The sequence below is a fragment of the Pseudomonas sp. MH10 genome (assembly GCF_034353045.1).
In the GTDB taxonomy this organism is placed as follows: Bacteria; Pseudomonadota; Gammaproteobacteria; order Pseudomonadales; family Pseudomonadaceae; genus Aquipseudomonas.
In genome coordinates this window covers 3,780,927-3,838,597 of record NZ_CP133783.1, presented here as the reverse complement: position 1 = coordinate 3,838,597, position 57,671 = coordinate 3,780,927, and the positions used below count along the sequence as shown (strand labels likewise).

Annotated in this window: 51 protein-coding genes (2 of these 51 cut by a window edge); 14 read left to right on the top strand and 37 right to left on the bottom strand. The window is 55.6% G+C overall.

Annotated elements, in window-relative coordinates; all coding sequences use genetic code 11:
• The 10 genes from tagH to tssA all read right to left on the bottom strand — a co-directional run.
• Window positions 1–627 carry the 5' portion of a type VI secretion system-associated FHA domain protein TagH gene (gene tagH / locus RHM59_RS17070; protein WP_322224813.1) on the bottom strand. The gene continues 513 nt to the left of window position 1, outside the view, so the window shows 627 of its 1,140 coding nt (coding positions 1–627); the start codon lies at window positions 625–627; its stop codon lies beyond the left edge, outside the window.
• 16 nt (window positions 628–643) lie between these two features.
• Window positions 644–784: a type VI secretion protein gene (locus RHM59_RS17065; RefSeq protein WP_322166789.1), complete on the bottom strand. Its 141-nt coding sequence runs from the start codon at window positions 782–784 to the stop codon at window positions 644–646.
• Between the two features lie 67 nt (window positions 785–851).
• Complete coding sequence (locus RHM59_RS17060) at window positions 852–2,369, bottom strand: sigma-54 interaction domain-containing protein (protein ID WP_322166790.1); 1,518 nt, start codon at window positions 2,367–2,369, stop codon at window positions 852–854.
• A gap of 10 nt (window positions 2,370–2,379) precedes the next feature.
• Window positions 2,380–4,983, bottom strand: a complete 2,604-nt coding sequence (tssH, locus tag RHM59_RS17055) for a type VI secretion system ATPase TssH (protein ID WP_322286718.1) — start codon at window positions 4,981–4,983, stop codon at window positions 2,380–2,382.
• 6 nt (window positions 4,984–4,989) lie between these two features.
• Window positions 4,990–5,997, bottom strand: a complete 1,008-nt coding sequence (tssG, locus tag RHM59_RS17050; RefSeq protein ID WP_322184502.1) for a type VI secretion system baseplate subunit TssG — start codon at window positions 5,995–5,997, stop codon at window positions 4,990–4,992.
• Window positions 5,961–7,742: a type VI secretion system baseplate subunit TssF gene (tssF, locus tag RHM59_RS17045; RefSeq protein ID WP_322166792.1), complete on the bottom strand. Its 1,782-nt coding sequence runs from the start codon at window positions 7,740–7,742 to the stop codon at window positions 5,961–5,963. The genes tssG and tssF overlap by 37 nt, the downstream gene beginning before the upstream one ends.
• Window positions 7,743–7,848: 106 nt before the next feature.
• Complete coding sequence (gene tssE, locus RHM59_RS17040) at window positions 7,849–8,253, bottom strand: type VI secretion system baseplate subunit TssE (protein ID WP_322166793.1); 405 nt, start codon at window positions 8,251–8,253, stop codon at window positions 7,849–7,851.
• A 14-nt stretch (window positions 8,254–8,267) separates the two neighbouring features.
• Complete coding sequence (tssC, locus tag RHM59_RS17035; RefSeq protein WP_322166794.1) at window positions 8,268–9,743, bottom strand: type VI secretion system contractile sheath large subunit; 1,476 nt, start codon at window positions 9,741–9,743, stop codon at window positions 8,268–8,270.
• A 27-nt stretch (window positions 9,744–9,770) separates the two neighbouring features.
• Window positions 9,771–10,277: a type VI secretion system contractile sheath small subunit gene (gene tssB, locus RHM59_RS17030; protein WP_322166795.1), complete on the bottom strand. Its 507-nt coding sequence runs from the start codon at window positions 10,275–10,277 to the stop codon at window positions 9,771–9,773.
• 33 nt (window positions 10,278–10,310) lie between these two features.
• Window positions 10,311–11,861, bottom strand: a complete 1,551-nt coding sequence (gene tssA / locus RHM59_RS17025; protein WP_322166796.1) for a type VI secretion system protein TssA — start codon at window positions 11,859–11,861, stop codon at window positions 10,311–10,313.
• A 577-nt stretch (window positions 11,862–12,438) separates the two neighbouring features.
• Here tssA and RHM59_RS17020 point away from each other — a divergent pair.
• The 4 genes from RHM59_RS17020 (at window position 12,439) to RHM59_RS17005 (ending at window position 16,264) form a co-directional block, all read left to right on the top strand.
• The gene (locus RHM59_RS17020; RefSeq protein WP_322224811.1) at window positions 12,439–13,995 is read left to right on the top strand and encodes a T6SS phospholipase effector Tle1-like catalytic domain-containing protein; all 1,557 of its coding nucleotides are present in this window, start codon (window positions 12,439–12,441) and stop codon (window positions 13,993–13,995) included.
• A 2-nt stretch (window positions 13,996–13,997) separates the two neighbouring features.
• Entirely contained in the window at window positions 13,998–14,654 is a 657-nt protein-coding gene (locus RHM59_RS17015) for a DUF2931 family protein (RefSeq protein ID WP_322171288.1), read from the top strand.
• A gap of 12 nt (window positions 14,655–14,666) precedes the next feature.
• Window positions 14,667–15,323 (top strand): DUF2931 family protein, encoded by a 657-nt coding sequence (locus tag RHM59_RS17010; protein ID WP_322286717.1) that lies wholly within the window; start codon window positions 14,667–14,669, stop codon window positions 15,321–15,323.
• A gap of 398 nt (window positions 15,324–15,721) precedes the next feature.
• On the top strand, window positions 15,722–16,264 hold the full coding sequence (locus tag RHM59_RS17005; protein ID WP_322224809.1) for a sterol desaturase family protein: 543 nt from the start codon (window positions 15,722–15,724) through the stop codon (window positions 16,262–16,264).
• Window positions 16,265–16,797: 533 nt separating this feature from the next.
• Here RHM59_RS17005 and RHM59_RS17000 read toward each other — a convergent pair.
• The 6 genes from RHM59_RS17000 to RHM59_RS16975 all read right to left on the bottom strand — a co-directional run bounded on the left by RHM59_RS17000 (window position 16,798) and on the right by RHM59_RS16975 (window position 25,224).
• Window positions 16,798–19,950, bottom strand: a complete 3,153-nt coding sequence (locus tag RHM59_RS17000; RefSeq protein WP_322224807.1) for an efflux RND transporter permease subunit — start codon at window positions 19,948–19,950, stop codon at window positions 16,798–16,800.
• Complete coding sequence (locus RHM59_RS16995) at window positions 19,947–21,431, bottom strand: efflux RND transporter periplasmic adaptor subunit (RefSeq protein ID WP_322224805.1); 1,485 nt, start codon at window positions 21,429–21,431, stop codon at window positions 19,947–19,949. The genes RHM59_RS17000 and RHM59_RS16995 overlap by 4 nt, the downstream gene beginning before the upstream one ends.
• The gene (locus RHM59_RS16990) at window positions 21,428–22,684 is read right to left on the bottom strand and encodes a TolC family protein (protein WP_322166801.1); all 1,257 of its coding nucleotides are present in this window, start codon (window positions 22,682–22,684) and stop codon (window positions 21,428–21,430) included. Before RHM59_RS16990 ends, RHM59_RS16995 begins: the two co-directional genes overlap by 4 nt.
• Before the next feature lie 99 nt (window positions 22,685–22,783).
• Entirely contained in the window at window positions 22,784–23,125 is a 342-nt protein-coding gene (locus tag RHM59_RS16985; protein WP_322166802.1) for a hypothetical protein, read from the bottom strand.
• 99 nt (window positions 23,126–23,224) lie between these two features.
• On the bottom strand, window positions 23,225–24,568 hold the full coding sequence (locus RHM59_RS16980; RefSeq protein WP_322224803.1) for a HAMP domain-containing sensor histidine kinase: 1,344 nt from the start codon (window positions 24,566–24,568) through the stop codon (window positions 23,225–23,227).
• Window positions 24,565–25,224, bottom strand: a complete 660-nt coding sequence (locus RHM59_RS16975) for a response regulator transcription factor (RefSeq protein WP_322166804.1) — start codon at window positions 25,222–25,224, stop codon at window positions 24,565–24,567. Before RHM59_RS16975 ends, RHM59_RS16980 begins: the two co-directional genes overlap by 4 nt.
• 131 nt (window positions 25,225–25,355) lie before the next feature.
• Here RHM59_RS16975 and RHM59_RS16970 point away from each other — a divergent pair, with 131 nt between their 5' ends.
• The 6 genes from RHM59_RS16970 to RHM59_RS16945 all read left to right on the top strand — a co-directional run bounded on the left by RHM59_RS16970 (window position 25,356) and on the right by RHM59_RS16945 (window position 30,677).
• Complete coding sequence (locus RHM59_RS16970; RefSeq protein WP_322166805.1) at window positions 25,356–25,679, top strand: PepSY domain-containing protein; 324 nt, start codon at window positions 25,356–25,358, stop codon at window positions 25,677–25,679.
• Window positions 25,680–25,764: 85 nt separating this feature from the next.
• On the top strand, window positions 25,765–26,235 hold the full coding sequence (locus tag RHM59_RS16965) for a DUF2271 domain-containing protein (protein ID WP_322166806.1): 471 nt from the start codon (window positions 25,765–25,767) through the stop codon (window positions 26,233–26,235).
• A gap of 25 nt (window positions 26,236–26,260) precedes the next feature.
• On the top strand, window positions 26,261–28,441 hold the full coding sequence (locus RHM59_RS16960) for a PepSY domain-containing protein (protein ID WP_322224801.1): 2,181 nt from the start codon (window positions 26,261–26,263) through the stop codon (window positions 28,439–28,441).
• Window positions 28,431–29,402: an FAD:protein FMN transferase gene (locus RHM59_RS16955; protein ID WP_322286716.1), complete on the top strand. Its 972-nt coding sequence runs from the start codon at window positions 28,431–28,433 to the stop codon at window positions 29,400–29,402. Before RHM59_RS16960 ends, RHM59_RS16955 begins: the two co-directional genes overlap by 11 nt.
• A gap of 31 nt (window positions 29,403–29,433) precedes the next feature.
• Complete coding sequence (locus RHM59_RS16950) at window positions 29,434–30,135, top strand: VIT family protein (RefSeq protein ID WP_322166808.1); 702 nt, start codon at window positions 29,434–29,436, stop codon at window positions 30,133–30,135.
• Between the two features lie 188 nt (window positions 30,136–30,323).
• Window positions 30,324–30,677, top strand: a complete 354-nt coding sequence (locus RHM59_RS16945) for a hypothetical protein (protein ID WP_322224799.1) — start codon at window positions 30,324–30,326, stop codon at window positions 30,675–30,677.
• Between the two features lie 59 nt (window positions 30,678–30,736).
• Here RHM59_RS16945 and glmS read toward each other — a convergent pair whose 3' ends face one another.
• From glmS to rpmH, 21 genes are all read right to left on the bottom strand, one after another.
• Window positions 30,737–32,572, bottom strand: a complete 1,836-nt coding sequence (glmS, locus tag RHM59_RS16940; RefSeq protein ID WP_322184491.1) for a glutamine--fructose-6-phosphate transaminase (isomerizing) — start codon at window positions 32,570–32,572, stop codon at window positions 30,737–30,739.
• Between the two features lie 9 nt (window positions 32,573–32,581).
• Entirely contained in the window at window positions 32,582–33,349 is a 768-nt protein-coding gene (locus tag RHM59_RS16935) for a DeoR family transcriptional regulator (protein WP_322184490.1), read from the bottom strand.
• Window positions 33,350–33,479: 130 nt separating this feature from the next.
• The gene (gene glmU / locus RHM59_RS16930) at window positions 33,480–34,847 is read right to left on the bottom strand and encodes a bifunctional UDP-N-acetylglucosamine diphosphorylase/glucosamine-1-phosphate N-acetyltransferase GlmU (protein ID WP_322224797.1); all 1,368 of its coding nucleotides are present in this window, start codon (window positions 34,845–34,847) and stop codon (window positions 33,480–33,482) included.
• Window positions 34,848–34,962: 115 nt separating this feature from the next.
• Window positions 34,963–35,388, bottom strand: a complete 426-nt coding sequence (locus tag RHM59_RS16925) for a F0F1 ATP synthase subunit epsilon (protein WP_322166813.1) — start codon at window positions 35,386–35,388, stop codon at window positions 34,963–34,965.
• Window positions 35,389–35,434: 46 nt separating this feature from the next.
• Window positions 35,435–36,814, bottom strand: coding sequence for a F0F1 ATP synthase subunit beta (gene atpD, locus RHM59_RS16920; RefSeq protein WP_322166814.1), 1,380 nt, complete (start codon window positions 36,812–36,814; stop codon window positions 35,435–35,437).
• A 28-nt stretch (window positions 36,815–36,842) separates the two neighbouring features.
• A complete protein-coding gene (atpG, locus tag RHM59_RS16915; RefSeq protein ID WP_322166815.1) occupies window positions 36,843–37,703 on the bottom strand; it encodes a F0F1 ATP synthase subunit gamma in 861 nt (286 codons plus the stop codon).
• Window positions 37,704–37,753: 50 nt separating this feature from the next.
• Window positions 37,754–39,298 carry a F0F1 ATP synthase subunit alpha gene (gene atpA, locus RHM59_RS16910; protein WP_322166816.1) on the bottom strand — a complete coding sequence of 515 codons (1,545 nt, stop codon included), beginning with the start codon at window positions 39,296–39,298 and terminating at the stop codon, window positions 37,754–37,756.
• A gap of 21 nt (window positions 39,299–39,319) precedes the next feature.
• Window positions 39,320–39,856: a F0F1 ATP synthase subunit delta gene (locus RHM59_RS16905; RefSeq protein WP_322166817.1), complete on the bottom strand. Its 537-nt coding sequence runs from the start codon at window positions 39,854–39,856 to the stop codon at window positions 39,320–39,322.
• A gap of 12 nt (window positions 39,857–39,868) precedes the next feature.
• Window positions 39,869–40,339: a F0F1 ATP synthase subunit B gene (locus tag RHM59_RS16900; RefSeq protein ID WP_299830955.1), complete on the bottom strand. Its 471-nt coding sequence runs from the start codon at window positions 40,337–40,339 to the stop codon at window positions 39,869–39,871.
• Between the two features lie 57 nt (window positions 40,340–40,396).
• Complete coding sequence (atpE, locus tag RHM59_RS16895) at window positions 40,397–40,654, bottom strand: F0F1 ATP synthase subunit C (protein ID WP_002555987.1); 258 nt, start codon at window positions 40,652–40,654, stop codon at window positions 40,397–40,399.
• 134 nt (window positions 40,655–40,788) lie between these two features.
• A complete protein-coding gene (gene atpB, locus RHM59_RS16890) occupies window positions 40,789–41,661 on the bottom strand; it encodes a F0F1 ATP synthase subunit A (RefSeq protein ID WP_322166818.1) in 873 nt (290 codons plus the stop codon).
• A 16-nt stretch (window positions 41,662–41,677) separates the two neighbouring features.
• Window positions 41,678–42,085, bottom strand: a complete 408-nt coding sequence (locus tag RHM59_RS16885; protein WP_322166819.1) for a F0F1 ATP synthase subunit I — start codon at window positions 42,083–42,085, stop codon at window positions 41,678–41,680.
• Between the two features lie 145 nt (window positions 42,086–42,230).
• On the bottom strand, window positions 42,231–43,103 hold the full coding sequence (locus RHM59_RS16880) for a ParB/RepB/Spo0J family partition protein (RefSeq protein ID WP_322166820.1): 873 nt from the start codon (window positions 43,101–43,103) through the stop codon (window positions 42,231–42,233).
• 9 nt (window positions 43,104–43,112) lie between these two features.
• Window positions 43,113–43,904 carry a ParA family protein gene (locus tag RHM59_RS16875; protein ID WP_322166821.1) on the bottom strand — a complete coding sequence of 264 codons (792 nt, stop codon included), beginning with the start codon at window positions 43,902–43,904 and terminating at the stop codon, window positions 43,113–43,115.
• A gap of 18 nt (window positions 43,905–43,922) precedes the next feature.
• The gene (gene rsmG / locus RHM59_RS16870; protein ID WP_322171297.1) at window positions 43,923–44,558 is read right to left on the bottom strand and encodes a 16S rRNA (guanine(527)-N(7))-methyltransferase RsmG; all 636 of its coding nucleotides are present in this window, start codon (window positions 44,556–44,558) and stop codon (window positions 43,923–43,925) included.
• A gap of 5 nt (window positions 44,559–44,563) precedes the next feature.
• Window positions 44,564–46,456, bottom strand: coding sequence for a tRNA uridine-5-carboxymethylaminomethyl(34) synthesis enzyme MnmG (gene mnmG, locus RHM59_RS16865; RefSeq protein ID WP_322166822.1), 1,893 nt, complete (start codon window positions 46,454–46,456; stop codon window positions 44,564–44,566).
• Window positions 46,457–46,947: 491 nt separating this feature from the next.
• On the bottom strand, window positions 46,948–48,318 hold the full coding sequence (gene mnmE / locus RHM59_RS16860) for a tRNA uridine-5-carboxymethylaminomethyl(34) synthesis GTPase MnmE (RefSeq protein WP_322166823.1): 1,371 nt from the start codon (window positions 48,316–48,318) through the stop codon (window positions 46,948–46,950).
• Window positions 48,319–48,399: 81 nt separating this feature from the next.
• Window positions 48,400–50,082, bottom strand: a complete 1,683-nt coding sequence (gene yidC, locus RHM59_RS16855; RefSeq protein WP_322166824.1) for a membrane protein insertase YidC — start codon at window positions 50,080–50,082, stop codon at window positions 48,400–48,402.
• A gap of 2 nt (window positions 50,083–50,084) precedes the next feature.
• A complete protein-coding gene (gene yidD / locus RHM59_RS16850; protein WP_322166825.1) occupies window positions 50,085–50,330 on the bottom strand; it encodes a membrane protein insertion efficiency factor YidD in 246 nt (81 codons plus the stop codon).
• The gene (gene rnpA, locus RHM59_RS16845) at window positions 50,323–50,724 is read right to left on the bottom strand and encodes a ribonuclease P protein component (RefSeq protein ID WP_322224795.1); all 402 of its coding nucleotides are present in this window, start codon (window positions 50,722–50,724) and stop codon (window positions 50,323–50,325) included. The genes yidD and rnpA overlap by 8 nt, the downstream gene beginning before the upstream one ends.
• A gap of 16 nt (window positions 50,725–50,740) precedes the next feature.
• Window positions 50,741–50,875: a 50S ribosomal protein L34 gene (gene rpmH / locus RHM59_RS16840; protein WP_002551315.1), complete on the bottom strand. Its 135-nt coding sequence runs from the start codon at window positions 50,873–50,875 to the stop codon at window positions 50,741–50,743.
• A 603-nt stretch (window positions 50,876–51,478) separates the two neighbouring features.
• On the opposite strand from rpmH, the gene dnaA reads away from it, so the two are divergent.
• The 4 genes in view from dnaA to gyrB are tightly spaced (at most 38 nt apart) and all read left to right on the top strand, a layout consistent with a single transcriptional unit that may run on beyond the window.
• On the top strand, window positions 51,479–52,987 hold the full coding sequence (gene dnaA / locus RHM59_RS16835) for a chromosomal replication initiator protein DnaA (protein WP_322166828.1): 1,509 nt from the start codon (window positions 51,479–51,481) through the stop codon (window positions 52,985–52,987).
• A 38-nt stretch (window positions 52,988–53,025) separates the two neighbouring features.
• The gene (gene dnaN / locus RHM59_RS16830; RefSeq protein WP_322166829.1) at window positions 53,026–54,129 is read left to right on the top strand and encodes a DNA polymerase III subunit beta; all 1,104 of its coding nucleotides are present in this window, start codon (window positions 53,026–53,028) and stop codon (window positions 54,127–54,129) included.
• Window positions 54,130–54,154: 25 nt separating this feature from the next.
• A complete protein-coding gene (recF, locus tag RHM59_RS16825) occupies window positions 54,155–55,258 on the top strand; it encodes a DNA replication/repair protein RecF (protein ID WP_322166830.1) in 1,104 nt (367 codons plus the stop codon).
• Window positions 55,259–55,262: 4 nt separating this feature from the next.
• On the top strand, window positions 55,263–57,671 hold the 5' portion of the coding sequence (gene gyrB, locus RHM59_RS16820; protein WP_322184485.1) for a DNA topoisomerase (ATP-hydrolyzing) subunit B. It continues 9 nt past the right edge of the window; 2,409 of the gene's 2,418 nt are visible here — the first part of the coding sequence; its start codon is at window positions 55,263–55,265; its stop codon lies off the right edge, out of view.

Here is a 57,671-nt window from a genome sequence, read left to right as displayed (position 1 = left end):
CAACGCTTCGCGACTAGCTTGGTCGAGGTTATCCACGTTCAGGCCGAGCGCTTGGGCGAAACGCTGCCAGAAGGCCTCGTTTGGATCGGGTAACGGAGTGGGTTCAGGGATCGCTTCGGGCTCTGGCGTCGGCGGCACCAGCGTCGGCACGATCAAGTGCTCACGCTGGATTGGCGCGTAATCCGCGCACTGTTGCGGTTCGAGAGCCGGCGTGTGCAAGGCGGACGGTTGTTCTATAGCAGCCATGGGCAACTGGCCGAAATTGACATCCTCCGGAATGATCAGCGAATTGGACTCAGCACTTTTGCGTATCACCTGTGCCCGAATGTCGAAGGGTCCAATCACGTACATGGCACCGTGGTCGATGCGCACAGTGGTGTCTTTAACCACGCGCTCACCGGTGGCTTTCAGGCGTACACCATTGGTGCTGATATCGCGCAGGAAAAAGTGGCTGCCGTTAAAGCTGATATGCGCGTGTTCGCGAGATACTTGGCTGCTGGGGTCGACGATCACCCAATCGGAGAACGCCTGACGGCCAATCGCGCCGCCCCTGGGCTCAAACACACAGCGCAATTGCTGCGAAGGCGCAGCGTGTTCGGTGTTCACTATTTCCAAAATCAATTGCATGTTGTGCTCCTTGCAGTCATTTGCCGCGGTTAACCACCTGAGGGTCACCGAGGGGACGATAAGTGTCGTCGCTGAATTTGTAGTTGCCGCCACAGCCGCCGAGGCAGCATGAAACGAGCAGCGTCAGCAGGATTGCTGGCCATTGACGAACGAACATCGGTAGGTCTCCACGGTGTGCAGGCGGTGCTGCAAGGAAAGGGTTAAGTGAGGTCGACATAGAGCGCTCAGAGCGAAACATCGCTAGAGCGAATATTCAGGCGTTCCATGCGGTACAGCAGCGTGCGGCGCGCCAACCCGAGCTGGCGGGCAGCCACGGTTTGATTGCCACCCGTTTTGCGCAGGCAATCGAGCAACAGGCCCCGCTCGATCTGCTCCAGACGAGGGCGCAGGTTCAAGCTGCTATCGCTGGGTTCCAGGTCGCGACGCAACACGAAATGTTCGGGGAGTAGTACGTCGCCGTCGCAGAGCAAAATCGCTCGTTCGACCAACGCCTTGAGTTCGCGAACATTGCCGGGAAAGGCGTATTGGCAGAGTTGGTCAAACGCTCCATCGGACCACTTCACTGGGTCACGCTTGAGAAAGGTGCAGGCGTGATCGGCGAAATGGCGCGCCAGGTCCAGCGCGTCGCCTCCTCGATCACGCAGGGCGGGCAGCTCGATAGGGAATTGCGCGAGACGGTAATACAAGTCCTCGCGAAAACGCCCGGCGGCTACCTGTGCCACAAGGTCGCGGTGAGTGGCGGCGATGATCCGGACGTCGATTTTGTGAGTGTCATTGGAGCCCAACGGACGGACTTCGCCCTCCTGCAACACACGCAACAGCTTGGCTTGCAGTGACAGAGGCATGTCGCCGATCTCATCGAGCAATAGCGTTCCACCATCAGCGGCATCGAACAGGCCGACACGGTCACGGTCGGCGCCGGTGAAGGCGCCTTTGCGGTAGCCAAACAGTTCACTTTCCAACAGGCTCTCTGGAAACGCGGCGCAGTTTTGAACGATAAATGCCTTGGATCGACGCGGGCCATTTTCGTGAATAGCCCGAGCAACCACTTCCTTACCGGTCCCGGTTTCGCCCAAGAGAAGGACGGTATAAGGGTTGTTCAGCACTTTGCCCATCAAGCGACAGGTTTCGCGCATGGCTGGGCTTCTGCCAATCAGTCCATAGCCACTGGCCATCGGCACGGCATCGGTCAGGGATGAGGACGTCTCGATGAGGCGCCTCGAACGCTGCAACAGACGCAGTTGCCCGAGCACGAAGGAACCGAATTGCCCCAACGAGTCAGCGAACCCCTGAAGTTCGAGATGCTTGCGGCTAGCGCACACCAACAAACCGCTGACGGCGTTGTGTTGATCAAGCAACGGCACACACAACAACGATTGCCAGGGGCGCGGACCGGCCGGAAGAAATGTCGTCTCTTGCAAGCTGGCGCTCAGGTTGCACAGGCTGACCACCTTGTTCTGACATAACGCGTACTGCAGCAATTGCTCGCCGTCATAGTCCGTCGGCAAGCTGGACGCGGCACGCGGCTGCAACAGCCCCTGCCAGTATTCCGCATTCAAAACGAGACGGGTGTGGGTAGCGTCCAGCAGATACAACTGGCTGATTTCACACGCACTGAGTTCGACCGAAGCTCGTACGAAATCACCTAACAACGTCGCGCCGTCAGCCGCTCTTGAAAGCCGAGCGAATTGCGCCAACAGGTCATGGGCATAACGCAGCGGCTCAGGCACTTGTGAAAACATCACGACCACCTCATGCGAATTCACACGTGACAGCGTCATGCTCGTCCAGGGTAGCGTGGACGCTTTTGAGTGTTTCGCCGCTGGCCATGGCATCGAGCAAGCGGTCCGCCACCAATGGCAACACATGTGAGTCCAGCAAGTAATCGATAAGACGCGCGCCGCTGTCACTTTGGGTGCAGCGCTGCGCCAAGTGATCGACCAATATCTGAGAATGGCTGAAGCCCAGTTGACGCCGCGCCAGCCGTTCACCCAGACGCTGCAATTTGATCTCGATCAATTCGCGCAGCACCGGGCCGCTGACCGGGTAGTAAGGCACCACCCGCATTCGCGCCAGCAGCGCCGGCTTGAAATGCTGGCTGAGCACTGGTCGAATGCTCTCCTCCAGGACCTCGGCGGTTGGGCGATTGCCGTTGCGACACAACGCCTCGATGCGGTCGCTGGCGAGGTTGGATGTCATCAGGATCAACGTGTTGCGGAAGTCGATTTCACGGCCTTCGCCGTCGTTGACGATGCCTTTGTCGAAGATCTGGTAGAACAGGTTCAACACATCGGGGTCGGCTTTTTCCACTTCGTCGAGCAGCACCACTGAATAGGGTTTCTGCCGCACGGCTTCGGTCAGCATGCCGCCTTCGCCATAACCGACATAACCCGGTGGCGCACCGATCAAGCGAGAAACGGTGTGTTTTTCCTGAAACTCGGACATGTTGATGGTGGTGATGAAGCGATCTCCGCCGTACAACAAGTCCGCCAGCACCAGCGCCGTTTCGGTTTTTCCGACGCCACTTGGCCCTACCAGCAAAAACACTCCGACCGGTGCATCAGGCTTGTTCAGCCCGGCTGCGGTGGCGCGCATCGAGCGGTCCAACGCGCTTACAGCTTGGTCTTGACCCCGAATACGTAGCCTTAGGTCACTGGCAAAGGTGCTGACTCGGGTGTTGTGCTCTCGCGCCAATTGCGCGAGCGGCACACCGGTCCAAGCACTGATGACTTCGGCGACTTGACGCGGACACACTTCGAAACTGACCAGCCGCTCGACCGCATGGGCAGCGCTCAAGGCGCCATGAACACTGTGCAGTTCGGTCTCGAGCGCCTTGAGTTCAAGCGCGTTGGCTTCACTTGAATCGCTTTCGCCATCGCGAGCGAGGGCCAATTGCTGGCGCAGCTCAAGCAAGCGCTCAGCCAGTTTTCGTTGCTCATCCCACGATTGTTCTACGATGCGCTGCTCGCCCTCGGCCTCTTCAAGACGGCCTTCCAGCGCGTTTAATGCGTCTAGATCGATGCGTAATCCGACCTCGGCATCCCGACGTAATGCATGGCACTGACGCCCGCCTTCGGCTAATTCACTGCGTAGTTTTTCCAGGCGTTCGGGCGGTGTCGCCAGACTGATGCGCACACGAGCGCAGGCGGTATCGAGTACGTCCACCGCCTTGTCTGGCAGGAGACGGCCCGACAGATAACGCGCGGATAACTCAGCGGCAGCCACAACCGCATCGTCACGTAGATAAATGCCGTGACTCTTCTCATAGATAGGCGCTAACCCGCGCAGTATCGTGATGGCCTCGGTGACTGTCGGCTCATTTAGCCGAACAGGCTGGAAGCGTCGCGCCAGCGCTGGGTCTTTTTCAAAATATTTTTTATATTCAGCCCATGTCGTTGCCGCAATCGTGCGCAACTCACCACGGGCCAGTGCTGGTTTCAATAAGTTGGCGGCATCGGAACCGCCTGCTTGCCCGCCGGCACCGATCAAGGTGTGGGCCTCATCAATGAACAGCGTGATCGGCTTGGGCGACGCTTTGACTTCGTCAATCACGCCCTTAAGGCGCCGTTCGAACTCGCCTTTGACGCTGGCGCCCGCCTGCAACAAACCCATGTCCAGCGACAGCAGTTCGACACCTTTCAAGGCTTGAGGCACTTCGCCTCGGGCGATGCGCAACGCCAGTCCTTCAACGATGGCAGTTTTGCCGACACCGGCTTCGCCGACCACGATGGGGTTGTTTTTCCGACGGCGAGCCAGAATATCGATCATCTGCCGGATCGCGTCGTCGCGGCACAGCACCGGATCAAGCTTGCCTTCCCGTGCCTGCTGGGTGAGGTTGTGGGTGAATCGGGCCAACAGCGACTCGCCGGGGGCAGCGGGTTTTCCAGCCGCTGGCTCTGCTTGTTCAGACAGCGCGAAATCACGCAATCGGTCAGCATTCAATTTAGCCATGAGCGGCTGGTAACGGCTGCCTGCGTAACGCATCGGGTTGCGCAGCAATGCCAGAATCAACGCCGCCTGTCCCACATGACTTTGTCCAAGCTCCAGCGTGGCAACCAGCAACGCGTCTTGCAGCCATTGCACCAGTTCGGGCGCGAACACCGGATTGCGAGAAGCACTCTGTTCATCTCGCGGCTGCAGCGCAGCAGCTAATTCTCCGGCATCGACTTCAGCGTCCAGCAAGGCCCGGCTTAATAAGCCTTGGGGCCGTTCCAGGAGTGCCAGCAACAGGTCTTCAATCAGAATTTTGCTGCCGTTGCGGGCCACGCACCGTTCGGCGGACCCTTCCAGCTCTCGACGGCTTTCAGCGTCCAAGGCCTGGATGAGTTGTTGCAGGTCTACGTTAATCATAATCAGGCGTCCTTAATGAGTTTTGCTGCCGAGGGTGACGATGCCATCGGCATATTCGCGTCCAAGCCAACTGGTCCAGCCGAGGCGGCAGGGGTTCTGTTCGTCGAGGCGCAGCTCGTGAATTTCTTCATGGCGCAGTACCAAACGAATGTCGTAATCGAGGGGGTCGCGCAGGGTGAACCGCACCAGCGCGCACAGCGGCTGATAGCCGGATCCGTTGGGCAGGAAATCGTGGAAGTGTTGCCAATCCAGCTCGCGGATGTGCACGCGGAATTTGCTGCTGCGATCACGCACGTACTCACCCAACACCAGGTCTTCGCCCAAGCGACTGTTCGCCATGCCCAGCCGATTGCGTTGCTCATCGCGAATCCGTACCGAACGCTCGATGCACTGTTCAATGGTCAATTCGGCGTGCTTGAAGTAGTAACGCAAAACGGATTCGATAAGTGCGGCGGAGTGGGCACGCAGGCTGAGCAGACCCAAATAGGGCAATAGGCGCTTCCAGTTCAGCTCGGTAGTCTCGCGTATCGCCTCGCTCCCAAGCCCAATCAGTGCGAAGAGGTTCGCGGAAAATGGGTCCACGGCCCCGAGTTCGAAACGGGCGTGATAGCGATATTTGCGCCAAGTGGGCAGCAGCAGACGTTGCAACCGATGATGAAACAAGTCGAGGAAATCACGGGTCGAACGCCCCCTTGTACTGTCCTCCTCCGCTTGCTCGCCATAAAAGGCGGGCAGCGGAGAACCGGCGCCTACCAGGCTGATCATGTTTAGACGCACCCGTGCGCGAAGCCTGCCCCGCTCGTTGAAGAACTCCACGCTATCGATGTCGCTGCTGGCAAAACCAAAGCTTGGATTCGCCTGAAACTCCACCAAATCGTAAAGCTGCTCTTCGGTCATTTGGGGGTTGGAGTCGCGCAGCCGTGCCATGACCTGAGGCACGGCCTGAAAAACCGAATATTCGCGTATAGCCAGGCTCAACCCGCTTAAAGCAGGGGTTGCAGGCCCATTCTCGGTGCCCATTGGTACACCTCCCCTTGTGTGCTTTGCACATGTAGTTCGTGGTACGAATTGAGGCTGGCGTAGAGCGCAAAGAACTCGTTGAGAATCGAGGCAAAGAGAAACAAATCGCCTTCGCCGACATAGCTAGTTGGGTCAATCAACAGTTCGGTGCGTAAGCCACGGACGGGCAGCCCGCGATGCAACCGATCAACGTGCTGATGGCTGATGGACTTCAGGCCGTCGAGTAGGGTTTTGCTGACGTTGCGGGCTTTTTGGTCGTAATAACGCGGCAGATCGTAGGTTTCGAGAATGACCTTCAGCGCGTTGACGTTGGCCAACGACACGTAGTTCAGGGACATGTTGCTGATCAGCTTCCACAGGAAGTCGCGGTTCAGCGGCGGGGCATAACTGGACGTCGGCACGAGGATGTTGCGGAAGATCAGCGTTTCCGAGGTTTCTTTGCTGTTAGCAATATCGCCAACTTTGAGCCGGCGCGGAAGGTTTTGATTGGTACAGGTCAGGTCCACGGAGACCGTCGAAAAACGATCAATGTCTTGAGTGCCAAAACTCAGGTAAGTATCTACGCCTTCATGGGCCATGGACGGTCGCTGTCGAACGCTGTAATGCGGAGACGCATTACCGCCGTCGAAGCTGGAGTCATGCTCGAAGGACTCAAATGGCACAAAATTATTAACCTTCCCGCCGCCCTCGCTTGCCGCCACGGCGTCAACGGAGAAAACGCCACAGTGACCTCGACTCGATTCATGTGGAAGCAGAAGGTATTCGTCCTCCTTCGCGTCGAAACGGATAGGTACTGCATCGTGCTTGAACAGGTTAACGATGGGCGTGCAATACAACTTTACGTTGTCGACCGTCGGGCGCTGGCGCTCCATACCGTTTTTGGTGATGGAGAACTGCAGCTCGATGCCTGTGGTGCCTTTGAGAATGTCTTCCGACAAGCTTTGAAGAGCATTCAGACCAGAAATATCAACGAATAGAAACTTCTCTTGAAACGCGAAATATTCCTGGAGGTAGCGATAACCACGGAAGGTATTCAGCGGGTAAGGAATCAGTGATTCTTCTTCTGCAAAACCGACAGGCTGGATGCAGTTAGCAGGTAGCGTTAGCACAACATCCTCGCGGCGCTGAGTCAGCAGGCTATCGACGTCATTGCCCAGAAGATGCACCTCAACACCACCCAGATAACGCAGCAAGCTCAGATAAAGCGTCTGGCTAATGTAGGGCATGCCCGCAAAATGCAGCCTGAGACGGCTCAGCTTCAAATCTCCCAGATGGCCATTACCGGAAACTTCCAACCGCAGTGTCAAAAGCGCGCCTTCGCCGTTCTCTGAGTAACTCAAGTCAGCCAGTTTCAGCGCCTGAACTTCAGTGGCATAACACGTACGAAAATTACAGCTCACCCCTTCGACCGGCTTGCCTTTAACTAGGGTATCGCGGGCAGCTATGATCGCCGGGCCTGCTTGAGCCAGCGGCTCAAACTGCAACATGCTGAACGAGGGCAGCGGGCGCATGTAGTTCGGCCACAGCAGGTACATCAGCGAATGCGTCAGCTCGGGCAAATCATCTTCGAGCTTTTCTCTCAAACGCCCCGTCAGAAACGCAAAGCCTTCAAGCAGACGTTCCACGTCGGGATCGCTTCCGCCCTGTCCCAAAAAATGCGCCAACGCCGGATTACGCTCAGCGAAAACACCGCCCAACTGACGTAACGCGTTCAGTTCGCTTTGGTAGTACTGGTTAAAAGACACGGGCGATGAGCTTCCTGCACGAGTGCTGTGTGATTGGGGTAAAGCGTTAGGCGTGCTCCGCTGGAAGGTTCCACGTGGAACACGCTGGTATATGGGTAGAACTTCGTTACTTGACCGTGATGTGTCCGCCACCAGTCAACTTGGCGGACAACAACACCGACGACTTGATGCCATCCACCTCCAACTGGGCTTCAATGGAGAACCCAAGTTTCAGAGGGTTGACGCCATTGGGCGTGGAGACGAGCTGGACTTCGCTGAGGCGCGGTTCGTAGACTTCAATGAAGCGCTTTATGACCTGCGCACCCTGAGTCAAGGCATCGTGGAGGCTCACGCTCATATTGTTCAGATCCGGCATCCCGTAGTCGGGCAGCGCTAGTACGCTGCCCGCACGGGTACTGAGCATTTTAGACAGGTGGGCAGTTACCGAATCCCTGGTGGCTTCCTCGCGGTTTTTGCTTTGCTCGGCAGGAGCTCCACCAAGACGTTCGAAAAGACTGCCGTATGTCGTCATGAACTATGCCCTGCTCACTCTTTTTCCAGCTTGCCGACCAGCGACAAGGTGAAATCTGCGCCCATGTATTTGAAGTGCGGCCGCACGTTCAAACTAACGCGGTACCAGCCAGGTTCGCCTTCAACATCAGTCACGATGACCTGTGCAGCTCGTAGTGGGCGGCGCCCCCTAACATCAGCGCTTGGATTTTCCTGGTCAGCCACGTACTGACGAATCCACTTGTTCAACTCTTGCTCAAGGTCGGTGCGTTCTTTCCAAGAGCCCAGTTGCTCGCGCTGCAACACTTTGATGTAGTGCGCCAGGCGATTGATGATGAACATATACGGCAGCTGCGTGCCGAGCTTGTAATTCAATTCGGCTGTTTTGCCTTCTTCGCTAATGCCGAAAAGTTTGGGTTTTTGCACCGAGCTGGCGGAGAAGAACGCCGCGTTATCGCTGCCTTTACGCATGGTCAGAGAGATAAAACCTTCCTCTGCCAATTCGTACTCGCGGCGATCAGATACCAGCACTTCGGTCGGAATTTTGGTCTCGATTTCACCCATGCTCTGGAAGTGATGCAACGGCAGATCTTCCACGGCGCCGCCGCTTTGGGGACCAATAATGTTCGGACACCAGCGGAATTTAGCGAAGCTGTCGGTGAGTTTGGTGGCGAAGGTATAAGCCGTATTGCCCCACAGATAATGTTCGTGGCTGTTGGCTACATTTTCTTTGTAGACAAAGCTTTTGACCGGATTTTCTTCGGGATCGTAGGGGTTACGCAGCAAGAATCGCGGCACGGTCAGGGCGACATAGCGTGCGTCTTCCTGCACCCGGAAGCTCTGCCATTTGGAAAAGTGCGGGCCTGAAAAGTGGTCCTTGAGGTCTTTTACGTTAGGTAAGCCTGTGAAGCTTTCCAGTCCGAAAAATTGAGGGCCGGCAGCGGCAATAAACGGAGCGTGTGCCATGCACGCAATGCTGGCGACGTACTGCATGGTCTTAACATCTGGCGAGCTGGGCGAGAAGAAGTAGTTGGCAATAATTGCCCCCACTGGCTCACCGCCAAACTGTCCGTATTCAGCCGTGTAGACGTGCTTATAAAGCCCGGATTGATTGATCTCCGGCGAATCTTCGAAGTCGTCCAGCAAGTCTTGCTTGGAAACGTTGAGGATCTCGATTTTGTTGTTTTCGCGGAAGTCGGTGCGATCCACCAGCAATTTCAGCCCACGCCACGACGCTTCCAATGCCTGGAAATCGACATGGTGAAGAATCTCATCCATTTGAAGACTGAGCTTGGCATCGATCTCGGCGATCATGCGATCAACCATCGCCTTCTTGACTGGCTCGCCATCGTTTTGCGGTTTTAGCAACTCTACGATGAACGCCGCCACACCACGCTTGGCAATGCCGTAAGCATCATCACTGGGCGTCAGTTTAGTCTCCGCAATAATCCGGTCGAGAATGCCGCTCTCTGCTGTTTCGGTGGTATTTTGGGATGAAGCTTTGGTGCTCATAATATTGGCTTCCTGTGCGTTAACGGCTTAAGCGTCCGGTTTTGCAGCTGCGTTCATTTCAAGCTCGCCCAGCACTCGGCTGCGCGATTCGTCGTCTTTTAGAACGCTTTCGATTGCTTTGCGAAAAGCCGGCGCATTACCCAATGGCCCTTTCAGAGCGACCAATGCATCACGCAATTCCATCAACTTTTTCAGCTCTGGAATCTGCTCGATCAGGCTGGCCGGGTTGAAATCCTTCATGGAGTCAAAGGCAAGGTTGATCGCCAGTTCATCGGAGCCACCCTCGTCTTGAAGACGGTTCAGTACGCTCAGCGTCATGTTGAGTTTTTGCTTGCTCAGCACCTCGTCGAAGCTGTTTTTGTCGATACTGATGGGCTTGCGGTCTTCAACCTTGCGTTCATCTGCTCGATGGGTGAAATCCCCCAGCACCATCAACTTCAGCGGCAACTCAATCTCCTCCTGAGCGTTACCGGTCGCCGGTTTGAACGTGACGTTGATGCGTTCCTTGGGGGCTATGGAGCCTTCTTTGGCCATGAGTTTTCTCCTCTACAGTGATGACCCGAAGGCCTAGGGCAGTGCGACTTCGATATCGAGGTGGCAAAGCCGTTGAAAGATGTCGTCCTTGCGCTCGCGCAACAGGGCGTTCTGTGGCAACAACTCGCAGCAGCGGTACAACAGATGCAAAACTTGCAGTGCGAGGTCCGGCTCCCAGGCCGCAAGTCCGGAGCTCAATAATTGTTGATCGAGGATTTCAAGCTGAGCTTTGGCCAAGTCGTATTTCTTGGCCTGATGGCACAAGCGAGCGAGGCTCAGTTGCCAGAAGAACCGCACCCGCCCTCCCTGAGCAGCCTGTAGCCCCTGCTTGAGAAGTTGCACGGCAGGTTTGAGCCCATCCCTTCGCAAAATGGGCAACGCCTCTTCGTAAGCCTCTTCCCAAGCCGCGTGCTGACTGTCGCTTTGTACTGTCATCGGCGAGCTGGCAGCTTGGAGATGCACTAAAACGTGGGCGCTGATCCAACTACGGGTTTCGGCATCGGCGAAGGGCACGCCGTCATGAAACTTCAGATCAACCACTGCGGGCAGGCGCTGTAAGAACAGTGAGAACTGCAACTCCACTTCGCGCATGGCGAGGTCCGCGTTAAGCCCCTGCTGACACTCCCAGGCCATACGCTGACCGTCGAACCAGAACGGCGATGCAGAAATACTTGCCTCAAGGTCCACCAGCAGATCGGCGTACGCCCCTTGAGAAAAGCGGTCCTGATAGGTTTTTAGTTTGTCTGCCGGCGGCCCTCGCAGCGCGGTGACCTGCTCAGCGTTGCGTTCGGGAAGCGTATCGATAGGCAGCCACAGCAATGTCCGGTTGAGGCGCAAAGCGCGAATGTCGGTGGCTTTCTGGCGCAACCACCATGCACACAAAGTGCGGGCATTTTCCTGCTGGCCACGCAGCGCTTTTTGCGCTTCTTTCTCGTTGTTGACGGGTGAACCCGGTGCAAAGAGTTGGCTAGCCACCTGTTTGATCTGCGCAACAGTGGATTCCACGGGGCCGGGCAAATTATTAACGGCGCGATCAATCATCAGCTTCAGGCGCCGACACAGCGGCAACATCAAAGGCGCGTCATCCGCCAGATGCAACGTCAGCAATGTTTCCAGCCCATGAAGGTATTCCAGCAGCAGTTGGAACAAGGGCAATTGCTCCTTGATCGGAACGCTCTCCACCAACACCTGATCCATACGTGGCAACAGCCAACTGAACGCTGCTGCACGGGTGCGCACCTTTAGCGGATGAACCGCCTGCCAATGGTGCTGGCACAGGTGATAGAGCATGCCGACGCCCGCCATCAAACCGGCAAATGATTCCTTCTGGTACAACGCCCACACCAGCCACGCCCCTACACGCAGGTCTTTGGACTGGGTTTGCAAAATCGCTTCGCTCAGGTCAAGCACCTTCTGCCAGTCGACCTTCATGCCCTCTTCCATGGACTGAGCTTTGTTGAGTTCAAGCTCCAGCGCTTCGTATTCGTTTGAAAACCGGATGTCCTCGCCGCAGAAGTTGTCTTGGGCGATGGGCGTTTTAGCCACAACAAGGTAATAGGCGGAGCGTGCGCTTGAATAGGTCATCCGAGGCAACGGTCTTTAATGCAAGCGTAGTCATGCCGAAGTGCATCAGCACTTGGCGGAGTTGTATCAAGATGATTGGTTGGAGTTGCGTTAAGCACGTTACATTTATCGTACGTCATACTGGGCACCTCGGGCGATAGGTCGGATGATAAGAGCGATGAAAAACTAAGTCTGTAGGATTTTTTACTTTCTAATGTCGGACGAGTCCGGTGAAATCGCCGAAACTTCTTACAGCGGCTGCCGATACTTGCAACTCGCTGTTGTCTGTAGGAAATGTCCTGCATAAACATCGGAAACTAGAGCTTTATAAATAGCGTAAATCCACTTGTCTAAAGCACTTAATCGTCGTATTTTTCCGCAACCAAATTATTAGTACATATGTATCTATACACTGACTGCCTGAACTTCAGTATTGGGGCGGTTACACCTATAGCAGCCTCATTTGTCTTAAGTGCGCCATTTTGAGCAACAAGTGCGCAAATAGTTGCGCAGTCTAAAACGGCTAGTGTTCGAACAGTTATTCAGGAGTACCGCTTGTGGAAAAACACGACCCCAATTCCTGCCGGGTATGTTTGAAATGACGCCTCAGCAACTCGCCGCCCGCGAAGAAATGCAAAAGCCCTTCCTGGCGGCAATTGCCCAAGGAGAGGCTCACCGGCAAGAGGTCTATCGCAGGGTGGAGGAACAGAAAAAACGCGAGCGCGCAAACAAGGTGCCGGTCTTCTTGACCATTGGTGTGTTCTTCGATGGCACCTGCAATAACGCCAGCAACACCGCGCAAGGCATTATGTGTGGCGCGCATCACCCGATTCAGCCGCAAGACCTCGACGCCAGTTGCAAGCCGTACATGGCGGATCCAGACAGCAGTTATGGGAATGACTCAAGCAATGTCGCGAAGTTGCATGATCTTTATCACGCCCCCGAGGCGCTAGAGCAAGGAGAACTGTGGGAGCAAAGTTCGTACGCCTACCGAAAAATCTACGTCGACGGCATTGGAACCTTGGTGGGCGAAAAAGACAGTAAGCTCGGTTCAAGCCTCGGGCGTGGTGAGACTGGCGTGGCAGAACGTGTGCAGTCGGTTTTCGGTGCGATAGGTCGGGTAGTTAATGATATTTATGAATTGGATACCCACAACGAAATCACCCATATCATCTTTGACGTCTTCGGTTTCAGTCGAGGCGCCGCAGCGGCCAGACACTTTGCCACAGAAGTCGCCAAAGTTCGCAACGGTCCCTTAGGCGTTGTGCTCAACAGCTATAAGATTGCATTCAGCCCGAAATTCATGGGCCAATACAAAAAACACATCCGCATTGGCTTTATTGGCCTGTTCGATACCGTGGCGGCTACGGGTGGGTTGAGTAACTTGCTGAATGTCAGCAGTTCAATTACCCCTGGGTTAAACATCGCGTTGCCACCGTCAGACTTCAGACACGTGGTGCAATTAGTAGCCCGCGACGAGTGTCGAGACAATTTCGCCCTTAATAAAATAGGCCCCGATCATCCTGAAATTATCGTGCCCGGAGTCCACTCGGACGTTGGAGGCGGCTATCGCGCCGAGGCGGACGAATGCGTGCTGATCACCCCCATGCAGGCGCTGACGGTCGCGGAAAACTGTGACGTAAAAACCACGTCCATTTACCACGATGCGCTGCAGGCCAAAATGCACATGATCGCTAAAGGCTGGCCCGCTGAGATGCTGGAGATTATTACCCCGCCCTCTACGGAGTTAGCGATCGACCCACAGGATCGACACGCTCCCCGACAAAAAAGAGTGTTTGCTGGTTTACAACTCAAGCGGACAGTTCGCGGAGAGTTATCGCGTGTTTATTTGCGGGTGATGCATGAGCTGGCGAAGCAGAAAAAAGTACGCTTTACCAATATTGAGGAGTTAGATCCAGATTACATCCTTCCCCCAGAGCTCCAGTCGCTGTGTGACCAGTTTGTCGCAGGTGAGTACGGTACCACTGCGGCCGAAGAGGCGCTTTTAAAACGGCGCTATATCCATACCTCTGCTCATTGGAACAACCCCGTGACTAAGCGAGATGGGACAGGCCTAAAGCTTTTTTACTTTAATGCACCAACTGCAAATGGCATACGCGTCCAACACCCACACGCAATCAAAGGTGAACGATGAAGATCAAGAAGTTGTGGGCATTATTGGGGTTAGTTCTGATCGCAGGATGTCAAGCAGCAGACCCATTGTCTGGCGTAAATGACCCCCATCACCCTTGGTGGGATTTACGGTTTTCTGCACCGTACTATATGACGGGTTGGGTCGAGATGAGCGCGGTGGTGGATATCAATAACCGATTCTTCCCACGCCGAGGTGGCGGCGGAATTGGTATTGAAGTTTTCCAGAACGACGATATCGAAGATGCTAGAGGATGGTCGGATACCGGCGGAAACGGAAGTTTTGTCACCGGCGCCGATCTCCCGAAACGGGTCTTCGTGCGCTGGCAATCCTCGGTTGAGCCCCAAACCTACCAAGGCTGGATAGAAATCCCGGAAGAAGCCCGACAACTGATGCGCCACTCCATCGCTCGACGCTGCGCCAAATACCCTGATCGCCCCGCTTCCTGGCACCCCAGCATGACCTTGGGACTTGCCCCCGGCGGTATTGTTCAAGTGTGGGTGTGGGACGAGTGTTTACACCGAGTCGCCTTTAACCGCGCTCAAGTCGAAGTCGAGCCTTTAGGCCCGTATCTGGGTAAATCAAACGGGCATTACTTTCAACAAACCAAAGATTCGAAGCAATACGTCGAACGCTTCGGCATTCCTTACGGCAGTTGGTGATCCCGGATGATTATCAGAAAACTCGTCGCATTACTGGGTCTAGCTCTGATCGCAGGATGCCAAGCCGCAGACCCATTGTCTGGCGTAAATGACCCCCATCACCCATGGTGGGATTTACGGTTTTCTGCACCAAGGTATATGACGGGTTGGGTCGAGATGAGCGCGGTGGTGGATATCAATAACCGATTCTTTCCACGCAGAGGCGGCGGCGCTATCGGCACCGGAGCTTTTCGGAACGACGGCATCGAATATGCCCATGGATGGGCGGATACCGGCGGAAACGGAAGTTTTGTCACCGGCGCCGATCTCCCGAAACGGGTCTTCGTGCGCTGGCAATCCTCGGTTGAGCCCCAAACCTACCAAGGCTGGATAGAAATCCCGGAAGAAGCCCGACAACTGATGCGCCACTCCATCGCTCGACGCTGCGCCAAATACCCTGATCGCCCCGCTTCCTGGCACCCCAGCATGACCTTGGGACTTGCCCCCGGCGGTATTGTTCAAGTGTGGGTGTGGGACGAGTGTTTACACCGAGTCGCCTTTAACCGCGCTCAAGTCGAAGTCGAGCCTTTAGGCCCGTATCTGGGTAAATCAAACGGGCATTACTTTCAACAAACCAAAGATTCGAAACAATACATCGAACGCTTCGGCATTCCTTACGGCAGTTGGTGATCCTACCGCATCTAAAAAAGTATCATTACTCCAAATTTAAGGAGCATCACATGAAAAGAATGACCTTTCTTATTTCAAGTTTATTCTAATGGCCTGTTTTCATCGGGAACAGACCTTAGCTAACGATCTCATCGGTAATTAATACTTGCAACGCGTGATGGAAATGGCTTCACAACTGTCGCTACAGAAAGGTAATAACTTTGAAGCCGTCGTTGAATAGAGGGTTCACAGGGGTGTTATGTCAAGATGCCTAAACGCCAGGTACTGGAGTAACGAACTTCATTGCCGCTGTTGCATATGTGTAAGAGCAACAAAGTGCTCAGGAATCACATACATCTCGGTTCCTGAATCATTTCTGAAATAACTCTGTTAATTTTGTATATAAGGAAAAGACACTCATGGCTACATCCAACAAATGGCTGATGTCCTCGTTTGCCTATTATCTCGACTTCTTTACCGTTCCGCTGTTCGTCTTCCTTATTTTCTGCATTGCACCTTTTCATCCCGGACAGGCGCTGGCCGGGCTATTAGCATGGTCGCTGGTCGAGTATTCGGCGCACCGTTTCTTGTTTCACTCGTTGTATCGCCGGGAGCATTGGACCCACCATATTGACGTGCTCGCTTACATCGGTATTTCCGGCTGGAAGACCAACTCGGTGAATGCCGTTTTGTTATTGCTCGCTTGGCTCACCGGCTTAACCTCCGTTTTTGCCGGGTTGCTGATCGGCTACTTCTGCTATATCTCGTTGCACTATGTGCTGCACCGTCCTCAACACTGGGCCTACCGTTTCATTCCTGGGCTGGTTGCCAATCACAACTTGCATCATCGCAAGGGAATAGAGAAGAATTTCGGCGTGACCTCTCCCCTTTGGGACCACGTCATGCGTACCTACGTACGAACTGAAGTTATTGACACTGTCGAGGAAGATTACATGACGTAGCACCGGACGAACCTGGCTGATCTATATCGCTGAATGTCTCAGAGTGAGCCATGGCTACGTAAAGGCCGATATTGGTGAGTTGGCCGTTGAGCTGTACCGCTGTACTTTTGGTATCAAGCGACTGGTGGTATTGCTGTTGAAGCCTACCTAAGAGTTAGTCGAAGAATCGCTTAATTTTTCTTTGACTCTGTCTTGTAGGTTTTACGCATCTCAGATCGGATCTCTTTATGGCTCAGATCAGCGGAGCGAAATAAGTCGTGGAGCGATTTGGCGATTTGGCGAAGCTCTGCGGCTAATGTGGATTTCATGTTCGGAGTCTCAAAGGGTAGCGTTTTTATATCTAGTCCCTTTTAGGTGGATTTTCAAGAGGGCGCGGCAGGGACGGTGCCGGCAGCTAGGCAGCTAGGCAGCTGGCGCTCAAACCCTAGCGCCAGGTAGGGAGACAGATATGGCTGAGTTTCCAGATCTCCAAAAGCAGTTGATGCTTTAAAAAACTAGGCAGCAAATGCGACCTCGTTTTGTACATTTTCTATTTACGCATTAACTTCCTTGTCAGGTTCAGCTAAGAGGCGCCGACGACGCATAAGGCGATAGGCTGCCGGGATGACAAACAGAGAAAGTAAAGGCGCCGTGACCATGCCGCCTACCATGGGCGCTGCAATGCGGCTCATTACTTCGCTACCAGTACCGCTGCCCAACAAGATAGGTAAAAGGCCTGCAATGATAACGACCACGGTCATGGCTTTGGGCCGAACGCGCTGCACAGCGCCTTCACGAATCGCAGCCACCAGCCCGCGCTCAGTGCTGTCGCCAAGGTCTTCACGTTCAGCCCAGGCGTTCTTCAGGTAGAGCAGCATGATCACGCCAAATTCGGCAGAAACACCGGCCAAGGCGATAAAGCCGACACCCGTGGCGACCGACAGGTTGAATCCCAATAGATAGAGGAACCAGGCCCCTCCAGTCAGTGCGAATGGCAGAGTGGCCATGATCAGCAACGCTTCATCAAAACGAGCGAACGTCAGGTAGAGCAGCACGAAGATGATCAACAGCGTGGCAGGTACCACCCGTTTGAGTCGTGCGTTAGCCCTTTCGAGAAACTCGAACTGTCCTGAGTAACTCAGGCTCATCCCAGGTTGCAACTTCACTTGCTCACTGACTACCCGGCGTAGATCGGCGACTACCGAGGCAATATCCCGTCCACGCACGTCGATATACACCCAGCCTGAAGGTCGAGCGTTCTCACTCTTGAGCATGGGCGGACCATCGCTGACCTTGATCTTCGCCACGGTACCTAGGGTGATCTGGCTACCCAGAGGGGTGTAAATCGGCAACTGCTCCAGAGCCCCGAGCGAGTCACGCCACTCACGAGGGTAACGTACGTTGATTGGGAAACGAGCCAGTCCTTCAATCGTCTCCCCGACGTTTTCACCGCCGATCGCGCCGGCCACGATCGACTGCACATCGGCGATATTCAGTCCATAGCGGGCCGCAGCTTTACGATCGATATCTACGTCAATATAACGGCCACCGGTCAGTCGTTCGGCCAACGCTGAACTGACACCTGGCACGTCCTTGGCCACACGTTCGACGGCTTGGGTGACGGCATCGATCTCCGTCAGGTTGGTACCGGCAACCTTCACACCAATCGGGCTTTTGATACCGGTAGCCAGCATGTCGATGCGGTTACGAATCGGTGGTATCCAGATGTTGGTCAACCCTGGGACACGCACCACTCGGTCAAGCTCCTCCACGAGCTTTTCCTGGGTCATCCCTGGGCGCCACTGCTCACGCGGCTTGAACTGGATGGTGGTCTCGAACATCTCCAGCGGTGCCGGATCGGTGGCGGTTTCGGCGCGACCCGCCTTACCGAAAACGTGTTCGACTTCGGGCACCGTTTTGATCAGGCGGTCGGTCTGTTGCAGCAGTTGCGCCGCCTTCTGCGCCGATAATCCCGGCAGAGCTGATGGCATATAGAGCAGATCACCCTCGTCCAGCGCAGGGAGAAACTCGCCACCCAAGTGAGAGATCGGCCAAAGCGTACTGAGAAAGACCAGTAGCGCAACCAACAAGGTGATTTTGGGCCGACGCAGCACCGCGTCCAAGGCCGGCTGATAGATCCTGATCAACCAACGGTTCAGTGGGTTCTGTTGCTCAGTGGGAATTCGTCCACGAATCCAGTAGCCCATCAACACCGGTACCAGAGTCACCGACAGTCCGGCGGCCGCCGCCATGGCGTAGGTCTTGGTGAACGCCAGGGGCCCAAACAGGCGGCCCTCCTGCGCCTCAAGGGTAAACACCGGAATGAACGACAGGGTGATGATCAACAGACAGAAGAACAGCGCCGGCCCTACCTCAACCGCAGCTTCGGTAATCACATGCCAGCGATGTTCGCCCTTAAGTTCTTCGTCGGGATGGGCCGCATACCAAGCCTCGATCTTCTTGTGGGCGTTTTCGATCATCACCACGGCGGCGTCGACCATGGCACCAATGGCAATGGCAATCCCTCCCAGGGACATGATGTTGGCGTTAATCCCTTGGTGACGCATGACGATGAAGGCAATCAGCACCCCAACTGGCAGCGAGATAATGGCTACCAGCGATGAGCGCAGATGCCACAGAAATATCCCGCAGACCAACGCGACGACAATGAACTCCTCGATCAGTTTGTGGCTGAGGTTTTCCACGGCACGGTCGATCAGCTTGCTGCGGTCGTAGGTGGTGACGATTTCTACCCCGGCCGGCAGACTGCCTTTGAGCTCGTCGAGTTTGGTCTTGACCGCCGCAATGGTTTCTCGAGCATTCTTGCCGCTGCGCAGAATCACCACGCCACCAACCGTTTCACCTTCGCCGTCGAGTTCGCTAATACCACGACGCATCTCTGGCCCCAGTTGAATTGTGGCCACATCGCCAAGAGTCACTGGCACGCCACCAGCCCCGAGTTTTAGCGGGATCGCCCGAAAGTCATTCAGTGTCTTCAGGTAACCGGAAGCGCGCACGATGAACTCGGTCTCCGCCAGTTCCAGCACAGCACCGCCGGTTTCCTGATTGGCCTTGCCAATCGCCTCGGTCACCTCAGACTGCGTGATGCCCAGGCTGGCCAGCTTGAGCGGATCGAGCTGCACCTGGTATTGCTTGACCATGCCGCCGACGGTGGCTACTTCTGCCACGTTCGGTAGGGTCTTGAGCTCGAATTTGAGAAACCAGTCCTGAAGTGCGCGCAGCTGCGCCAGATCATGGCCACCGGTGCGATCCACTAGCGCGTATTGATAGATCCAGCCCACCCCGGTGGCATCTGGTCCCAAGGCCGGTTTGGCCGTAGCCGGCAAGCGGCTTTGTACCTGGCTCAGATACTCCAGTACGCGTGAGCGAGCCCAATACAAATCGGTACCGTCTTCGAACAGCACGTAAACGAAGCTGTCGCCGAAGAAGGAGTAACCGCGTACGGTTTTCGCTCCCGGTACCGAGAGCATGGTGGTCGCCAGCGGATAGGTCACCTGGTTCTCGACAATTTGCGGCGCTTGCCCCGCGTAGGGGGTGCGGATGATTACCTGAACATCGGAGAGGTCCGGCAGTGCATCGATGGGGGTGCTCTGAACCGACCAGACGCCCCAGGCAGTGACGAACAGCGTGGCCAGCAGGACCAGGAAGCGGTTGGCCACAGACCAGCGGATAAGGGCAGCGATCATGGCTGGCCCCCTAGTTTTTCCAGACGCTCAACGCGCAAACCATCATCGGTTTGGCTCACTGCGATCCGAACCTTGTCTCCCAATTTGAGCCCTTGCATGAGCGCAGGGTCCGCCAGTGGGAAGGTCATGGTCATGCCCGGCATACCCAGCGTCTTGAAGGGACCATGGGCGAGCGTAACGTCTTTGCTATTGATCTGTAGGACTTGCCCCTGCGACTCATGAAGGGCAGCGGCTGCGGCTGTAGGTGCTGGCATTTCCAGCGTGCTTGCGACGATGCCCTTGAGGCTAGCCTCGGAGTCGAGCAGGAACTGACCTGATGAGACCACCTGCTGGCCTTCCTCCAGGCCTTTCAACACCACCGTCTTGCCTTCGTTTTCCTGCCCGAGTTGCACCTCTAGGGGTCGATACCGACCCGCGTCTTCGGCGAGCATCACCAGCGTGCGTCGACCGGTGCGGATGAGCGCCTCGCTCGGCACCCACAACACGCTTTGCTCAGTCGAGCGATTCAGGCGTACCTGCGCCGTCATACCCGGTCTGAGTCGTCCATTAGGGTTGGCCAGTTCGACCCGCACGCGAACGGTGCGGCTGTCCGGATTGGTTTCGGGAAGAATCGTGCTGACCACGCCTCTGAGCACAGTCCCTGGGAAGGCTGGCAGGCGTGCTTCGACCGTTTGACCGAGGACGATCGATTCCGTCTCCGACTCTGGAACGGCCACGGCTAGCCAGACGCTACTCAAGCCATTAACTCGAGCCAGAGTCTCGCCGGCCATCACGGTCATACCCATACGTACATCCAACTCTTGCAGCACACCGCTAATGGGACTGGTGAGCGTCAGGTTCGGCTGGACCTTACCGCTGCGCTCTACCTGGGTAATCAGCGCCGTCGGCATCCCGGTGAGGTGCAACCTTTGGCGTGCAGCCGCCAGCAAGTCAGCATCGCCATTGCGCTTCAATGCGAGGAATTCTTCCTGGGCTGCAGCCCATTCCGGTACCAGGATATCCGCCAATGGCGCATTAGCTTTGAGCACATCGCCGGGAGCACGGGCATAGACCCGCTCAACAAAACCCGAAGTACGCGCCTGAACCACGGCGACATTCCGTTCGTTGAACGCCAGCACGCCGACCACGTCCAGGCTGGAAGTGAGGACTCCACGGGTGACTGTCGCCAGGCGCATGCCGAGATTCTGGGTCAGGCTTGGATCGATGCTGATGGCTGCGCCGTTCGTTGCAGCATCAACGTATTGCGGCACCAGTTGCATGTCCATGAAGGGCGATTTGCCCGGCTTATCGAATTTCTGCTGCGGCTTCATCGGGTCGTACCAATACAGCACCTTGCGTTGGTCTTGTGTCTTGGGACTCTGCTCGGCGAGCGCGTCAGGCATTGCGCTCATACGCTGCTGAGCGAACCAGTAGCCGGCTGCAACGCCTAGGGCAACCGACAAGCCAGTCAACACAGCCGTTTTCCATATTCGAGTGTTCATAGGCTGGTTTCACCGTAATTGAAATACAAGCGCGCATTGGTCAGGGCTCGCTGTTCTTCGATGTCGACCTGTTTGAATCGGGCCTCGATGAGCTCACGTCGAGCTGCGACGACAGCCTTTAGGTCGCCTTTCCCTGCCCGGTAACTGGCCATGGTCAGTCCGACCTTTTCTTTGGCTAGGGGTACCAGGCTTTCCTGACTGCGGCGCACGGCACGATTCAGGCGTTCGTATTCGGCCAAATCCTCCTCCAGTTGCTGGGTTTTCTCTCGCACCATGACTTCACGCTCAGCCTCCAATTGGTTCAGTTCAGCGTGCTTGGCAGCGATCTTGGGATTTTGACGGGTGTCGGGAAACAGTGGCAGATCGAAACTGAACTGCACGCTGACCATGTCACCGAACCGACGGTCACGGTGTTGGTAATCGAGTTCCCAACTCCAGTCGGACTGCTTTTCCGCTTCGGCTTCACGCACCTTGGCTTGCGCCTCGCGAGTCATCGGCACAAAAGCGGTCAGCGCGGGGTGATGTTGCAGTTTGCGGGTGTAACCTGAAGTCTCGACGGGCCATTGCGGCAAACCACCAGTGGGTTCGTCGTTGGCCGCCTGCCCAATCCAGCGCTTGAGCGCAGCCCGGGCTTGAGCACGCAGGCGGACTAGGTCGTCCTGTTGATCCGCTAATTGAGCCGCCTCCTGCTTGGGTGTCACTGCATCGGCAGGTTGGGCACGACCACCGGCGATCTGTGCCCGAATGGTTTCGGTCAACAAACGATTTTCTTGGTAAAAGTCCTGGAACAGGACCTCTTTACGTTCGATGGAATAGCTGCTGATCCAAGCCAGTGCCGTGGCCTGACGGACGTTCAGGCGCTCGACACGACCTTCGGCCGCCGCTCGGTCAACAGCCGCGTCGGCAACGTCAATGCGCGCTCGGCGTTTGTCGCGGTTGGGTACTTCCTGCATGACCCCAACCATCTGCATGGTCATGAAGTCCTGGTCAATACTCCAGCGATTGGGGCCGCCAATAGGATAGTTCTGCAAGCCGAGTTTTAACTTCGGATCGGGTAGTTCGCCGGCTGGAATAGCAGCACTGCTGGCGGCGTGGAATTTGGCGGCTTGGGCGGTCAGTGACGGAGCGTTGTTTTCGGCCAACCGCAAAGCTTCATCGAGTGTCAATGTGCCCGCGAGGCTCGGCAATGCCAGTATGCTTGCCGCCAGGCCGGCCACGAGGGACCAACCTGTGCAATAGCACTTGGAGTTCATGTTCACGATTCCTGTGATGATCCACCGCGCGCTTCATAAAACATGCGCGCAGATATGCCATCCCGCTTACGCGGAATGAGGCTCAATGAGGTACAGGAATCAAGTACGGGGCGGTCGCCATACCCCTGAAGGGGTTTGTACTAGCAGGACGTGGCTGGGGAAGGACACAACGAGAGGGCTGGACAAGGTGAGAGGAGGCTTGATGATTGACACTTGCAGCATGCCGCCGGTTTTGCATTCCTGGCCTGGCTTGCAGGGTTTGCCAGAATCGGTGGGACTTTTCATGTCTTGGCAGCAATCCTGCCCCATACCATCGATCATCGCCATGCCCATGGATTTCATCGGGCATGGTTCAGTCGATGCCTGAACACCCGCCATCCCGCTGAGGGGAAGCGCCAAACTAATCAGGAAAATCAGGCAAAACCGTAGATAGCGTTTCATGGGCTGGAGTGTAGACGGTGCAAATGGCCGTTACAATTCACCGTTTAGACTTATTTATTGGCTATCGGAAAAACCGAAAAAGCGTGCGCTAGGATGTGCTCATTCTTTAACTGTCGGGATGAGTACAAACTGGACGCGCACCTCAAACCCTTGATCCCGGCCCGTCGCTGGTGAGGCCAGGGTCATGCTGGCGCCGACGCCTTGGACAATTGTTTGGGCAATTGCCAAGCCCAGGCCTGAACCGCTCGCGTCACTATTGCCCCGCACAAAGCGCTCGGTCAGGCGCCGCAACACCGGCTCTGGCACCGCCTGGCCGCCGTTGACCACTCGCAGCAATGCCTGATCGCCGAGGCTGACCTCGACCGGTTGATCGGCTGCGCCGTACTTCAACGCATTCTCGATCAGGTTACGCAACAGGATGCCAAAAGCGTCCGGATCAATCGCCGAGTAAACACTGGCCTGACTGGGCAACTGCAACGCGATGCGCTGCCCACCGCTGTGGTTCCACTCATCAACCCCATGGGCCAGCAACGGAATAAGGTCTTGGGGCGCTTCGGACAACAGCCCGCCGCCCTCGGCCTTGGCCAGTTGCATGAGTTTTTCCGAGAGCCGCGCCAGCTCCCGTAACGAGTTTTCGATCTTCGCCGCCCGCACGCGTAACGGCCCTTCGGGCGCTTCGTGGCGCAGGCGCTGGATCTGCGCCAACGTCGCCGCCAGCGGCGTGCGCAGTTCGTGGGCGCTGTTGGCAGTAAAGCTGCGCTCGGCCTCCAACGCCTTGCGCAAACGCTCAAGCAAATGGTTCACCGCGTCGGCCAACGGGTCGATTTCAGCCGGCAGCCGTGCCACTTTGATTGGTGACAGATCGCCCACACCACGCGCCTCCACGGCACGACGATAGGCCAACACGCTGCGCAGGCTGATGCGCACAAACAACCAGACGCCCAATAGGCTGATGGGTATCAGCGCTAACAACGGCAACAACAAGGCAAACAAGGCTTCACGAGCGGCTTCACGGCGATGGTCCAAAGGTTCGGCGATGTCGATAAACAGCGTCTCACGCAACGCACTTGCACCATACAGGCGGTATTTTTCAGTGGTGGAAAACCCTTCACTCGGCTGCTTGTTGAAGATCTTCGGGTCGGCATCGTGGGACTGCATCAAAATCTCGCCCTTGGCATCACGCACCAGGTACGTCAGGTATTCCTTGTGTATTTTCAGGGTGGCGACATGCTGCGCCTCACGGGGTGCTTCGCGGTTGCTGATTTCCAGCACGGCTAGGGGCAGGATGCGTTGTGCGGTCTCTTCCAAGGCGCTGTCGAACGCCTCGTTCAACTCATGTTGTACCACCAGCCAGGCGCCGACGGTCGCCCCCAGCCAAAGCAAGGTCATACCCAGCGTCAACCCGAGGCCGAGGCGTTTTTGCAGGCTTGACGACGACTTCATACCGACATCAGCCGGTAACCCATGCCACGCACGGTTTCAATCAGGTCGCGACCGAGTTTTTTACGCAGGCGACTGATATAGACCTCGATGGTGTTGCTCTCGATTTCGGCGCCAAAGGCATACAAGCGCTCTTCGAGCTGCGACCTAGACAGCAACGCGCTGGGGCGCTGAACAAAGGCTTCGAACACCGCCCATTCCCGGGCCGTCAGATCCACGGTCGCGCCGGCACGCTGCACCGTACGTGCGTTCATGTCGATCTGTAGTTCGCCGAGCTTGATCTGCGGATTGGGGTTGCCGCTGTAACGTCGGGCCACAGCCGCCACGCGAGCCGAAAGCTCAAACAGGTCGAACGGTTTGATCAGGTAGTCGTCGGCCCCGGCATTGAGGCCGGCGATACGATCGGATATCTGGTCCTGGGCGGTCAGGATAATCACCGGGGTCACGTTCCCGGCTGAGCGCTGCTGTCGCAAAAAGTCCAGGCCGCGACCGTCCGGCAGCATCAGGTCCAGCAGGATCAGGTCGTAAGGCGTGGTACGAACGCTGTTGCGAGCATGCTCCAGGCGTTGCACCCAATCAACGGCGTGGCCGTCATCGGCGATCTGCTCACGCACCGCCTCCCCCAGCCCGGGCGCGTCCTCGACCAATAAAACCCGCATCGGGTAACTCCTGTGATGGTTGTCGTGCAGCACCTTAACCGCCTTACCTGACGTGAGTCTGAAGTTTCAGCTCGTTGTCAGGAATGCACCTTAGGCTATGCCACAGACGCCGATCCGGCAGGAGACAGATCATGAAATCAGCTTTTATTGCCAATACCGCATTGTTGAGCGTGTTGCTCAGCGGCCACGCCTTGGCCGATGGCTACTGCAGCGAGCCGGTCAGTGACTGGCAACCACGGGAAACCTTGCGTCATCAGGTGGAGCAGCAATACGGCTGGAGCGTACAGCGCATCAAGGTCGACGACGGTTGCTACAAGCTCAAGGGCGCCGACCGCAAGGGCAACGCCATCGAAGCCCGCTATGCACCAGCCTCCCTGCGCCTGCGCACATTACAAGTCAATTTCGGTGACGACGGCGACGCCCGGGATTACCTCGCCGGATCCGTCTCCAAATGATCATTTCGGTTTTTCCCAGGGCTTTCAGGTTGCTGTCAGCCAACAGGTCCAGGCTCTGGCCACAACGCTCAAACAGGAAATCCTCATGAAAAAAATCATCGCTGCAACCTGCCTCGCCGGTGCCGTTGCCCTGCCGGGGCTGGCACAGGCCCGTGAAGTGACCCTGACCACCCAGCTCAAGGATTACGGCGGTAACGATGCGTACCTGGCGATCTATGTCACCGACGCCAACGGCCAATACCAGAAGACCCTTTGGGTCGCCGGCAAGAAGGCCAAGTACTACCGGCACTTGACCGACTGGGCCCGTGGCAGCGGCATGAATCCGAGCGAGTTTGACGGCGTCAGCGGCGCTAGTGTCGGCAGCGGACGCACCCTCAAAGTCAGCGTTGAACTGGCAGACACCTTGATCGACGCTGGGTATCAGATCCATATCGACAGCGCGGTGGAAAGCCAGCGCGAAGGCCGAGCCGACATCAGCGTGCCCCTGACCTCCAAGGGTTCGGGCAAGCCAGCGACCGGCAGCACTTACATCGACTCGTTCACTTACGACCTGTAGCACCCGCGATTTCTGGAGGCTGAACATGCTTCGCCAGTTCCATTCACTACCCGGTCTGATTGCCGCCCTGTTGGTCATGCTATTGGCCATCAGCGGCGCGGTATTGTCCGTTGACCCAGCGCTGGAGCGCCTGCACAGCAGGTCCATCGCTGTCGGGCAGCTCAATGTCGGCCAATTGGCCGGACGTGTCGCCAGTCACTTTCCGGGCGTTGAACAAATCCAGCGCACAGCGTCCGGGACGGTCATCGTCTACTACAACCAAGGCGGTCAGTCCGCTGCCGAAAAGGTCAACCCACTAACCGGTCTGGGCCTCGCACCTTACGAGCCGTCAGCCTTCTCACGCTGGATGAAAGACCTGCATCGCTCGCTGTTTATGGGCACACCGGGGCACGGGGTGTCGGGCGTTGGCGCACTGTTCATGTTGATGCTGTCTGTGTCCGGCGCATTGCTGCTGGCCCGACGCCTGGGCGGCTGGCGCAATCTGCTGCGGCCACTGCGCGGCACTTTCAGCCAGCGCTGGCACGCGGAAGTCGGGCGCTTGGCCATACTCGGGCTGCTGCTGTCGGCATTGAGCGGGCTCTACATGTCCGGCACCACCTTCGGTTTGATCGCTGACGGCAGTCAGAGCGAACCGGCCTTTCCCACCCACATCAGCGTCGGCCCGGCGTCGCCGGTGGCGAACCTGCAAGCCTTGCAGGCCACCGACCTGAATGACCTGCGCGAACTGGTCTACCCGAGCCCCGGCAACCCGCAAAATGTGTTTTCCCTGCGCACGGCCCAGGGCGAGGGCTACGTGGACCCGGCCAGCGGCACCTTGTTGTCCTGGCAAGCTCACGACTCGATGTACAACGTTTATCAACTGATTTACCAGTTGCACACCGGTGAAGGCCTCTGGTGGCTGGGCCTGCCGCTTGGCCTTTGTGCCCTCTGCGTGCCGTTGATGAGCGTGACAGGCATTCTGCTCTGGTGGCGCCGCCGCAAGGCCGGCCCGAACATCCGCCACAACAGCCCCGCCCATCGCGCCGACAGCGTGATTCTGGTGGGCAGTGAAAACAACAGCACCTGGGGTTTTGCCCAAACCCTGCATGATGCCTTGCACCAGGCTGGGCATAGGGTGCATAGCGCGGCGATGAATGAATGGAAAGGCGATTACCGCCATGCCCAGCGGCTGTTGATACTCACCGCGACCCACGGTGATGGTGACGCCCCGGCTTCAGCCTCGCAGTTCCTGACACGGCTCAACCAGGTCGGACTCAAACCCGGCCTGCCCTTTGCGGTACTGGGGTTGGGCGATCGACAGTTTGCGCAATTTTGTCAGTACGCCCATCAGGTGCAGAGCGCGATGGTGCAGGCCGGCGGCTCGCCGCTGCTGGGGCTGGAGACCGTCAACCGCCTGTCCTCCCAGGAATTTGGGCGCTGGGGCCACGCGTTGGCCGAAGCACTGGGGCATGACTTGACCTTGGTCCACACACCGGAGCAACCGTGCACCCATCAACTGGAGTTGACCGAATGCATCGTCTACGGTGAAGAAGTGAATGCTCCGACCCACGTCCTGCGCTTCAAGGCACCGAGTGATCTGCCGAGCTTTCAGGCCGGGGACTTGGTCGGGATTCTGCCACCGGATAATCCGGTCCCGCGCTTTTACTCGCTGGCCAGTAGCTCCGAAGACGGAGTGCTGGAAATCTGCGTCCGTAAACACGAACGCGGTGTGTGCTCACAGTTCCTGCATGGCCTGAACATCGGCGCGTCGATCGACGCCTTTATCCAGCCTAACCCGCAATTTCGTCCAGCGTCGGGCACGCACCCGGTAATCCTGATCGGCGCTGGCACAGGCATTGGTCCATTGGCCGGTTTTATCCGTAACAACAAGGCCCGACACCCGATGCACTTGTATTGGGGCGGACGTAACCCGACCTCGGACTTTCTCTACGAACCGGAGCTCACCCGTTATCTGGCGGACCGACGCCTCACCGAATTACGCGCCGCTTTTTCCCAGGTTCAAGATCACAGTTACGTGCAAGACCGACTGATCAGCGATGCGCTGGCTTTGCGTCGGTTGATTGAAAAAGGCGCCCAAGTATTGGTGTGTGGCAGTCGAAAAATGGCCGAAGGCGTGATGCACGCCCTGGATGAAGTGTTGGCACCGCTCAACCTGAGTGTGCTGACCCTCAAGGCACAAGGACGCTACCGTGAAGATGTCTACTGAGGTGCAACGCTACAGCATAAACGGCGAGACCATGGGCACGCGCTACACCGCCTTGTTCTATGCGGAGGCCGGGATCGACACGAGCGAAATCGCCCAGGCCCTGGCACACGTCGTAGGCCGGGTGGACCAGCAAATGTCCATCTGGAAACCCGATTCCGACCTCTGCCGCCTCAACGCCGGCCCCGAGCAGGAATGGCTGTCAGTGCCCAAAGAGCTGACCACAGTGCTGTCTGCCGCGCTGCGGGTCAGTCAGCAATCTGCCGGCGCCTTCGACATAGCTGTCGGTGACCTGGTGGATGCCTGGGGGTTCGGTCCCGGCGAACAATCCATCACGGAGCAAACCCTCGGGGCGGCACCACCGCGAGCGCAACTGTCCGCCAGCGCCGCGCTAGTGATTGACCCTCAACGCAATCAGGTACGCAAACGTGGGCCACTGAACCTTGATTTAAATGGCATCGCCAAGGGCTTCGGCGTCGATGAACTGGCCCGTTGCCTGGAAGATTTTGCCATCACTTGTTATCTGGTTGGCATCGACGGCGAGATGCGCGCCAGAGGCGTGAAACCTGATGCTCAGCCCTGGGTCGTGGCCATTGAAAAACCCCTCCGTGGCGTACGTGAAGTGATGGGTGTCATGGAGCTTGGCGACGCCGCCATCGCCACATCAGGGGACTACCGACATTGGGTGGATGTAAGTGGGCAATCCTACGCCCACAGCATGAACCCTGCCACCGGTGCGCCGCTGTGTAACCCGCTCGCGGCCGTCACCGTGGTGGCGGCTTCGTGCATGCTTGCCGATGCCTGGGCCACGGCGCTGATGGTGCTGGGCGAAATCGAAGGGCCACGGCTGGCTCAGAAGCGCGGGATGGACGCATTGTTCGTGCTGCATGACGGTGAACAGTTCAAGGAAATATCCATTGTCGGCGGCCACTTGCAGGCGCAGATTGAAACCCGTCCGATATGAATCACCCAATGACAATGAGTCCAGTTAAACAATGAAATTCATGCACAGGCACACCGAGTCTCATCGCAGCGATCGTATCGGCTGGCTGCGTGCCGCCGTCCTGGGGGCTAACGACGGGATCGTCTCCACCGCCAGCCTGTTGATCGGCGTCGCCGCAGCCAACGCCACTCATTCAACGTTGCTGGTGACGGGTATGGCCGGGCTGGTGGCAGGCGCCATGTCAATGGCGGCAGGTGAATACGTTTCCGTGCACTCTCAGGCGGATACCGAACGGGCAGACCTGTCCCGGGAGCGGGCAGAACTGGCCAGCGACCCGAAAGCCGAACACATCGAACTGGCGAACATTTACATGCATCGCGGTGTATCGCCTGAACTGGCACATCAGGTAGCCGGTCAATTGATGGCCCATGATGCCCTGGGCTCTCACGCCCGGGATGAACTAGGCATCAGCGAAGCACTCACGGCCAAACCATTGCAGGCCGCCCTCGCCTCGGCCGCAAGTTTCGTGGTGGGGGCCGCGCTGCCGCTGGCGGTGATTATCATCGCGCCAGCCCACAGCGTTGTGCCGTGGATCTGTGGCATGTCACTGGTTTTTCTCAGCAGCCTGGGGGCTGTTGCGGCCAGGGCCGGCGGTGCCAGCGTATTGACCGGCGCCTGGCGCGTGACGATGTGGGGTGCACTGGCCATGGGCATTACAGCACTGGTGGGATCTGCGTTCGGGGCAGTGGTTTAGTTTGTTGCCAATCTCCAAAATGATCATCCCGCGTCTGACATAAATCAAACACGAACCGCTCATCTACGCCGACATAGAGCGTCAGAACGGCTCTCATTGAGTCTGCTGATTGCCTTGGTGGTGGGTTCAATGATCGGCAGCGGTATTTTCAGCCTGCCAACCGACATTGGATAACGGGGTGTTTGCCTATGCCCGGCATTGGGTGGCGAGTTTTTTGGTTTAAATTCGACCAGGGCTACTGGACCAGTGACTGGATTGGCAAGGTTAGCTACCTGGTCATTGAGTTCCCAGCGCTGAGTTACTTCTTCGCGCTGTTTGGTGAAGGCAATAACAAAACGGCGATTGCCGGAGCGTCTGTGGTGCTTTGGTCATTGCACTTGAGATCCTCAATGGCATGCGCACAGCGCCCCGCCGCACTGCTTATTCTCGCCCCGCAGCAAGCAGCTAGGACAATTAGGTCATGCGAGATAGCTGACGAAACATACCTAACTTACCCGATGCATAAGACGAAGCAGGAAATCTGGAAAAATGGCAAATACTAAAAATAACATCCCAATAAAATCAGTTTGTTATCCATTTTTATAGTCTATATCGCCACGACTCACTCCACCGTCACCGATTTCGCCAAGTTACGCGGTTGGTCCACGTCCGTGCCCTTAAGCACCGCGACGTAATACGACAACAACTGCAGGGGGACGGTGTAGAGGATCGGCGCCAGGGTGTCGATGATGTGCGGCATGGCGATGACGTGTGTGCCTTCGCCGTTGGTCATGCCGGCATGTTCGTCGGCGAAGACGATCAATTCACCGCCGCGCGCGCGGACTTCTTGCAGGTTGGATTTGAGCTTCTCTAACAGCTCGTTGTTCGGTGCCACGGTGACGACGGGCATGTCGCTGTCGACCAAGGCCAACGGACCGTGTTTGAGTTCGCCGGCTGGATAGGCTTCTGCGTGGATGTAGGAAATCTCTTTGAGCTTGAGCGATCCTTCCATGGCCACCGGGTACATCGCGCCACGCCCTAAAAACAGGGTGTGATGCTTCTCGGCAAACAGCTCGGCGACTTTTTCGACAGTGCTGTCCATGGCCAGTGCTTCACCCAGACGGATTGGAAGGCGGCGCAGCTCTTCGACCAATTCTGCTTCGACGCCCTCTTCCAGCGTGCCTTTGACCTGCCCAAGGGCAAGGGTCAGTAGCAGTAAGGCAACCAGTTGGGTGGTGAAGGCTTTGGTGGAGGCGACGCCTATTTCCGGGCCAGCTTGAGTCAGCAGGGTCAGGTCAGACTCACGCACCAGCGAACTGATGCTGACGTTGCAGATAGCCAGGCTGGCGAGGAAACCCAGTTCTTTGGCGTTGCGCAGTGCGGCGAGGGTGTCGGCGGTTTCGCCCGATTGTGAGATCGACACAAACAGCGTGTCGGGTTGCACGACGACCTTGCGGTAACGGAACTCACTGGCGACTTCGACCTGACACGGAATCCCGGCCAAACCTTCCAACCAGTAACGGGCGACCATGCCCGCGTGGTAGCTAGTACCACAGGCCACGATCTGCACGTTGCGCACTTTGGCAAACAGCTCGGCCGCCTGTGGACCAAATGCTTGAACCAATACCTGATGTTGGCCCAAACGCCCTTCAAGGGTGCGCTGTACCACTTTCGGTTGTTCGTGGATTTCCTTGAGCATGAAATGGCGGAATTTACCTTTGTCAGCCGCTTCCGCACCCTCATGGTATTGAACGATTTCGCGCTCGACCGGCAAACCATCAACGGTCCAGATCTGCACGCTGTCGCGACGAATCTCAGCGATGTCGCCTTCTTCCAGGTACACGAAACGGTCAGTCACTTGCCGAAGCGCGAGCTGGTCTGAGGCCAGAAAGTTTTCCCCCAAGCCCAAACCGATGACCAACGGACTGCCACTGCGGGCGGCGAGCAAACGGTCAGGCTGTTTGGCACTGATGACCGCTAAGCCGTAGGCACCGTGCAACTCTTTGACGGCGGCCTTCAGCGCGATGGCCAAATCACCTGAGTCTTTATATTTGTGGTGCAAGAGGTGGACGATGACTTCGGTATCGGTGTCTGAGGTAAAGACGTACCCCAAACCCTTGAGTCGGTCGCGAAGTTCTTCGTGGTTTTCGATGATGCCGTTGTGCACGACCGCCAGTTCATCCGCAGAAAAGTGCGGATGCGCGTTACGTTCACATGGCGCGCCATGGGTGGCCCAGCGGGTATGTGCAATGCCGAGACGGCCAATCAGAGGTTCGCCAGCGAGCGCCTGCTCAAGCTCAGCAACCTTGCCCGGTCGACGGCAGCGCTCCAGCTTGCCAGCGTTGGTAAAAAGCGCCACGCCAGCGCTGTCGTAGCCACGGTATTCAAGGCGCTTGAGGCCTTCGAGCAAGATGGCAGTGATATTGCGCTCAGCAACAGCGCCGACGATTCCACACATGGTTCTCTCCTAGCAAACAGCCGCACAAATCAGGGTTATGCCGCGGGCTTGAATCTGTTCGCGTACCTCAGCGGGCAAGCGATCATCGGTAATTAGGGTGTGGATACTGCTCCAGGGCAGTTCCAGATTGGGAATTTTTCGACCAGCTTTATCGGCTTCAACCATCACCACGACCTCCCGAGCAACTTCTGCCATGACTTGGCTTAAGCCCAGGAGTTCGTTGAACGTTGTCGTACCGCGATTCAAATCAATGCCATCCGCACCAATGAATAGCTGATCAAAGTCGTAGGAACGCAGTACCTGTTCGGCAACCTGTCCCTGGAACGACTCGGAATGGGGGTCCCACGTACCGCCGGTCATCAGCAGCACGGGCTCACGTTCAAGTTCACTTAACGCCGTGGCAACCTGCAGCGAATTGGTCATGACTACTAGACCAGACAGACTGCCTAATTCAGAAATCAACGCGGCGGTCGTGCTACCGCTGTCGACGATGATGCGTGCGTGCTCTCGAATTCTTGCGACAGCAGCTCGCGCAATGGCCAGTTTGTACTTGGACACCGGTTGACAGCTATCCGCTATTAACTCGTGTGGCAGGGCCACGGCGCCGCCGTAGCGACGCAACAACAAGCCATCACCTTCAAGCGCGGCGAGGTCCTTACGAATGGTGACTTCCGAAGTTTCGAAGCGTTTTGCCATGTCGTCGACGCTTACGTCACCCAGCTCATTGAGCACGGCAAGAAGGTTATGGCGACGTTGTGGTGTATTGCGTTTCGACATGGCGATCTAAATTTCGTTTCGAAAGATAACGAAGGCAATCAAAACCTATTGGAGTACATTCGTCAAGCTTGGGTTTGCCTATGAACGACTTTCCGCAAAGACCTGAGTGTGAAAACGTCTGTGGATAACTTCATTCTTTTTTGATTTTCACCGGCCGCTTCCATCCTTCGATGTTGCGCTGACGAGCGCGACCGATGGCCAAGTGATCGGCAGGGACGTTTTGAGTGAGGGTAGATCCCGCCGCCGTGGTCGCACCGGAAAAGATATCCACAGGCGCGACCAAAGAGTTGTTGGAGCCGATAAAGACGTCTTCACCGATGACCGTTTTGTGTTTGTTCACCCCGTCGTAGTTACAGGTGATGGTGCCGGCCCCGATATTGGTACGTGCGCCCACGTCTGCGTCGCCCAAATAGGTCAAATGGCCTACTTTTGCGCCTGCTCCAAGGTGTGCGTTTTTCAACTCAACAAAGTTACCCACATGCGCCAAGGCTTCCAGGACGCTGCCGGGCCGCAGTCGAGCGAACGGGCCTACATCGCTTCCCTCGCCTAGTACGGCACCGTCAATGTGGCTGTTGGCTTTAACCACCGAGCCTTTGCGCAAGGTGCTGTTTTTTATGACGCAATTGGGGCCAATGCTGACGTTGTCTTCAATAATCACCCGACCCTCAAGGATCACATTAACGTCGATCAATACGTCGCGACCTGCGCTGACTTCTCCGCGCACGTCGAAACGCGCCGGGTCCCTCAGGGTGACGCCCAGTGCCATCAAACGGCAGCCTTCCCGCATCTGATAATGACGCTCCAGTTCGGCAAGTTGCTTGCGGTCGTTTGCGCCTTGAACCTCCATGGCATCCAGCGGCTGCTCGGTGGCAATCACCAGACCGTCTTCCACGGCCAAGGCGATGACATCGGTTAGGTAATACTCGCCCTGCGCGTTGTTATTGGATAACCGACCCAGCCAGTCTGCCAATCGCTTGCCTGGCACAGCGAGAATGCCGGTGTTGCCTTCGGTAATCGCTTTCTGCGCGTCGGTCGCATCCTTGTGCTCGACGATCGCAGTGACACGCTGTTGCTCATCTCGCACGATACGTCCATAACCCGTGGCGTCAGCAAGCGTCACCGTCAGCAGTCCAAGTTGCTCGGCGCTGACGTTTTTCAGCAGACGCCGCAGCGTGCCCACTTCAATCAACGGCACGTCGCCGTAGAGAATGAGCACGTTCTCTGCCGTTAATTCGGGCAATGCCTGGGCAACCGCGTGGCCCGTACCGAGCTGCTTGTCTTGCAAGACGAAATTCAGATCATCTGCCGCCAAACGCTCGCGAACCAAGTCCGCACCGTGACCAATCACCACGTGAATCCGCTGTGGATTAAGTTGGCGCGCGCTGTGGATAACATGCCCGAGCATGGAGTCGCCCGCCACTGGATGCAGAACCTTGGGCAGTGCCGAACACATGCGCGTGCCCTGGCCCGCTGCGAGAATTACGATATCGAGTGACATGGCTGTCTACCAATCCTGGGGCGGTCAGCAAGGGCGACCGGCGGTGAATTTTAAAAAAGAAAAAAGGGTAGCCGAGGCTACCCTTTTTCTCAATCACGCAAAAAAACAGATGGGGTTAGCCACCATACTTTTTACGAATTTGCTGAACGGTGCGCAGCTGCGCTGTCGCCTCGGCCAGTCGTGCAGTCGCAGAGCCGTAATCGAAATCTGCGCCTCTTTCATTCAGCGCCTTCTCAGCCGCTTTAACAGCGTTCTGAGCAGAGGCTTCATCCAGGTCGGCAGCACGTTGCACGGTGTCGGCAAGAACCTTGACCATGTTTGGCTGCACTTCGAGGAAACCACCCGAGATGTAAAACACCTCGGCTTCCCCACCCAGCTTGATCAGGCGGATCGGACCTGGCTTCAGATCAGTGATCAGCGGCGCGTGGCCTGGAGCAATACCGATATCGCCCAAGTTACCGTGCGCAATCACCATCTCGACCAGACCGGAGAAAATTTCCCCTTCCGCGCTGACGATATCGCAATGGACTGTCATAGCCATTTGCTTGCCTCAACCTAATTAGCGCCCGTTTTACCGGGCACCGGGATTACAGTTTTTTGGCTTTCTCGATCGCTTCTTCGATGCCGCCGACCATGTAGAACGCTTGTTCTGGCAAGTGGTCGTAGTCACCGTTGAGGATGCCTTTGAAGCCAGTAATGGTGTCTTTCAGGGAAACGTATTTACCCGAGGCACCCGTAAAGACTTCAGCCACGAAGAACGGCTGCGACAAGAACCGCTGGATCTTACGTGCGCGGGATACTAACTGCTTGTCGGTTTCCGACAGCTCGTCCATACCCAGGATCGCAATAATGTCCTTCAGTTCTTTGTAACGCTGCAGCACGTACTGTACGCCGCGAGCGGTGTCGTAGTGTTCCTGGCCGACAACATCCGGATCCAGCTGGCGCGAAGTCGAGTCCAGTGGATCGACCGCTGGGTAGATACCCAGAGAAGCGATGTCACGGGACAGTACGACGGTAGCGTCCAGGTGGGCAAACGTTGTAGCAGGCGACGGGTCGGTCAAGTCATCCGCAGGTACGTAGACAGCTTGAATCGAGGTAATCGAACCGGCTTTGGTCGAAGTGATGCGCTCTTGCAGAGTGCCCATCTCTTCAGCCAGGGTCGGTTGGTAACCTACTGCAGAAGGCATACGGCCCAGCAGTGCGGATACTTCAGTACCGGCCAGTGTGTAACGATAGATGTTATCGACGAACAGCAAAACGTCGTTACCTTCGTCACGGAATTTCTCAGCCATGGTCAGGCCAGTCAGTGCTACGCGCAGACGGTTACCCGGCGGCTCGTTCATCTGACCGTAAACCAATGCCACTTTGTCGAGAACGTTGGAGTCCTTCATCTCGTGGTAGAAGTCGTTACCCTCACGGGTACGCTCGCCCACACCAGCGAACACGGAATAACCGCTGTGCTCGATGGCGATGTTACGGATCAATTCCATCATGTTTACGGTTTTGCCTACACCGGCACCACCGAACAGACCGACTTTACCGCCTTTGGCGAACGGGCAAACCAGGTCGATAACCTTGATGCCGGTTTCCAGCAGGTCGTTTCCGCCTGCCTGTTCAGCGAAAGTAGGCGCAGGACGGTGAATGCCCCAACGCTCTTCGGTTTCGATCGGGCCACATTCGTCGATCGGGTTACCGAGGACGTCCATGATCCGGCCCAAGGTCGCTTTACCGACCGGTACGGAAATGGCTGCGCCAGAGTCCGTGACTTCCAGACCGCGCTTCAAGCCCTCGGTGGAACCCATTGCAATGGTGCGAACCACGCCGTCGCCCAGCTGCTGCTGAACTTCCAGGGTGGTCCCGGCTGCACTTTTTACCAACAGCGCGTTGTAGATGCTCGGTACGTGTTCGCGTGGGAATTCCACGTCGATCACGGCGCCGATGATTTGAACGATACGTCCGCTACTCATTAGCTGGATCCTCTGAATATTTGAACCGTTAAACCGCGGCAGCGCCGCCGACGATTTCCGAGATCTCTTGGGTGATCGCAGCCTGACGCGCCTTGTTGTAGATCAGTTGTAAATCGCTGATCAAATCACCGGCGTTATCAGTAGCGTTCTTCATTGCGATCATCCGCGCAGCTTGTTCAGCTGCGTTGTTCTCGACCACCGCCTGGTAGACTTGTGACTCAACGTAGCGAACCATCAAGCCGTCAAGCAGCTCTTTGGCGTCCGGTTCGTAAAGATAGTCCCAGTGGTGCTTGAGTTCTTTATCCGGGGTCGCAACCAGCGGAATCAACTGTTCCACCTTAGGCTGCTGCGTCATGGTGTTGATGAACTTGTTGGATACCACGGACAGGCGATCAATACGGCCATCCAGATAAGCATCCAGCATCACCTTGACGCTACCAATCAAGTCATTGATTGATGGCTCTTCGCCCAGATGGCTGATCGCAGCAACGACATTACCGCCAAAAACGCGGAAAAAGGTCGCACCTTTGCTGCCGATCACGCACAGATCGATCTCTACGCCGTTTTCACGGTTTACCGCCATGTCCCTGACCAAAGCCTTGAACAGGTTGGTATTCAAGCCACCGCACAGACCACGGTCACTGCTCACCACAACATAACCGACACGCTTTACTTCGCGTTCGATCATGAATGGGTGGCGGTATTCCGGGTTGGCGTTGGCCAGATGTCCGATTACCTGGCGGATGCGCTCCGCATAAGGACGGCTAGCCGACATGCGCATTTGAGCCTTGCGCATTTTGCTAACTGCCACTTTTTCCATGGCGCTGGTGATCTTTTGCGTGCTTTTGATGCTCGCAATCTTACTGCGAATCTCTTTTGCGCCTGCCATGTAACACCTATCAGGTTAGCAAGCGGGAGCCTCTCGGCCCCCGCTGCGGCTTACCAGGTTTGGGTGGCCTTGAACTTTTCGATACCGGCTTTAAGGCCCGCATCGATTTCGTCATTGAAGTCACCCTTCACGTTGATCTTCGCCATCAATTCGGCGTGATCGCGGTTGAAGTAAGCAATCAGAGCCTGCTCGAAGCTGCCGATTTTTGGAATCTCGACGTCCACCAGGAAGCCACGTTCAGCGGCATACAGGGACAACGACATATCAGCGATAGACATCGGCGCATATTGCTTTTGCTTCATCAGCTCGGTAACGCGCTGACCATGCTCAAGCTGCTTGCGAGTGGCTTCGTCCAGGTCAGAAGCGAACTGGGCGAATGCCGCCAATTCACGGTACTGAGCCAGAGCGGTACGGATACCACCGGAAAGCTTCTTGACGATCTTGGTCTGAGCGGCACCACCCACACGGGATACTGAAACACCGGCGTTCACAGCTGGACGGATGCCAGAGTTGAACATCGCCGATTCCAGGAAGATCTGACCGTCGGTGATGGAAATCACGTTGGTCGGAACGAACGCGGAAACGTCGCCAGCCTGAGTTTCGATGATTGGCAGAGCGGTCAACGAACCAGTCTTGCCAGTCACAGCACCGTTGGTGAACTTCTCTACATACGCTTCGGAAACACGCGATGCGCGCTCCAGAAGACGGGAGTGGAGATAGAACACATCGCCTGGGTAGGCTTCACGGCCTGGCGGACGGCGCAGCAGCAGGGAAATCTGGCGGTAAGCCACTGCTTGCTTGGACAGATCGTCATAAACGATCAGCGCGTCTTCGCCGCGGTCGCGGAAATATTCGCCCATGGTGCAACCGGAGTACGGAGCAAGGAACTGCAACGCAGCCGATTCGGAAGCACTGGCAGCAACGACGATGGTGTTAGCCAACGCGCCGTTTTCTTCGAGTTTGCGAACCACGTTAGCGATGGTCGATTGTTTCTGACCAATTGCTACGTAGACGCAGAAGATGCCGCTGTTTTTCTGATTGATGATCGCGTCGATCGCCAGAGCGGTTTTACCGATCTGACGGTCACCAATGATCAGCTCGCGCTGACCACGGCCGACAGGGATCATGGCATCAACAGCCTTGTAGCCAGTCTGTACAGGCTGGTCTACCGACTTACGCCAGATCACGCCGGGTGCAACCTTCTCGACAGCGTCGGTTAGGACGTTGTTCAGAGGGCCTTTGCCGTCAACTGGGTTACCCAATGCATCGACTACGCGACCCAGCAATTCCGGACCAACCGGAACTTCAAGGATGCGGCCAGTGCACTTGGCGCTCATGCCTTCAGCCAGCATCTGGTAGGAGCCCAATACAACGGCACCCACAGAGTCTTGCTCAAGGTTCAACGCCATACCAAAGACGCCGCCCGGAAACTCGATCATCTCGCCGTACATAACGTCGGCCAGACCGTGAATCCGCACGATGCCGTCAGATACGCTGACGACTGTGCCTTCGTTACGGGCTTGGGAAGTTACATCGAGTTTCTCGATGCGACTCTTGATAATTTCACTTATTTCGGAAGGATTGAGTTGCTGCATTGCTCTGCTGCCCCTTCAAACTCAAGATTTCAATGCTTCGGCCAGTTGCGCGAGTTTGCCACGAACTGAGCCATCGATAACCAGGTCGCCGGCGCGGATGATGACACCACCTATTAGAGAGGCATCCTCCGCAGCATGCAGGCGCACTTCCCGGCCGAGCCGTGCACTGAGAACCTTGGCGAGTTTGTCTTGCTGTTCTTCGTTCAATGCAAAAGCACTGGTGACGTCCACATCGACCGACTTTTCCTGCTCGGCCTTGTACAGGTCGAACAGTTCGGCTATCTCCGGCAGAAGCAGGAGACGGTCGTTTTCAGCAACGACGTGGATGAAATTCTGTGCCTTGACATCAAACTTGTCGCCACACACTTCAATAAAAGTGGTGGCCTTGTCTGCGCTCGTCAGTCGCGGTGCCTTCAGCATCCGCTGCATTGTGTCGTCTTGCGACACAGCTGCAGCCAGGCCAAGCATTACTGACCAATTGGCCAGTTGCTGGTGGGCCTGGGCGTGCTCGAAGGCTGCCTTAGCGTAAGGTCGGGCCAACGTGGTCAGTTCTGCCATGATCGCCCTCGCTTAAATTTCAGCAGCCAGTTTATTAACCAGCTCCGCGTGCGCGTTTTGATCGATTGTGGCACCCAGGATCTTCTCAGCACCGTTGACCGCCAAGCTACCCAATTGGGCGCGCAGCGCGTCTTTGACGCCGTTCAGTTCCAGTTCGATCTCGGTCCGAGCCTGAGCCTTCACACGGTCAGCTTCGACAACGGCCTGTTCACGGGCTTCGTCGACAATCTGGGTACCGCGTTTCTTGGCTTGCTCAATGATCTCTGCTGCTTGAGCCTTCGCTTCACGCAGTTGATGACCCACTTTATCTTGGGCCAACTCCAGGTCGCGAGTTGCTCGTGTAGCAGCGTCCAGCCCATCCGCGATCTTCTTCTGACGTTCGTGCAAAGCAGCGATGACCGGAGGCCACACGAACTTCATGCAAAACAGTACAAAAATGAAGAACGCAACGGACTGACCAATCAGGGTTGCATTAATGTTCACGCCAACACCTCGCTCGTTCGTTGTCCATCACACCAATCCACTCGAAAATTCGAGAGATCAGCCAGCGAGTTGACCAACGAAGGGGTTCGCAAAGGTGAAGAACAGAGCGATACCAACACCGATCATGGTCACGGCATCGAGCAAACCGGCAACGATGAACATTTTAACCTGAAGCATTGGGACCATTTCTGGTTGACGCGCTGCGCCTTCCAGGAACTTGCCGCCCAGCAGGCCAAAACCGATTGCGGTACCCAGTGCGCCCAGGCCGATCAACAGTGCAACAGCGATAGCAGTTAGACCAACTACAGTTTCCATCTTTCCTCCCGACTTTTACGTCGTATTGGTTAGGTTTTTTAGATTTAAAGCGGTAAAACAAAATTGTTCACATCAGCCCTTGCGGGCACCCTGCCGCCGAAGCGGTAGGGTCATCAAGTCGCCCAAGACGAGTCTTAATGGTTTTCTTCGTGAGCCATCGACAAGTAGACAATGGTAAGCATCATGAAGATGAACGCTTGCAGGGTGATGATCAGGATGTGGAATACAGCCCACGCCCATTGCAGCACGATGCCCAGGCCACTCAGCCAGAGCAAGCCACTGCCAAACATGACCGCGATCAGGATGAACACCAGCTCGCCGGCATACATGTTGCCGAACAGACGCAGTGCCAACGAGATAGGCTTGGCAATCAACGTCACGAATTCAAGCAGGAAGTTAACTGGAATCAACAGTGCCTGCAGAAAGATGTTCTTGCTACCAAACGGGTGCAGGGTCATTTCGCCGATGAAGCCGCTAATGCCCTTGACCTTGATGCTGTAGAAAATGATCAACGCAAATACCGACAGGGCCATGCCAAGGGTAGCGTTTGGATCAGTTGTCGATACGGCGCGGAATGGGACATGGGGGTCGCCAGTGACAAACATCGCCAAATGCGGAATCCAGTCAACCGGGAAAAGGTCGACTGCGTTCATCAAGAACACCCAGACAAAAATAGTGAGCGCCAACGGTGCAATGACCGGACTGCGTCCGTGAAAACTGTCTTTCACACTGCCATCAACGAACTCGATCAGAATCTCGACGAAGTTCTGTAAGGCGCCCGGCTGACCGGAGGTTGCCTTTCTGGCTGCCATGCGGAAGATCAGAATAAAGATCAACCCCAGTGCGACCGACCAGCCGAGAGTATCGACGTGGAAAGCCCAGAAACCCATTTCCTTGGCTTGCGCCGCGTCATGAGCAAAACCCCAACCGCTGGTTGGCAAATGACCAAAGGTCAAATTTTGCAGGTGATGCTGGATATATGCCGAAGCTGTTTGCTCTGATGCCATGGTTGCCTCAAACGCCCTAAGGTCTCGAAAGTCTTGTTCTCATAAGCAGGGGAGAGAACCAGTTGACCAATTGGATCAACATGAACACCCCAAATACCGCCAGCGGTGCCAGCGGTTTTACCCCTGCAAAGGTCAGCGCAAAAAGCACTGCCGTAAAAATAAGTTTGCCTGCCTCGCCAGCGTAAAAAGACCGGACAATGGCTTGCGCTGCTCTAGCACCCGTAAACCGGAACGCCTTATGAGCAAAATACAAATTGGGCAGCCAAGCTATCAGACCTCCGCAAAGACCTGAGTACCCAGCAACGACACCGTGCCACTGCCATAACGTCAACGCTGCCAACAGCAGTACCGCACATTGGGCCAGTAGTACCGGAAAAACCGCCAAGCGATGGAACGGCAGGCGTTTCTGCGTGCGGTTTTCCATCACAACTGCTCCTGGAATGTCAGCCACCAAAATCAGTAACTGGCATAATTTGTGCCGACAAAATGCGCGCAGAGTATAGGGGCGGATTAACCCCTATTCAACTGCCATGTAGTGATTTCCGACTACTCGCTACAACGCATCTGTTTCAGCGAATGTGCGCAAGTACGCCCTGTAGCTCATCCAACGAGTTATAGCGAATAACCAGTTGCCCTTTACCCTTCTGACCATGGCGAATCTGCACCGCAGAGCCTAACCGCTCTGCCAGGCGCTGTTCGAGGCGACTGATGTCCGGATCGTTTTTTACGGGTTCGGCAGCAGCAGGTTTGCCACTCAACCATTGGCGAACCAGCGCTTCGGTTTGGCGTACGGTCAGACCCCGTGCGACAACATGTCGCGCCCCTTCTACCTGCTGTTCTTCGGGCAATCCGAGCAATGCACGTGCATGACCCATTTCCAGGTCGCCGTGGGAAAGCATGGTTTTGATCACTTCTGGCAATGCGATCAAGCGTAGCAGGTTCGCCACCGTTACCCGGGACTTGCCGACCGCATCGGCCACTTGTTGTTGGGTGAGCTGAAATTCTTGTTGAAGACGCTGCAGCGCAACGGCCTCTTCTATCGGATTCAGGTCTTCGCGCTGAATGTTCTCGATCAACGCCATGGCGATGGCGGTTTCATCCGATACGTCGCGAACCATGGCCGGAATCGTCTCCAGGCCTGCTTGCTGGCTCGCGCGCCAACGCCGTTCTCCGGCGATGATCTCGAAGCGACTGCCAGCGATTGGACGCACGACAATCGGTTGCATGACGCCCTGAGCCTTGATCGACTGAGCCAGCTCTTCGAGGGCTTGGGGGTCCATGTCACGGCGGGGCTGGTATTTGCCGCGCTGGATCACATCCAGGGGCAGATGTTGCAGCTCACGCTGATCGGCTTGAACAGCCTGTTCTTCCAGTGCGCTGATGGTCGGACTGCTCAGAAGTGCATCCAACCCACGTCCGAGACCTCGTTTCTTAACGGCCATGCGGATTCCTTAAGTTGTCTGAGCGGGACGGGGGTTGCGGCGTTGCCGACGAACCATCTCGCCCGCCAAGGCGAGGTAAGCCAGGGCACCACGCGATGTTTTGTCATAGGCCAGTGCTGGCATGCCAAAGCTTGGTGCTTCCGCCAGGCGAATATTGCGCGGAATAACGGTGTCGTACAGCTGCTCACCAAAATGCTCTTTGAGCTGATCGGACACGTCATTGATCAAGCTCAGACGCGGGTCATACATGGTCCGCAAAAGGCCTTCGATTTTCAGCTGGGGATTCAGTACGCTGGCGATGCGTTTGATGTTATCCACAAGGTCGCTCAAGCCTTCCAGCGCAAAATACTCGCACTGCATGGGGATGATGACGCCATCCGCAGCAACCAACGCATTCAGGGTAAGCATCGACAAGGAAGGTGGGCAGTCGATGAGAATGTAGTCGTAGTTCTCGCGAATAGGGGCCAGTGCATTACGAAGGCGACTTTCTCGCATCTGCATTTCCAGCAGGACGACTTCCGCGGCCGTCAGATCGCGGTTGGCCGGTAGCAACTGGTAACCGCCATGCTCGGAAAAGTGCATGGCTTGCGCCAAATCACATTCGCCGATCAACACGTCATACACCGAATGTTCCAAGGCGTGTTTATCCACACCACTGCCCATGGTGGCGTTGCCCTGCGGGTCAAGATCGATCAACAACACGCGGCGCTTGGTAGCGACCAATGACGCGGCGAGGTTGATACAGGTTGTGGTTTTACCCACGCCCCCTTTTTGGTTCGCTATCGCGAATACCTTAGCCATTCTTGCTCGTGTTCCCAATCATGCCGTGCGGCGCAGTATCAGCAGATGGCGTTGGCCTTGGCAACCAGGAACAGTCAAGGCTTGTGCGCTATCGAGGCGAAAATCTGTTGGTAATGCTACCAGCTCATCGGCAGGGTGCAGGCCTTTCATCGCTAACCACCGTGTATCGGTGTCGCCGAGGTGGCGAGTCCAACCGGTGAAATCAGCGAGATTGCTGAACGCTCGGGAGACAATCCCGGTGAAAGGCAACGCAGGCTGAAATGTTTCTGCCCGGCTGTGGATAACTTCAAGATTATCGAGTTTCAGCTCCAATTTTACTTGGGTCAAAAAACGGGTTTTCTTGCCGTTACTGTCGAGGACCGTAACCTTCATTTCAGGGAACAGGATCGCCAGCGGAATGCCGGGCATCCCACCGCCGCTGCCTACATCGAGCCAGCGCTCTCCTGAAATGAAGGGCACCACGCTCAAACTGTCGAGCAAATGCCGCGAAACCATTTCGTCGGGGTCACGCACGGCAGTGAGGTTGTAGGCCTTGTTCCATTTGATCAACAGCGCCAAGTAACCCAGCAGTTGGCTGTGTTGGCTTTCGCTCAAATCGACGCCCAGTTGCAGGGCGCCACGGGATAACTCTTGGGCATGTTGCGACGTAACCATAGAACTCAAGCGCTTTGCTCCAACTGACGGCCCGCGCCGCGTTTTTTCAAATGAATCATCAACAGCGAAATCGCCGCCGGGGTAACCCCGGGGATGCGCGAGGCTTGGCCCAGCGTCTCAGGACGAGTTATCCCCAGCTTGCCTTGAATTTCTTTAGACAGCCCGGAGATACCGACGTAATCGATATCGAAAGGCAATTTGATATCTTCGCTGGCCCGCAGACGAGCGATTTCATCCTGCTGACGATCAATGTAACCGGCGTATTTGGTTTTGATTTCCACCTGCTCGGCCACTTGAGGATCGCTGCAACCATCGCCAGTAATAGCGATCAGGCTGGCGTAGTCGACTTCAGGGCGCGTCAGCAGATTGAGCAAATTGTATTCATGGGTCAGCGGCGTACCGAAATGCGCAGAAATGGCATCGCCCTGCACCGTTCCGGGACGCACCCAGGTACCTTTCAGGCGTTGCTCTTCCAGCTCGATACTTTCGCGCTTGGTGCAGAACGCCGCCCAACGGGCATCGTCGACCAACCCTAAAGCTCGACCTTTCTCGGTCAACCGCAGGTCGGCGTTGTCTTCACGCAGAATCAAACGGTACTCGGCACGAGAAGTGAACATCCGGTACGGCTCTTGGGTGCCCAAGGTGATCAGGTCATCGACCAAGACCCCGATGTAAGCCTCGTCCCGGCGCGGACACCAACTCTCTTTGCCTTGTGAGAGCAACGCGGCGTTGGTACCGGCCAGCAAACCTTGGGCAGCGGCTTCTTCGTAGCCTGTCGTGCCGTTGATTTGCCCAGCGAAAAAGAGACCACCTATCACCTTGGTTTCAAGGCTGTATTTCAAATCCCTGGGGTCGAAGTAATCGTATTCGATGGCATAGCCAGGGCGAACAATGTGAGCGTTTTCCATGCCCCGAATCGAACGAACGATCTGCAACTGAACGTCAAAAGGCAACGAGGTGGAGATCCCGTTAGGGTACAGCTCATGAGTGTTCAGCCCTTCCGGTTCGATAAAGACCTGATGGCTTTCCTTGTCGGCAAACCGATGAATCTTGTCTTCGATGGAAGGGCAATAACGCGGGCCGACACCCTCGATGACGCCGGAATACATTGGCGAACGATCAAGGTTGGCCGCAATGATTTCATGGGTACGGGCGTTGGTGTGCGTAATCCAGCAGCTGACCTGGGCAGGATGCTGTTCTTTCGAGCCCATGAACGACATGACTGGAATCGGCGTATCGCCTGGCTGCTCAGTCATCACCGAAAAGTCCACCGAACGCCCATCGATACGAGGTGGCGTGCCCGTTTTCAGACGACCCACTCTCAGAGGCAGTTCGCGTAGACGTTTAGCTAACGCAATCGACGGCGGATCACCTGCGCGTCCGCCCGAATAATTTTGCATTCCAATGTGGATAAGTCCACCGAGGAACGTGCCCGTGGTCAATACCACTGCGTCCGCGAGAAATCGGAGCCCCATCTGAGTCACAACGCCGCGGACTTGGTCCTGTTCAACAATCAAGTCATCGCAGGCTTGTTGGAATATCCACAGGTTCGGCTGGTTTTCGATAATTTCGCGAATAGCCGACTTGTACAGCACGCGGTCAGCCTGAGCTCGGGTAGCCCGAACGGCTGGGCCTTTACGGCTGTTCAACACGCGAAATTGAATACCGCCTTTGTCGGTCGCGATGGCCATCGCGCCGCCAAGGGCATCGATTTCCTTGACCAAATGGCTTTTGCCGATGCCACCGATGGCTGGGTTGCAGCTCATTTGGCCGAGTGTTTCCACGTTATGCGTCAGCAGCAAGGTTTTTGCACCCATGCGCGCTGACGCCAGTGCGGCTTCGGTACCGGCATGACCGCCACCGATGACGATCACCTCAAAACGGGAAGGGAAATCCACCACGCACCTCGTTCCTACTCTTGAGAACAGGAAATTAAATTTTGGACAGTCGGCAAGTATAGGGACTTACCCCCCTTGAAAGGAACCTTTTGCACAAAATTCAACCAGCTGTGGGTGATTGACGGTTATAGAAATTAAAAAGAAAGAAATTTATAAATCTTTGTTTTTATGTTTACTACTACTGAGCCATGTTTCTGTGGATAGAATCCGGAAGCCCTTTATATTAGCTGTGTACAGAGAATCAAAACATTGTGGTCATGTAGCCCTGGGCCGATGGGATAAGTGGCCTAAGCCTGTGGATTAAAGGGCGACTTGTCCACAGGGTGAATTATTCTCAGGTTTTAAGCCTAGTTATCAACCGAGCTGAAGGATGGTTACACACAGGGCTTATTCCACCCAAAATAGCGGTTGTTGCTAAAGGTTGGGCGAACGGAAGCCACCGAGACAGACATTGATCCGCTCGGTTGGAGGTTATTGGGGGAAGGGAGAGTCTATTTGCCGATGCAAAAACTGGAGAAGATACGTCCCAACAAATCGTCAGAACTGAAAGCGCCGGTTATTTCGCCCAATGATTTTTGAGCTTGCCGTAAGTCTTCGGCGAGTAATTCGCCAGCGCCTGCGAGCGTCAGCTGAGCTCTTCCATGCTCAAGCGATGCGCTGGCATGCCCTAAGGCCTCAAGATGTCGCCTGCGTGCGCTGAAGCTGCTTTCAGAGGTTTGCTCATAGCCCATACACGCTTTGAGGTGATCGCGTAACAGCTCCAGACCTTCACCGGCTCCCATTGCACTCAGGCTAATCGTTACATGACCGTCAGCGCTACGTTCTTGACCGATAACATCGCCACTCAAGTCTGCTTTGTTCCTGATAAGCGTGACCTTGGCCGGATCGGGTCTCTGTTCAAGAAACTCGGGCCATAAGGCAAAGGGGTCATGCGCTTCAGGGGCAGTTGCATCGACGACTAACAAGACTCGGTCAGCTTCGTTGATGGCCTTAAGGGCGCGCTCTACGCCTATTTTTTCTACTTTATCATCGGTGGCCCGCAGCCCAGCCGTATCTACTACGTGCAATGGCATACCGTCGATATGAATATGCTCACGCAAGATATCCCGCGTCGTGCCCGCGATGTCAGTGACGATTGCAGCTTCTCTGCCGGCGAGCGCATTAAGCAAACTCGATTTCCCGGCGTTAGGTCGACCGGCAATGACCACGGTCATACCGTCACGTAGCAACGCGCCTTGGCCGGCTTCTCGTTGGACTGTGGATAACTCTTCACGAACCGCATCTAGCATATTCAATACGTGGCCATCGGCGAGAAAATCAATTTCCTCTTCTGGAAAATCGATGGCCGCTTCCACGTAGATTCGTAGACCGATTAGCTTTTCGGTCAGATTATCCACACGCACAGAGAAAGCGCCTTGCAACGAACGCACAGCATTACGTGCCGCTTGCGCAGAGCTGGCTTCGATCAAGTCAGCGATTGCTTCAGCCTGGGCCAAGTCAAGTTTGTCATTGAGGAATGCGCGCTCACTGAATTCTCCAGGCCTGGCCAACCTGCTTCCAAGCTGCAAACAGCGCTGTAGCAGCATATCCATCACTACTGGACCGCCATGTCCCTGCAATTCGAGAACATCTTCACCGGTAAATGAATGTGGTCCCGGAAAATACAAGGCGATTCCCTCATCGATTACCTCTCCATTGTCATCGTTGAAAGGACCGTAGTGCGCATAGCGCGGCGTTGGCGTGCGTCCAATGATTGCAGACGCAGCGGCACTCGCCAAAGGGCCGGATATTCGCACAATGCCTACGCCACCTCGCCCCTGAGCCGTGGCAATGGCAGCGATGGTTTCACGAGGAACGTTCATAACCAGGCTTCTCTAGACAAAAGGCGGATAGCAAAACGCCCCACGAGGGGGCGTTTTACAACTACGTATACACAGGTTAGATCAAGCAGCCGCGCTTTTGGTAGCCGCTTCGATCTTACGAGTGATGTACCACTGCTGCGAAATCGACAGGCAGTTGTTGACGACCCAGTACAGAACCAGACCGGCAGGGAACCAAAGGAAGAAGAACGTGAAGATGATTGGCATCAGCTTCATGACCTTGGCTTGCATTGGGTCTGGCGGAGTTGGGTTCAACCGCTGCTGGATGAACATGGTTGCACCCATGATGATCGGCAGGATGAAGAACGGGTCTTTGATCGACAGGTCAGTGATCCAGAGAATGAACGGAGCCTGACGCATTTCCACGCTTTCCAGGAGAACCCAGTACAGCGAGAGGAAAACCGGCATCTGTACAACGATCGGCAAGCAACCACCTAGCGGGTTGATCTTCTCTTTCTTGTACAGCTCCATCATCGACTGCGACATTTTCTGCCGGTCATCGCCATGTTGTTCTTTCAGAGCAGCCAGTTTCGGTGCTACGGCTCGCATGCGGGCCATTGATTTGTAGCTGGCAGCCGAGAGAGGAAAGAACAGCCCCTTGATCAACATGGTCAAGAAGATGATCGAGAAACCCCAGTTACCGACCAGGCTGTGGATATGTTGCAGCAGCCAGAAAATCGGTTGGGCGATGAACCAGAGAATGCCGTAATCGACAGTCAACTCGAGACCTGGGGATAACTCTTTCAATACCGCTTGGCTTTTAGGTCCTGCATACAGCGTGGCAGTTGTCTCACCTGTTGCACCGGCAGCGACAGAGATCGCTGGGCCAGTGAAACCAATGATGTAATTGCCTTGAGCATCCTTACGAGTCTGTACGACATTGCTGTCGGACTTGTTTGGAATCCAGGCCGTCACGAAATAATGCTGCAACCAGGCAACCCATCCGCCTTGAACAGTTTCTTTCAGTGAAGCCTTATCGATGTCTTTCATCGATACTTTTTTGTACGGTTCGGCTGGAGTACCCAGCGCAGCGCCCAAATAAGTCGCAGTGCCGGTTGCAGTGCTTGAAGATGGATCCGCACTGGCATCACGTTTCAACTGAGCAAACAGATTACCGGCCCAAGGCTTGCCGCTCTGGTTATCAATCAGGTAGGTGACTTTCAAGTCATACAAGCCACGCTTAAACGAAAAGCGCTTGATGTAATTGACACCGTTGTCAGCAAACTTCAGATCAACAACCAAATCATTTTGGCCGTCAGCCAGTTGATAGGTTTTCTGCGTACTGGTGTAAACCGGACGACCTGCCGCTCGAGCGTCAGGACCATCGGTACCGGTCAGACCGCTTTGCGCGAGATAAGTACGTTCACCGCCGTTATCAAACAGCTGAAACGCAATATCCGGGTGATCTTGGCGACGTGGATACAGAGGCAAACGCAACTGAGCAACATCACCACCTACCGGGTCAATTTCCAGATTGAGCACATCCGTTTTTACCTGGATGAGGTCTTTGCTGGCCGCGATTGGCGTTTCAATAGGGGCAGCAGTTTCACCGTTGGCGCTTGGAACATCGGCACTTGCAGTAGCATTTGAACCCAGCGCCGTTTCCGGAATGACCGGTGCGGTAGTGCTGGCAGCAACATTCTGAGTCGGCAGGGCAGCCTGACCGTAGTCTTGGTTCCATTTCAGAACCCCGACATAGGTCACGATTGCCAAGGCGGCGATCAGGATCGTGCGTTTAATATCCATGATTACTCGGCCATCGAAGAGGAACGGGAGGTGGGTACAGGTGGAACCGGGTCATAACCACCGGCATTCCACGGATGACAGCGACCTAACCGACGGAAGGTCAGCCAGCCACCGCGTAGAAGGCCATGACTTTCGATGGCTTCATACGCGTAGCAGGAACAGCTGGGGTAAAAACGACAGTGGTTGGCCATCAGCGGGCTAATGGCATAGCGATAGAACTGGATCGGAACGAGTGCCAGCTTACGCATCTGAACTGCCTACCCCTACAGTTTCGGTTTTAACATCTGGAGCCGGCCGGCTACGTGCCAGGCGTTTCCATAGCTTGCCGAAATGCTGAATCAATTCGGGGTTTTCTATTTCACCCAAACCTTTGCGCGCCACAATGACGATATCCCAACCAACCAGATCACCCTGGTGATGGCGAAATGATTCGCGCATGAGGCGTTTCAGGCGATTGCGCTCAACGGAGAGTTTGACGCTCTTTTTACCGATAACCAGCCCCAAGCGGGGATGATCGAGGTCGTTGTTACGCGCAAGGAGCAGGAGATTTTTCCCCGGAACCTTACCGGTGGGGGAGTCAAAGACTGCCTTGAAATGCCGGGGTGTCAGCAGACGCTTTTCCCGACTGAAGTCCTGACTCACCACCTGTGCCTATTTATCAAACTGCCAGACGCTTACGGCCTTTGGCGCGGCGACGCGACAGGACTGCACGGCCGTTTTTGGTGGCCATACGTGCACGGAAACCGTGTGTGCGGGCGCGCTTGATAGTGCTGGGTTGGAAAGTACGTTTCATGGCGTGTTACCTGGTTCGTCCACAACGGGCCGGAATGGCCCCCGTTTTAAGAGACCGGGGATTCTAGAGAAAGCAAGCCTCTAGGTCAATTTCCAACCAGCGTTTCCTTCAAATACTTATCAACGCCATTTTTGAGCGATGGTTTTCCAATCGACCTTTTTGGCTGTATAGGCGGAACTTGATGGGTGATTAAATATAGATATAAAGAAGGAAAGTATTCAAAGCTCTTTTATAAAGCTTATAAAAGCTAAGGAGCGGTTTTTCTGTGCATAAGTGCCTCAACGCCTTTATATACAAGCTGTACAGAGGATGACAACTCGGTTGAAAAACGGTGCTCCACCTGTGCTACTCCCTCGGATAAGCTGTGCATGGAATGCCATCTTATCCACAGGCTGGTTATCCACAGAGTTTAGGCGTGACTTATGCAAAGGGCTGAGGCTAGCTTATCCACAACGCTTATGCGCATGCTGCTGGTCCAGCAATTTAGCGATAAAGCCTTGATTCTTCGCGCCCCGCTAACAAGCTACATGTGGATAAGTAAGCCGCTGATCGTTACAATGGCGGCTGTTTTTGCCTCACCGGCTTTCAACTTAGGGGATCTCTGTGTCAGTGGAACTTTGGCAGCAGTGCGTGGAGCTTTTGCGCGATGAGCTGCCGGCCCAGCAATTCAACACTTGGATCCGTCCGCTACAGGTCGAAGCCGAAGGCGACGAGTTGCGTGTGTATGCACCCAACCGATTCGTTCTCGATTGGGTCAATGAAAAATACCTCGGTCGTCTGCTTGAGCTTCTTGGGGAGCGCGGACAAGGCCTTGTGCCTGCACTGTCCTTATTAATTGGCAGCAAACGTAGCTCTGCTCCGCGGGCAGCACCCAATGCGCCGTTGGCTGCCGCTGCCTCGCACGCGATTACTGTGAACCAGGTAGCGGCCTTACCTATCCAACAGGTTAGTTCGCCAGCTCTTAGCCAAACGATTGCGGTTCACGACGAACCTTCTCGTGCCAGCTTCGATCCTATGGCAGGTGCGAGTTCGCAGCAGGCGCCTGCTCGGGCCGAACAACGGTCGGTTCAAGTAGAGGGAGCGCTCAAGCACACCAGTTATTTGAATCGCACGTTTACCTTTGAAAATTTCGTTGAAGGTAAATCCAACCAATTGGCTCGCGCGGCGGCGTGGCAAGTGGCTGACAACCCCAAGCACGGTTACAACCCGCTGTTCCTTTACGGGGGGGTCGGATTGGGTAAGACGCATTTGATGCACGCGGTAGGTAACCACCTATTAAAGAAGAACCCGAATGCCAAGGTTGTTTACCTGCACTCGGAGCGTTTCGTTGCCGACATGGTCAAGGCCCTTCAGCTCAACGCAATCAACGAATTCAAACGCTTCTACCGATCCGTGGATGCGCTGCTAATCGATGACATCCAATTCTTCGCCCGCAAAGAGCGCTCTCAGGAGGAATTCTTCCATACATTCAATGCCTTGCTCGAAGGCGGACAGCAGGTCATTTTGACCAGTGACCGCTACCCTAAAGAGATTGAGGGCTTGGAAGAGCGTTTGAAGTCGCGTTTCGGCTGGGGGTTGACGGTTGCCGTTGAGCCGCCAGAGCTTGAAACCCGCGTTGCCATCTTGATGAAAAAGGCAGATCAGGCGAAAGTTGATCTGCCTCACGACGCTGCATTCTTCATCGCTCAACGGATTCGTTCCAACGTCCGTGAACTTGAAGGGGCGTTGAAGCGGGTCATCGCGCATTCTCACTTTATGGGCCGCGATATTACGATTGAGTTGATTCGCGAATCATTGAAGGACCTTTTAGCGCTGCAAGACAAGTTGGTCAGTGTGGATAACATTCAGCGCACCGTGGCTGAGTACTACAAGATCAAGATTTCTGATTTGCTGTCCAAACGCCGTTCGCGGTCTGTAGCGCGTCCGCGCCAAGTTGCGATGGCGCTGTCCAAAGAGTTAACCAACCACAGCTTGCCTGAGATTGGTGATGTGTTCGGCGGACGTGACCACACGACCGTGCTGCACGCATGCCGAAAGATCAACGAGCTTAAGGAATCCGACGCGGATATTCGCGAGGACTACAAGAACCTGCTGCGGACACTGACAACCTGATGACACCAGCGCAGCTTATTAAGGCAAGGGACTAGACCATGCATTTCACCATTCAACGCGAAGCCCTGTTGAAACCTCTGCAACTGGTCGCCGGCGTCGTAGAGCGCCGCCAGACCTTGCCGGTGCTTTCCAACGTGCTCTTGGTTGTTCAAGGGCAACAGCTTTCGCTGACAGGTACTGACCTGGAAGTCGAGCTGGTTGGTCGTGTTCAACTGGAAGAGCCTGCCGAGCCAGGGGAAATCACCGTCCCTGCTCGCAAGCTGATGGACATCTGCAAGAGCTTGCCCAACGATGCGTTGATAGACATCAAGCTCGATGAGCACAAGCTTGTCGTTAAAGCCGGCCGTAGCCGCTTTACCTTGTCTACGCTGCCTGCCAATGACTTTCCGACAGTGGAAGAAGGCCCAGGTTCGCTGACCTTTAATTTGGTGCAAAGCAAGCTGCGCCGGTTGATTGAGCGCACCAGTTTCGCGATGGCTCAGCAAGACGTCCGTTATTACCTCAACGGGATGTTGCTGGAAGTCAGCGCTGGTATATTGCGTGCTGTTGCCACCGATGGCCACCGCTTGGCAATGTGCTCAATGACGGCGGAAATCGAGCAGGCAGATCGTCACCAAGTCATAGTGCCCCGTAAAGGTATCCTTGAGCTTGCGCGCTTACTGACTGAGCAAGACGGCATGGTCAGCATCGTTTTGGGTCAGCATCACATCCGCGCAACCACGGGTGAATTCACTTTCACCTCAAAACTGGTGGATGGAAAATTCCCGGATTACGAGCGTGTTCTGCCAAAAGGCGGTGACAAGTTGGTGTTGGGTGATCGGCAGGCTTTGCGTGAGGCCTTTAGCCGTACCGCCATTTTGTCCAACGAAAAGTACCGCGGTATCCGCTTGCAATTGGCTAGCGGTCTTTTGAAGATCCAGGCTAACAACCCGGAGCAGGAAGAAGCCGAAGAGGAAATCGGCGTTGATTACACGGGCGGCAATCTGGAGATTGGTTTCAACGTTAGCTATTTGCTCGACGTATTGGGCGTGATGACCACCGAGCAGGTGCGTTTGATTCTGTCCGACTCCAATAGCAGCGCACTGGTGCAGGAATCGGATAACGATGATTCTGCATACGTCGTTATGCCGATGCGCCTGTAACGTGTCCATGCTCAGCAGAATTTGAATGTCTCTTAGCCGCGTCACCGTCACTGGGGTGCGCAATTTGCACCCGGTGACGATCTCCCCCTCTCCTCGTATCAATATCCTCCACGGTGCAAACGGCAGTGGCAAAACCAGCGTGCTGGAAGCCATCCACCTGCTGGGTCTTGCGCGTTCTTTTCGCAGCATACGGTTACTGCCGGTCATCCAATACGAACAGCCAGCGTGCACGGTTTTTGGTCAAGTCGAATTGGCCGAAGGTGGTCATAGCAGTCTAGGTATTTCGCGTGATCGTCAGGGTGAGTTTCAGATCCGTATTGACGGCCAGAACGCTAAAAGTGCAGCGCAATTAGCCGAGGCACTTCCCCTACAGCTCATCAATCCAGACAGCTTTCGTCTTCTGGAAGGTGCTCCGAAAATACGTCGACAGTTCCTCGACTGGGGAGTGTTCCACGTGGAACCTCGTTTTATGTCGACCTGGCAGCGCTTGCAGAAGGCCCTCAGGCAGCGGAACTCATGGCTTCGGCATGGTACACTCGACACCGCTTCGCAAGCCGCTTGGGACAGAGAATTGTGCCTCGCCAGCGATGAAATCGACGACTACCGTCGGGCTTATATTAAAGCCCTTAAACCGGTATTTGAGCAGACTCTGAGCGAACTGGTTGAACTCGACGGTTTGACCTTAAGTTATTACCGCGGTTGGGATAAAGAAAAAGAGCTGAGCACGGTGCTCGCCTCATCCCTGCATCGCGATCAACAGATGGGCCATACGCAGGCTGGACCGCAACGCGCTGATTTGCGCCTGAGATTGGGCGCACATAACGCTTCGGATATTTTGTCCCGCGGTCAGCAGAAGCTAGTGGTCTGCGCCTTGCGCATTGCTCAAGGACATTTGGTCAGCCAAGCTCGGCGAGGCCAATGTATTTATCTGGTGGATGATTTGCCATCCGAACTGGATGAGCATCACCGCCGCGCGCTTTGCCGCTTACTGGAAGACTTACGCTGCCAGGTGTTTATCACCTGTGTAGATCACGAATTATTGAGGGAAGGCTGGCAGACGGAAACGCCAGTCGCTTTGTTCCACGTGGAACATGGCCGTATTACCCAGACCCACGACCACCGGGAGTGAATGCATGAGCGAAAACCAAACGTACGACTCCTCCAGCATTAAAGTGCTGAAAGGGCTAGATGCCGTACGCAAGCGTCCCGGTATGTATATCGGCGACACCGACGATGGCAGCGGTTTACACCACATGGTATTCGAGGTGGTCGATAACTCGATCGACGAAGCTTTGGCTGGCCATTGCGATGAAATCAGTATTGTTATCCACACGGATGAATCGATCACCGTGCGCGACAACGGTCGCGGTATTCCGGTAGACGTTCACAAAGAAGAAGGCATTTCGGCAGCTGAGGTCATCATGACCGTGCTGCATGCTGGCGGTAAGTTCGATGACAACTCTTACAAGGTTTCTGGCGGCCTTCACGGCGTGGGCGTTTCAGTAGTAAATGCCCTGTCTGAATTGTTGCTGCTGACTGTGCGTCGTAGTGGCAAAGTTTGGGAACAGACTTATGTCCACGGTGTTCCTCAGGAGCCCATGCGTATTGTCGGCGAGAGTGATTCCACGGGTACTGAAATTCATTTCAAACCGTCGGACCTTACTTTCAAAAATATTCATTTCAGCTGGGACATTCTGGCTAAGCGTATTCGTGAACTGTCGTTCCTTAACTCCGGTGTAGGAATTGTTTTACGGGACGAGCGCAGTGGTAAAGAAGAGCTGTTCAAATATGAAGGCGGTTTACGCGCATTCGTTGAATACCTGAATACCAACAAGACGCCGGTTAACCAAGTGTTTCACTTCAACATTCAGCGCGAAGACGGTATCGGCGTTGAGATCGCGTTGCAGTGGAATGACAGCTTTAACGAGAACCTGTTGTGCTTCACCAACAACATTCCTCAGCGCGATGGTGGTACCCACCTGGTCGGTTTCCGTTCTGCATTGACGCGAAACCTGAACACCTACATCGAGCAAGAAGGTCTGGCCAAAAAACACAAAGTTGCCACTACCGGTGATGATGCTCGTGAAGGCCTGACGGCAATTATTTCGGTCAAAGTGCCGGATCCTAAATTCAGCTCGCAGACCAAAGACAAGCTAGTCTCATCGGAAGTTAAGACCGCAGTAGAACAAGAGATGGGTAAACACTTCTCCGACTTCCTGCTGGAAAATCCGACTGAAGCCAGAGCTGTCGTTGGCAAAATGATCGACGCTGCTCGTGCCCGTGAAGCCGCGCGTAAAGCTCGCGAGATGACACGCCGTAAAGGCGCGTTGGATATTGCCGGTCTGCCAGGCAAACTTGCGGACTGCCAGGAAAAAGACCCTGCCCTTTCCGAGCTGTATTTGGTGGAAGGTGACTCTGCTGGCGGATCCGCCAAGCAGGGGCGTAACCGTAAAACCCAGGCCATTTTGCCGCTTAAAGGTAAAATCCTGAACGTCGAAAAAGCACGTTTCGACAAGATGATCTCATCCCAAGAAGTAGGTACGCTGATTACTGCGTTGGGCTGCGGTATTGGTCGTGACGAATACAACATCGCCAAACTGCGTTATCACAATATCATCATCATGACCGATGCTGACGTTGACGGTTCGCACATCCGGACCCTGTTGTTGACCTTCTTCTTCCGTCAACTGCCTGAGCTGATCGAGCGTGGTTACATCTACATCGCTCAGCCACCGTTGTACAAAGTGAAAAAGGGCAAGCAAGAGCAGTACATTAAAGATGACGAAGCCATGGAAGAATACATGACCCAGTCGGCCCTTGAAGATGCGAGCTTGCACCTCAACGAATCGGCACCGGGTATTTCGGGTGAGGCGTTAGAGCGTCTGGTTCACGAGTTCCGCATGGTCATGAAGACCCTCAAGCGACTGTCGCGTTTGTACCCTCAGGAACTGACCGAGCATTTCATTTACCTGCCGTCGATTTCGCTTGAGCAACTGTCGGACCACGATGGCATGCAGGCTTGGCTGGCTTTGTTTGATGCGCGCCTGCGCGTTGGCGAGAAGTCAGGTCTGGTCTACAAAGCGAGCCTGCGTGAAGACCGCGAACGTAATGTCTGGCTGCCAGAGGTCGAGCTGATTTCACATGGCCTGTCCAACTACGTCACATTCAACCGCGACTTCTTTGGCAGCAACGACTATAAAACCGTAACGACCCTCGGCGAAAAAATTAGCACCTTGCTGGAAGAAGGCGCTTACGTGCAACGCGGTGAACGCAAGAAGCTGGTGACCGAGTTCAAGGAAGCCCTTGCTTGGTTGATGGCAGAAAGCACCAAGCGTCACACCATCCAGCGCTACAAAGGTCTGGGCGAAATGAACCCGGATCAACTCTGGGAAACCACCATGGACCCGGCTGTACGTCGCATGCTTAAGGTCACGATTGAAGATGCTGTTGGTGCAGACCAGATCTTCAACACCTTGATGGGTGACGCGGTGGAACCTCGCCGTGACTTCATTGAAAGCAATGCGTTGGCGGTTTCTAACCTG

Excerpts from the sequence above, each read along its gene's own strand:
- RHM59_RS16925 (WP_322166813.1), bottom strand. The coding sequence starts at position 35,388 with ATGGCTATGACAGTCCATTGCGATATCGTCAGCGCGGAAGGGGAAATT.
- atpD (WP_322166814.1), bottom strand. The coding sequence starts at position 36,814 with ATGAGTAGCGGACGTATCGTTCAAATCATCGGCGCCGTGATCGACGTG.
- RHM59_RS17000 (WP_322224807.1), bottom strand. The coding sequence starts at position 19,950 with ATGATCGCTGCCCTTATCCGCTGGTCTGTGGCCAACCGCTTCCTGGTC.
- recF (WP_322166830.1), top strand. The coding sequence starts at position 54,155 with ATGTCTCTTAGCCGCGTCACCGTCACTGGGGTGCGCAATTTGCACCCG.
- RHM59_RS16945 (WP_322224799.1), top strand. The coding sequence starts at position 30,324 with ATGCCCGGCATTGGGTGGCGAGTTTTTTGGTTTAAATTCGACCAGGGC.
- RHM59_RS16995 (WP_322224805.1), bottom strand. The coding sequence starts at position 21,431 with ATGAACACTCGAATATGGAAAACGGCTGTGTTGACTGGCTTGTCGGTT.
- RHM59_RS17065 (WP_322166789.1), bottom strand. The coding sequence starts at position 784 with ATGTTCGTTCGTCAATGGCCAGCAATCCTGCTGACGCTGCTCGTTTCA.
- RHM59_RS16935 (WP_322184490.1), bottom strand. The coding sequence starts at position 33,349 with ATGTCGAAACGCAATACACCACAACGTCGCCATAACCTTCTTGCCGTG.
- RHM59_RS16955 (WP_322286716.1), top strand. The coding sequence starts at position 28,431 with ATGTCTACTGAGGTGCAACGCTACAGCATAAACGGCGAGACCATGGGC.
- tssA (WP_322166796.1), bottom strand. The coding sequence starts at position 11,861 with ATGACCTATTCAAGCGCACGCTCCGCCTATTACCTTGTTGTGGCTAAA.
- mnmE (WP_322166823.1), bottom strand. The coding sequence starts at position 48,318 with ATGAACGTTCCTCGTGAAACCATCGCTGCCATTGCCACGGCTCAGGGG.
- yidC (WP_322166824.1), bottom strand. The coding sequence starts at position 50,082 with ATGGATATTAAACGCACGATCCTGATCGCCGCCTTGGCAATCGTGACC.
- RHM59_RS16905 (WP_322166817.1), bottom strand. The coding sequence starts at position 39,856 with ATGGCAGAACTGACCACGTTGGCCCGACCTTACGCTAAGGCAGCCTTC.
- RHM59_RS17060 (WP_322166790.1), bottom strand. The coding sequence starts at position 2,369 with ATGTTTTCACAAGTGCCTGAGCCGCTGCGTTATGCCCATGACCTGTTG.
- RHM59_RS17005 (WP_322224809.1), top strand. The coding sequence starts at position 15,722 with ATGGCTACATCCAACAAATGGCTGATGTCCTCGTTTGCCTATTATCTC.
- glmU (WP_322224797.1), bottom strand. The coding sequence starts at position 34,847 with ATGTCACTCGATATCGTAATTCTCGCAGCGGGCCAGGGCACGCGCATG.
- RHM59_RS16985 (WP_322166802.1), bottom strand. The coding sequence starts at position 23,125 with ATGAAACGCTATCTACGGTTTTGCCTGATTTTCCTGATTAGTTTGGCG.
- tssE (WP_322166793.1), bottom strand. The coding sequence starts at position 8,253 with ATGACGACATACGGCAGTCTTTTCGAACGTCTTGGTGGAGCTCCTGCC.
- tssC (WP_322166794.1), bottom strand. The coding sequence starts at position 9,743 with ATGAGCACCAAAGCTTCATCCCAAAATACCACCGAAACAGCAGAGAGC.
- yidD (WP_322166825.1), bottom strand. The coding sequence starts at position 50,330 with ATGCGTAAGCTGGCACTCGTTCCGATCCAGTTCTATCGCTATGCCATT.
- tssG (WP_322184502.1), bottom strand. The coding sequence starts at position 5,997 with ATGGGCACCGAGAATGGGCCTGCAACCCCTGCTTTAAGCGGGTTGAGC.
- RHM59_RS16980 (WP_322224803.1), bottom strand. The coding sequence starts at position 24,568 with ATGAAGTCGTCGTCAAGCCTGCAAAAACGCCTCGGCCTCGGGTTGACG.
- RHM59_RS16970 (WP_322166805.1), top strand. The coding sequence starts at position 25,356 with ATGAAATCAGCTTTTATTGCCAATACCGCATTGTTGAGCGTGTTGCTC.
- atpG (WP_322166815.1), bottom strand. The coding sequence starts at position 37,703 with ATGGCAGGCGCAAAAGAGATTCGCAGTAAGATTGCGAGCATCAAAAGC.
- glmS (WP_322184491.1), bottom strand. The coding sequence starts at position 32,572 with ATGTGTGGAATCGTCGGCGCTGTTGCTGAGCGCAATATCACTGCCATC.
- RHM59_RS16960 (WP_322224801.1), top strand. The coding sequence starts at position 26,261 with ATGCTTCGCCAGTTCCATTCACTACCCGGTCTGATTGCCGCCCTGTTG.
- RHM59_RS16965 (WP_322166806.1), top strand. The coding sequence starts at position 25,765 with ATGAAAAAAATCATCGCTGCAACCTGCCTCGCCGGTGCCGTTGCCCTG.
- rpmH (WP_002551315.1), bottom strand. The coding sequence starts at position 50,875 with ATGAAACGTACTTTCCAACCCAGCACTATCAAGCGCGCCCGCACACAC.
- atpA (WP_322166816.1), bottom strand. The coding sequence starts at position 39,298 with ATGCAGCAACTCAATCCTTCCGAAATAAGTGAAATTATCAAGAGTCGC.
- dnaN (WP_322166829.1), top strand. The coding sequence starts at position 53,026 with ATGCATTTCACCATTCAACGCGAAGCCCTGTTGAAACCTCTGCAACTG.
- RHM59_RS16950 (WP_322166808.1), top strand. The coding sequence starts at position 29,434 with ATGAAATTCATGCACAGGCACACCGAGTCTCATCGCAGCGATCGTATC.
- RHM59_RS16875 (WP_322166821.1), bottom strand. The coding sequence starts at position 43,904 with ATGGCTAAGGTATTCGCGATAGCGAACCAAAAAGGGGGCGTGGGTAAA.
- RHM59_RS17020 (WP_322224811.1), top strand. The coding sequence starts at position 12,439 with ATGACGCCTCAGCAACTCGCCGCCCGCGAAGAAATGCAAAAGCCCTTC.
- RHM59_RS16880 (WP_322166820.1), bottom strand. The coding sequence starts at position 43,103 with ATGGCCGTTAAGAAACGAGGTCTCGGACGTGGGTTGGATGCACTTCTG.
- RHM59_RS16990 (WP_322166801.1), bottom strand. The coding sequence starts at position 22,684 with ATGAACTCCAAGTGCTATTGCACAGGTTGGTCCCTCGTGGCCGGCCTG.
- rsmG (WP_322171297.1), bottom strand. The coding sequence starts at position 44,558 with ATGGTTACGTCGCAACATGCCCAAGAGTTATCCCGTGGCGCCCTGCAA.
- RHM59_RS16885 (WP_322166819.1), bottom strand. The coding sequence starts at position 42,085 with ATGGAAAACCGCACGCAGAAACGCCTGCCGTTCCATCGCTTGGCGGTT.
- RHM59_RS16975 (WP_322166804.1), bottom strand. The coding sequence starts at position 25,224 with ATGCGGGTTTTATTGGTCGAGGACGCGCCCGGGCTGGGGGAGGCGGTG.
- atpE (WP_002555987.1), bottom strand. The coding sequence starts at position 40,654 with ATGGAAACTGTAGTTGGTCTAACTGCTATCGCTGTTGCACTGTTGATC.
- tssB (WP_322166795.1), bottom strand. The coding sequence starts at position 10,277 with ATGGCCAAAGAAGGCTCCATAGCCCCCAAGGAACGCATCAACGTCACG.
- atpB (WP_322166818.1), bottom strand. The coding sequence starts at position 41,661 with ATGGCATCAGAGCAAACAGCTTCGGCATATATCCAGCATCACCTGCAA.